The sequence below is a fragment of the Streptococcus dentiloxodontae genome, assembly GCF_053206925.1.
In genome coordinates this window covers 1-48,567 of record NZ_JBRUHR010000016.1, presented here as the reverse complement: position 1 = coordinate 48,567, position 48,567 = coordinate 1, and the positions used below count along the sequence as shown (strand labels likewise).

At 39.8% G+C, this 48,567-nt stretch carries 54 protein-coding genes and 1 pseudogene; 22 read left to right on the top strand and 33 right to left on the bottom strand.

Annotated features, from left to right (window positions below; translation table 11 throughout):
• Nucleotides 1-283: 283 nt before the first annotated feature.
• From tnpA to ACVRZ8_RS08175, 12 genes are all read right to left on the bottom strand, one after another.
• The gene (gene tnpA / locus ACVRZ8_RS08230) at nt 284-757 is read right to left on the bottom strand and encodes an IS200/IS605 family transposase (RefSeq protein ID WP_447448836.1); all 474 of its coding nucleotides are present in this window, start codon (nt 755-757) and stop codon (nt 284-286) included.
• Nucleotides 758-921: 164 nt separating this feature from the next.
• Nucleotides 922-2,064, bottom strand: coding sequence for a molecular chaperone DnaJ (gene dnaJ / locus ACVRZ8_RS08225; protein WP_447448835.1), 1,143 nt, complete (start codon nt 2,062-2,064; stop codon nt 922-924).
• Nucleotides 2,065-2,423: 359 nt separating this feature from the next.
• Nucleotides 2,424-4,256 carry a molecular chaperone DnaK gene (dnaK, locus tag ACVRZ8_RS08220; protein ID WP_447448838.1) on the bottom strand — a complete coding sequence of 611 codons (1,833 nt, stop codon included), beginning with the start codon at nt 4,254-4,256 and terminating at the stop codon, nt 2,424-2,426.
• Between the two features lie 459 nt (nt 4,257-4,715).
• Complete coding sequence (grpE, locus tag ACVRZ8_RS08215) at nt 4,716-5,243, bottom strand: nucleotide exchange factor GrpE (RefSeq protein WP_447448834.1); 528 nt, start codon at nt 5,241-5,243, stop codon at nt 4,716-4,718.
• A gap of 26 nt (nt 5,244-5,269) precedes the next feature.
• Nucleotides 5,270-6,304 carry a heat-inducible transcriptional repressor HrcA gene (gene hrcA, locus ACVRZ8_RS08210; RefSeq protein ID WP_447448833.1) on the bottom strand — a complete coding sequence of 345 codons (1,035 nt, stop codon included), beginning with the start codon at nt 6,302-6,304 and terminating at the stop codon, nt 5,270-5,272.
• A gap of 135 nt (nt 6,305-6,439) precedes the next feature.
• Nucleotides 6,440-7,024, bottom strand: coding sequence for a glycoside hydrolase family 73 protein (locus ACVRZ8_RS08205; RefSeq protein WP_447448832.1), 585 nt, complete (start codon nt 7,022-7,024; stop codon nt 6,440-6,442).
• Nucleotides 7,021-7,827, bottom strand: a complete 807-nt coding sequence (locus ACVRZ8_RS08200) for a M15 family metallopeptidase (RefSeq protein WP_447448831.1) — start codon at nt 7,825-7,827, stop codon at nt 7,021-7,023. Before ACVRZ8_RS08200 ends, ACVRZ8_RS08205 begins: the two co-directional genes overlap by 4 nt.
• Nucleotides 7,817-8,515, bottom strand: coding sequence for a histidine phosphatase family protein (locus ACVRZ8_RS08195; protein ID WP_447448830.1), 699 nt, complete (start codon nt 8,513-8,515; stop codon nt 7,817-7,819). Before ACVRZ8_RS08195 ends, ACVRZ8_RS08200 begins: the two co-directional genes overlap by 11 nt.
• A gap of 107 nt (nt 8,516-8,622) precedes the next feature.
• The gene (locus ACVRZ8_RS08190) at nt 8,623-9,960 is read right to left on the bottom strand and encodes a PFL family protein (RefSeq protein WP_447448829.1); all 1,338 of its coding nucleotides are present in this window, start codon (nt 9,958-9,960) and stop codon (nt 8,623-8,625) included.
• Nucleotides 9,961-9,979: 19 nt separating this feature from the next.
• Nucleotides 9,980-10,246 carry an ACT domain-containing protein gene (locus ACVRZ8_RS08185; protein ID WP_447448828.1) on the bottom strand — a complete coding sequence of 89 codons (267 nt, stop codon included), beginning with the start codon at nt 10,244-10,246 and terminating at the stop codon, nt 9,980-9,982.
• A 442-nt stretch (nt 10,247-10,688) separates the two neighbouring features.
• On the bottom strand, nt 10,689-11,375 hold the full coding sequence (locus ACVRZ8_RS08180; RefSeq protein ID WP_447448827.1) for a helix-turn-helix domain-containing protein: 687 nt from the start codon (nt 11,373-11,375) through the stop codon (nt 10,689-10,691).
• A 3-nt stretch (nt 11,376-11,378) separates the two neighbouring features.
• The gene (locus ACVRZ8_RS08175; protein ID WP_447448826.1) at nt 11,379-12,188 is read right to left on the bottom strand and encodes an ImmA/IrrE family metallo-endopeptidase; all 810 of its coding nucleotides are present in this window, start codon (nt 12,186-12,188) and stop codon (nt 11,379-11,381) included.
• Between the two features lie 214 nt (nt 12,189-12,402).
• On the opposite strand from ACVRZ8_RS08175, the gene ACVRZ8_RS08170 reads away from it, so the two are divergent.
• Entirely contained in the window at nt 12,403-12,759 is a 357-nt protein-coding gene (locus tag ACVRZ8_RS08170; RefSeq protein WP_447448825.1) for a hypothetical protein, read from the top strand.
• Nucleotides 12,760-12,783: 24 nt separating this feature from the next.
• Here ACVRZ8_RS08170 and relB read toward each other — a convergent pair whose 3' ends face one another.
• The gene (gene relB, locus ACVRZ8_RS08165) at nt 12,784-13,122 is read right to left on the bottom strand and encodes a type II toxin-antitoxin system RelB family anti-toxin (RefSeq protein WP_447448824.1); all 339 of its coding nucleotides are present in this window, start codon (nt 13,120-13,122) and stop codon (nt 12,784-12,786) included.
• A gap of 609 nt (nt 13,123-13,731) precedes the next feature.
• On the opposite strand from relB, the gene ACVRZ8_RS08160 reads away from it, so the two are divergent.
• The 18 genes and pseudogenes from ACVRZ8_RS08160 (at nt 13,732) to ACVRZ8_RS08075 (ending at nt 28,568) form a co-directional block, all read left to right on the top strand.
• Nucleotides 13,732-13,980 carry a hypothetical protein gene (locus ACVRZ8_RS08160; protein ID WP_447448823.1) on the top strand — a complete coding sequence of 83 codons (249 nt, stop codon included), beginning with the start codon at nt 13,732-13,734 and terminating at the stop codon, nt 13,978-13,980.
• A gap of 39 nt (nt 13,981-14,019) precedes the next feature.
• Nucleotides 14,020-14,316: a cytoplasmic protein gene (locus tag ACVRZ8_RS08155; protein WP_447448822.1), complete on the top strand. Its 297-nt coding sequence runs from the start codon at nt 14,020-14,022 to the stop codon at nt 14,314-14,316.
• Nucleotides 14,317-14,334: 18 nt separating this feature from the next.
• The gene (locus ACVRZ8_RS08150; protein WP_447448821.1) at nt 14,335-14,787 is read left to right on the top strand and encodes a conjugal transfer protein; all 453 of its coding nucleotides are present in this window, start codon (nt 14,335-14,337) and stop codon (nt 14,785-14,787) included.
• Between the two features lie 15 nt (nt 14,788-14,802).
• Entirely contained in the window at nt 14,803-16,479 is a 1,677-nt protein-coding gene (locus ACVRZ8_RS08145) for an FtsK/SpoIIIE domain-containing protein (RefSeq protein ID WP_447448820.1), read from the top strand.
• Nucleotides 16,480-16,687: 208 nt separating this feature from the next.
• Nucleotides 16,688-17,938 carry a replication initiation factor domain-containing protein gene (locus ACVRZ8_RS08140; protein ID WP_447448819.1) on the top strand — a complete coding sequence of 417 codons (1,251 nt, stop codon included), beginning with the start codon at nt 16,688-16,690 and terminating at the stop codon, nt 17,936-17,938.
• 30 nt (nt 17,939-17,968) lie between these two features.
• A pseudogene (locus tag ACVRZ8_RS08135) lies at nt 17,969-18,154 on the top strand (hypothetical protein); the annotation flags it as partial.
• A gap of 132 nt (nt 18,155-18,286) precedes the next feature.
• Nucleotides 18,287-18,838 (top strand): conjugal transfer protein, encoded by a 552-nt coding sequence (locus ACVRZ8_RS08130; RefSeq protein WP_447448818.1) that lies wholly within the window; start codon nt 18,287-18,289, stop codon nt 18,836-18,838.
• Nucleotides 18,839-18,849: 11 nt separating this feature from the next.
• A complete protein-coding gene (locus ACVRZ8_RS08125) occupies nt 18,850-19,830 on the top strand; it encodes a conjugal transfer protein (protein ID WP_447448817.1) in 981 nt (326 codons plus the stop codon).
• 5 nt (nt 19,831-19,835) lie between these two features.
• Nucleotides 19,836-20,060: a hypothetical protein gene (locus tag ACVRZ8_RS08120; RefSeq protein ID WP_447448816.1), complete on the top strand. Its 225-nt coding sequence runs from the start codon at nt 19,836-19,838 to the stop codon at nt 20,058-20,060.
• Nucleotide 20,061: 1 nt separating this feature from the next.
• Nucleotides 20,062-20,478 carry a conjugal transfer protein gene (locus ACVRZ8_RS08115; protein ID WP_447448815.1) on the top strand — a complete coding sequence of 139 codons (417 nt, stop codon included), beginning with the start codon at nt 20,062-20,064 and terminating at the stop codon, nt 20,476-20,478.
• A gap of 13 nt (nt 20,479-20,491) precedes the next feature.
• Nucleotides 20,492-22,996 (top strand): ATP-binding protein, encoded by a 2,505-nt coding sequence (locus ACVRZ8_RS08110; protein WP_447448814.1) that lies wholly within the window; start codon nt 20,492-20,494, stop codon nt 22,994-22,996.
• Between the two features lie 13 nt (nt 22,997-23,009).
• A complete protein-coding gene (locus ACVRZ8_RS08105; RefSeq protein ID WP_447448813.1) occupies nt 23,010-24,899 on the top strand; it encodes a conjugal transfer protein in 1,890 nt (629 codons plus the stop codon).
• Entirely contained in the window at nt 24,886-25,113 is a 228-nt protein-coding gene (locus ACVRZ8_RS08100; RefSeq protein ID WP_447448812.1) for a hypothetical protein, read from the top strand. The genes ACVRZ8_RS08105 and ACVRZ8_RS08100 overlap by 14 nt, the downstream gene beginning before the upstream one ends.
• 19 nt (nt 25,114-25,132) lie before the next feature.
• Nucleotides 25,133-26,197, top strand: a complete 1,065-nt coding sequence (locus ACVRZ8_RS08095; RefSeq protein WP_447448811.1) for a phage tail tip lysozyme — start codon at nt 25,133-25,135, stop codon at nt 26,195-26,197.
• 57 nt (nt 26,198-26,254) lie between these two features.
• The gene (locus ACVRZ8_RS08090) at nt 26,255-26,569 is read left to right on the top strand and encodes a toxin-antitoxin system protein (protein WP_447448810.1); all 315 of its coding nucleotides are present in this window, start codon (nt 26,255-26,257) and stop codon (nt 26,567-26,569) included.
• A complete protein-coding gene (locus ACVRZ8_RS08085; RefSeq protein ID WP_447448809.1) occupies nt 26,547-26,879 on the top strand; it encodes a type II toxin-antitoxin system PemK/MazF family toxin in 333 nt (110 codons plus the stop codon). The genes ACVRZ8_RS08090 and ACVRZ8_RS08085 overlap by 23 nt, the downstream gene beginning before the upstream one ends.
• 140 nt (nt 26,880-27,019) lie before the next feature.
• The gene (locus tag ACVRZ8_RS08080; RefSeq protein WP_447448808.1) at nt 27,020-27,292 is read left to right on the top strand and encodes a helix-turn-helix domain-containing protein; all 273 of its coding nucleotides are present in this window, start codon (nt 27,020-27,022) and stop codon (nt 27,290-27,292) included.
• Nucleotides 27,293-27,347: 55 nt separating this feature from the next.
• Entirely contained in the window at nt 27,348-28,568 is a 1,221-nt protein-coding gene (locus ACVRZ8_RS08075; RefSeq protein ID WP_447448807.1) for a tyrosine-type recombinase/integrase, read from the top strand.
• Between the two features lie 109 nt (nt 28,569-28,677).
• Here ACVRZ8_RS08075 and rpsI read toward each other — a convergent pair whose 3' ends face one another.
• The 9 genes from rpsI to ACVRZ8_RS08030 all read right to left on the bottom strand — a co-directional run bounded on the left by rpsI (nt 28,678) and on the right by ACVRZ8_RS08030 (nt 34,009).
• Nucleotides 28,678-29,070, bottom strand: a complete 393-nt coding sequence (rpsI, locus tag ACVRZ8_RS08070) for a 30S ribosomal protein S9 (RefSeq protein ID WP_447443415.1) — start codon at nt 29,068-29,070, stop codon at nt 28,678-28,680.
• A gap of 27 nt (nt 29,071-29,097) precedes the next feature.
• Nucleotides 29,098-29,544, bottom strand: a complete 447-nt coding sequence (rplM, locus tag ACVRZ8_RS08065; protein ID WP_018166606.1) for a 50S ribosomal protein L13 — start codon at nt 29,542-29,544, stop codon at nt 29,098-29,100.
• 186 nt (nt 29,545-29,730) lie between these two features.
• On the bottom strand, nt 29,731-30,492 hold the full coding sequence (locus ACVRZ8_RS08060) for a CPBP family intramembrane glutamic endopeptidase (RefSeq protein WP_447448806.1): 762 nt from the start codon (nt 30,490-30,492) through the stop codon (nt 29,731-29,733).
• A 258-nt stretch (nt 30,493-30,750) separates the two neighbouring features.
• Complete coding sequence (locus ACVRZ8_RS08055; protein WP_447448805.1) at nt 30,751-30,936, bottom strand: DUF6440 family protein; 186 nt, start codon at nt 30,934-30,936, stop codon at nt 30,751-30,753.
• A gap of 18 nt (nt 30,937-30,954) precedes the next feature.
• Nucleotides 30,955-31,734: a CPBP family intramembrane glutamic endopeptidase gene (locus ACVRZ8_RS08050; protein ID WP_447448804.1), complete on the bottom strand. Its 780-nt coding sequence runs from the start codon at nt 31,732-31,734 to the stop codon at nt 30,955-30,957.
• A 148-nt stretch (nt 31,735-31,882) separates the two neighbouring features.
• Complete coding sequence (locus ACVRZ8_RS08045) at nt 31,883-32,743, bottom strand: DegV family protein (RefSeq protein WP_447448803.1); 861 nt, start codon at nt 32,741-32,743, stop codon at nt 31,883-31,885.
• Nucleotides 32,744-32,818: 75 nt separating this feature from the next.
• Entirely contained in the window at nt 32,819-33,013 is a 195-nt protein-coding gene (locus ACVRZ8_RS08040; RefSeq protein WP_447448802.1) for a helix-turn-helix transcriptional regulator, read from the bottom strand.
• Complete coding sequence (locus ACVRZ8_RS08035; protein ID WP_447448837.1) at nt 33,010-33,528, bottom strand: hypothetical protein; 519 nt, start codon at nt 33,526-33,528, stop codon at nt 33,010-33,012. Before ACVRZ8_RS08035 ends, ACVRZ8_RS08040 begins: the two co-directional genes overlap by 4 nt.
• Nucleotides 33,521-34,009, bottom strand: a complete 489-nt coding sequence (locus ACVRZ8_RS08030; protein ID WP_447448801.1) for a hypothetical protein — start codon at nt 34,007-34,009, stop codon at nt 33,521-33,523. Before ACVRZ8_RS08030 ends, ACVRZ8_RS08035 begins: the two co-directional genes overlap by 8 nt.
• A 137-nt stretch (nt 34,010-34,146) precedes the next feature.
• Here ACVRZ8_RS08030 and ACVRZ8_RS08025 point away from each other — a divergent pair, with 137 nt between their 5' ends.
• Complete coding sequence (locus ACVRZ8_RS08025; protein ID WP_447448800.1) at nt 34,147-34,359, top strand: hypothetical protein; 213 nt, start codon at nt 34,147-34,149, stop codon at nt 34,357-34,359.
• 67 nt (nt 34,360-34,426) lie between these two features.
• Here ACVRZ8_RS08025 and rlmB read toward each other — a convergent pair whose 3' ends face one another.
• The 8 genes from rlmB to pnp all read right to left on the bottom strand — a co-directional run bounded on the left by rlmB (nt 34,427) and on the right by pnp (nt 42,296).
• The gene (gene rlmB, locus ACVRZ8_RS08020) at nt 34,427-35,173 is read right to left on the bottom strand and encodes a 23S rRNA (guanosine(2251)-2'-O)-methyltransferase RlmB (protein ID WP_447448799.1); all 747 of its coding nucleotides are present in this window, start codon (nt 35,171-35,173) and stop codon (nt 34,427-34,429) included.
• Nucleotides 35,174-35,284: 111 nt separating this feature from the next.
• Nucleotides 35,285-36,643 (bottom strand): hypothetical protein, encoded by a 1,359-nt coding sequence (locus ACVRZ8_RS08015; protein WP_447448798.1) that lies wholly within the window; start codon nt 36,641-36,643, stop codon nt 35,285-35,287.
• A gap of 340 nt (nt 36,644-36,983) precedes the next feature.
• Nucleotides 36,984-37,385, bottom strand: coding sequence for a Mini-ribonuclease 3 (locus tag ACVRZ8_RS08010; protein ID WP_447448797.1), 402 nt, complete (start codon nt 37,383-37,385; stop codon nt 36,984-36,986).
• On the bottom strand, nt 37,378-38,727 hold the full coding sequence (gene cysS, locus ACVRZ8_RS08005) for a cysteine--tRNA ligase (RefSeq protein ID WP_447448796.1): 1,350 nt from the start codon (nt 38,725-38,727) through the stop codon (nt 37,378-37,380). Before cysS ends, ACVRZ8_RS08010 begins: the two co-directional genes overlap by 8 nt.
• A 123-nt stretch (nt 38,728-38,850) precedes the next feature.
• On the bottom strand, nt 38,851-39,045 hold the full coding sequence (locus tag ACVRZ8_RS08000) for a hypothetical protein (protein WP_447448795.1): 195 nt from the start codon (nt 39,043-39,045) through the stop codon (nt 38,851-38,853).
• A gap of 150 nt (nt 39,046-39,195) precedes the next feature.
• Nucleotides 39,196-39,354 carry a hypothetical protein gene (locus ACVRZ8_RS07995; protein WP_447448794.1) on the bottom strand — a complete coding sequence of 53 codons (159 nt, stop codon included), beginning with the start codon at nt 39,352-39,354 and terminating at the stop codon, nt 39,196-39,198.
• 20 nt (nt 39,355-39,374) lie between these two features.
• The gene (cysE, locus tag ACVRZ8_RS07990) at nt 39,375-39,992 is read right to left on the bottom strand and encodes a serine O-acetyltransferase (protein ID WP_447448793.1); all 618 of its coding nucleotides are present in this window, start codon (nt 39,990-39,992) and stop codon (nt 39,375-39,377) included.
• Between the two features lie 54 nt (nt 39,993-40,046).
• Nucleotides 40,047-42,296, bottom strand: coding sequence for a polyribonucleotide nucleotidyltransferase (gene pnp / locus ACVRZ8_RS07985; RefSeq protein ID WP_447448792.1), 2,250 nt, complete (start codon nt 42,294-42,296; stop codon nt 40,047-40,049).
• Between the two features lie 246 nt (nt 42,297-42,542).
• Between pnp and pbp3 the strand changes: the two genes are divergently transcribed.
• On the top strand, nt 42,543-43,793 hold the full coding sequence (gene pbp3 / locus ACVRZ8_RS07980; protein ID WP_447448791.1) for a D-alanyl-D-alanine carboxypeptidase PBP3: 1,251 nt from the start codon (nt 42,543-42,545) through the stop codon (nt 43,791-43,793).
• Between the two features lie 110 nt (nt 43,794-43,903).
• Here the strand turns inward: pbp3 and ACVRZ8_RS07975 are convergent, their stop codons facing one another.
• A complete protein-coding gene (locus tag ACVRZ8_RS07975; protein WP_447448790.1) occupies nt 43,904-46,351 on the bottom strand; it encodes an ATP-dependent Clp protease ATP-binding subunit in 2,448 nt (815 codons plus the stop codon).
• Nucleotides 46,352-46,807 carry a CtsR family transcriptional regulator gene (locus tag ACVRZ8_RS07970; protein WP_447448789.1) on the bottom strand — a complete coding sequence of 152 codons (456 nt, stop codon included), beginning with the start codon at nt 46,805-46,807 and terminating at the stop codon, nt 46,352-46,354.
• A 155-nt stretch (nt 46,808-46,962) separates the two neighbouring features.
• On the opposite strand from ACVRZ8_RS07970, the gene ACVRZ8_RS07965 reads away from it, so the two are divergent.
• The gene (locus ACVRZ8_RS07965) at nt 46,963-47,430 is read left to right on the top strand and encodes a COG2426 family protein (protein ID WP_447448788.1); all 468 of its coding nucleotides are present in this window, start codon (nt 46,963-46,965) and stop codon (nt 47,428-47,430) included.
• Between the two features lie 59 nt (nt 47,431-47,489).
• On the opposite strand, the gene ACVRZ8_RS07960 is transcribed toward ACVRZ8_RS07965, so the two are convergent.
• Nucleotides 47,490-48,263: a carbonic anhydrase gene (locus tag ACVRZ8_RS07960; protein ID WP_447448787.1), complete on the bottom strand. Its 774-nt coding sequence runs from the start codon at nt 48,261-48,263 to the stop codon at nt 47,490-47,492.
• Nucleotides 48,264-48,567 lie beyond the last annotated feature (304 nt).

Here is a 48,567-nt window from a genome sequence, read left to right as displayed (position 1 = left end):
GGTTTCTTATTCAGTTCTCAAAGGGCTCTGCCTTCCTCTGAAGACAACTCCTATATTCTAGCAAACCTTATTCCCTTTGTCAACTACTTTTCTTCCCTTTTTTAAAATTATCGCAACTAACATAAGCTGGACACTGATCAGCTGCAAAATCAAAACCACCAGTTCACACTGGTGGTTTGTTCTGCGACTGTAAGTCGCTTTTACCGGCTAGGGCCAAAGGCCCACCGAATTGCCTTCCTCTCGCACCACTTTTTCGAGCCAGTGCTAAAGCACTTTCCTTTGATTATCGCTTGCTATTTGGTTCTCCAGTAAATGGATCAACCGTCTCAAACAAAGTGAGCTGATCGGCTATCTTGTCTTCTTGTAATTGATTTTGAATATACTCAGCTATTATCTTCTGATTTCGTCCTACCGTGTCCACATAATAGCCTCTACACCAAAATTTGCGATTGCCATATTTATATTTCAGATTCGCATGTTTATCGAAAATCATTAAACTGCTCTTACCTTTTAAATACCCCATAAAACCAGAGATACTTAATTTAGGCGGAATGCTAACTAACATGTGAATGTGGTCCGAACAGGCATTAGCCTCGTGAATGATGACTCCTTTGCGTTCACACAAATCTCGAATCATTTTCCCGATACTGGATTTATATCTTCCGTAGATGATTTGATGACGGTATTTGGGGGCAAAAACAATAGGATACTTACAATTCCACTTGGTATGTGATAAACTTTGATTAGCCTCTTTCATGTGGAACCTCCTTGATGATTTTGATGAGTGGCAGGGAAACCACTTCTATCTTATCATCTTAGGAGGTTTTTTTGATACCACGCTGGAAGCTCTACGGAACCACTAGCATAGCTAGTGGTTTTCGGAAGATAACAAAAAAGCGTCCGCTAAGGGACGCTGACTGTTTATTCTGCTTCAAAGGCATCTTTAACCTTGTCAAAGAAACCCTTTTTCTTAGGATGAACAGGTTCTTCTCCACTTACTTTGGCAAATGTTCTTAGAGCCTCTTTCTGTTCATCATTAAGCTTAGTTGGCGTTACAATATTGACCGTCACCAGCTGATCGCCTTGTGTGCCCGTACGTAAGCGTGGGGCACCCTTTCCTTTAAGACGGAATGTCCTTCCAGTTTGAGTACCTGCGGGAATAGATAGCTCTACATCCCCATGCACTGTTGGAACTTCAACGCTATCTCCTAGAGCAGCCTGAACAAAAGAAACATTCAGAGTGTAATAGATAGTCGCCCCGTCTCGACGGAATTTGTCACTATTAGCAACCTTGATAATTACAAAGAGATCCCCATAAGGACCGCCATTGATCCCTGCTTCACCTTGTCCTTGAAGCCTTATCTGTTGACCGGTATCAACACCAGCTGGAATTTTAACAGAAACCTTGTGCATTCGTTTCTCGTGACCGCTGCCTTGACAGGTTGGACAAGGATCTTTAATCTCCTTACCAGACCCATGACATACATCACAAGTGACTTGGCGCCTCATCATACCTAAAGGTGTTTGTGTATCAACATTGATAACCCCTTGTCCATGACAACGTCCGCAAGTTGTTGGCTGAGTTCCTGGTTTCGCTCCTGAACCATCACAAGTCTTACAAACTGCCTCACGGTTATATTTGACCTCTTTTTCTGTACCAAAAATAGCCTCTTCGAAACTGAGATTGACACGGTACTGAAGATCATCGCCTTGGCGCGGAGCATTAGGGTTACGACTAGCACCAGCTCCTCCGCCAAAGAAACTTGAGAAGATATCTTCAAAGCCGCCGAAGCCTGCCCCATCAAAACCTCCAAAGCCGCCGGCTCCTCCACTGAATCCTCCATTAGCTCCAGCAGGACCGTATTGATCATAAGCAGAGCGTTTTTGTTCATCCCCTAGGGTTTCATAGGCTTCTTGGATGTCCTTATATTTTTGCTCCGCTCCTGCTTCTTTATTGATGTCAGGATGATATTTTTTGGACATCTTACGATAGGCCTTTTTGATTTCATCTTGAGAAGCATTTTTTGAAACCCCTAGGCGATCATAATATTCTGTATTATTCATATGAGATACTAAGGGCGTTAAACGGACATAAACAAAATTTCCTTTTTGATACTATCCGTATGCAGCCCGTGTTCAATTGCGAACACCATATATCCTTTCTGTATTTTTTTGAGAAAACACAACTTTAAAGTGAGTTCAATTCTTTTTATTGTTAAAAATTGTATTTCTATTATGGAAAAACAGAGGTTGGGATTTTGCATCAACCTCTGGATTTCTTTTAATAATATAACAGCTTATAACTACGGTAATTGATTCTCAAAGCAACAATTCCGAAAATCAAACAAGTAAGGCACATCAGATAATTCGCCATAATCATTGCCGTAGAATATTACTTCAACGAGTCTGTCATTATTAAGCAATTATTTCTCAGTGAATTCACCGTCTACAACATCATCTCCTGAGTTATTAGATGTATCTGTTGCTTGTGCACCATCAGCACCGCCAGCCGCCTGTTGTTCAGCCGCTGCCTGTTCGTAAAGTTTCACTGCAAGAGCTTGAGCCTTTTCATTGAGAGCTTCTAACTTAGCTTTCATGTCCTCAAGATTACCCGACTCTTGTGCTTTTTTCAAATCATCAAGAGCGGTTTGTGCCGCATCACGTTCTGTGTCAAAACCTTTGCCTTCAGTTTCTTTGATGGTTTTTTCAGTTGCAAAGATAGCTTGGTCAACCTCATTTTTAAGATCCACTTCTTCTTTACGTTTTGCATCAGCATCAGCGTTTGCTTCTGCATCTTTCATCATGCGTTCGATTTCTTCTTCGCTGAGACCATCATTGGATTTGATAACGATGTGTTGCTCTTTTTGAGTTCCAAGATCTTTAGCCTTAACAGATACAATACCATTTTTATCGATATCAAATGTTACTTCGATTTGTGGCACACCACGAGGCGCAGCTGGGATATCTGTTAATTGGAAACGACCAAGCGTTTTATTATCCGCTGCCATTGGGCGTTCACCTTGAAGGACATGGATATCAACGGCCGGTTGATTGTCTGCGGCTGTTGAGAAGACTTGTGATTTAGATGTTGGGATAGTTGTGTTGCGGTCGATCAATTTAGTGAAGACGCCACCCATTGTTTCAATACCGAGTGACAATGGCGTTACGTCAAGAAGAACAACGTCTTTAACATCACCAGTGATGACGCCGCCTTGAATAGCTGCACCCATAGCAACCACTTCATCAGGGTTTACAGATTTATTTGGCTCTTTACCAGTCTCAGACTTAACAGCTTCAACAACTGCTGGAATACGAGTTGAACCACCGACAAGAATAACTTCATCAATTTCCGATAACGATAAACCAGCATCTGAAAGGGCTTGACGAACAGGAGTTTTTGTACGGTCAACAAGATCACGGGTCAAATCATCAAATTTAGCACGAGAGAGAGAAACTTCCAAGTGAAGCGGTCCAGCTTCTCCTGCGGTAATAAACGGCAAACTGATTTGTGTTTGGGTTACACCAGACAAGTCTTTTTTAGCTTTTTCAGCAGCATCTTTCAAACGTTGAAGAGCCATCTTGTCAGTTGAAAGGTCAATACCGTTTTCTTTTTTGAACTCTTCTACCAAGAAGTCAATGATTTTTTGGTCAAAATCATCACCGCCAAGTTTGTTGTCACCAGCAGTTGCAAGAACGTCGAAGACACCGTCACCAAGTTCAAGGATTGACACGTCGAAAGTACCACCACCAAGGTCAAATACCAAGATTTTTTCATCTTTGTCAGTTTTATCAAGACCATAGGCAAGCGCTGCAGCTGTTGGTTCGTTAACGATACGTTCGACTTCAAGACCAGCAATTTTACCTGCGTCTTTAGTTGCTTGACGTTGAGCATCGTTAAAGTAAGCAGGAACTGTAATAACTGCTTTTTCAACCTTTTCACCAAGATAATCTTCTGCGTAACCCTTCAAATATTGAAGAATCATAGCTGAGATTTCTTGCGGTGTGTATTCTTTACCATTAGCTGCAACTTTTTCAGAAGTTCCCATCTTAGATTTGATAGAAATGACAGTGTCAGGGTTTGTCACTGCTTGACGTTTAGCCGCATCCCCAACAATAATTTCACCATTTTTGAATGACACAACTGAAGGCGTTGTACGATTACCTTCTGGGTTTGCGATAATTTTGCTTTCAGTTCCTTCAAGAACTGCAACTGCTGAGTTTGTTGTACCTAAGTCAATACCGATAATTTTAGACATAATTAAGATACCAAGAACGTTGAAATAGTCCATTGGACTGTTTCAATCGGGAAATTACCGAAAGCAAAGCTCTCTTCATCTAGCGACTGAAATTAACGTTCAATTCCTTTCTGTTTCCTCTTTTGATATTTCTTGCTTTGATATTTTTCTTAAATGGTGTGGCACGCAAGCAACTGCCTTCAGCATTTCATTGCTAATTTTTGAACCTAAAGCTTCAAAATTTGCCTGTCAGATAGGAAAACCTTATCTGACTAACACCATGACGAAAAAGTATCGGTTGGGCTAAGTCTTACGACTTGCTTCTTTTTACATTTTATAGTTTTCTGTCATTTCGGACAGATTTGTTACGACATGAGCGATGAAAATCAATTATATTTTTATCGCGAGCTAGTAAGGCGTTTAGGCATGCCGCTATAGCAATTGCCGTTTTTTAATGAGGTCATTACCATCAAAAAATAGTTAGTTATAAACCACCACCATGGCTGGTCGCAAAATGCGTTCATGCAGTTTGTAGCCTTTCTGAAGGACTTGTGCAATCGAATCTGCAGGATGCTCATCATCAGCTGGTAAAGTCTGAACTGCCATGTGGAAGTTGTGATCAAAACTTTCAACTTCAACTTCTTCGACACCCTCTTCGTTAAGAGCTTGAATCAGACTAGCCTGAACCATTTCAAGACCTTTTTTAACATCGTCTGTCAAACCTTCAACTGCAAGTGCTCGTTCCAAATTATCCAGACTTGGCAAAATTTTCTTGGCTAAATCCTGAGAGCGATATTTCTGTAAATTCTGCCGTTCTTCATTAGCACGGCGCTGAACATTTTGCATTTCGGCATGGGCTCGCAGATATTTATTTTCAAAGTCCTCTGCCCGCTCATTCGCCAGATCTAATTCGGATTTTTCAGGGGCTATTTCTTCAACAGGCGTATCCTCTGCTTCCTCAACAGCCTCTTCCTCTTTTACGTCTTCATTTTTAATATCTTCCGACAAATTTTACACCTCTTTCTTATTTATGGCTAATTCACTTCGTAGTGATTGCTGCTTAAATAACGGTAGTAGTCAGTTAATTTGATAACCATAACTCGGCTGATGACATTGATCAAACTAACTACTCTGCGATAATCCATATCAATAGGGCCAATCAAACTCATCAGAGCTTGCCCTCGATAAGGAATGAGAAATTTATGACTGATAACAGTTAATTGACTAAGTGCTTGTTCCTCACTCTCTGCGACCTGAACCTTGACCATCTCGTCCTGAGAAATAGAAGCGCGAAGCACCTGTGCTACATCCTGTTCATTGTCAAAAAACTGATAAGTATCTGAACCTGCATAAGACAACGAAGCAATCTTGCCTTCAATGAAAATTAATTCTTTAAACAGCTGAGCAAAGATATAGTCAAACAAATTCAAAACATTATCTGTGGTTTTAAAATACCTCTGAACTACCTGAGGAACTTCTGTTCTCAGCTTGTAATGAATATCCAGCACCGACTTGCCAACAAAACGCTCATCAACAAGCTGCTTGAGTGTTTGCAAATCTCGCACCAAAAAATTCTTAGGGATAGCAAACTGAACAGTAACAGACTTGGATTCATCAAGAGTAAGAACCGCTAAAGCGTCATGACTAGAAAGACGAACGATATCAAATCCTGTCAGCCGCTGCTTGGTGGGTTCAACATCTTGAACAACAGCCGTATAACCTGTCATATTTGCCAAAAGATTAGCGGCAGCCGCTAAAATATCTTCCAACCTAAAAGCTTCAAAGTCAAAACCTTTAATGACTTGATAAACATCTTGCTCATCAACACTATCAAGGTTTAGAGAATGCCGGACAAAATACTGGAAACCAGCTCGGCTGGGCAGGCGGCCGCTTGAAGTATGAGCCTTTTTCAAATAGCCTAGCTTCTCAAGTTTTGCCATGTCATTACGAATGGTGGCTGAACTTGATTCAATGGTATCCTGCAAAGTTTTAGAACCTATAGGTTCATGCGTTTGGGTGAACATCTCAACGATTAGGTTCAGGATGTCACTTTGACGGTCTGTGATCATTTTGAAGCCACCTCTTTCCAATTAGCACTCTTTTATACCAAGTGCTAAGTTATGGTTCTATTATACTCTTAGAAAATATCTTGTCAAGAGAAAAACACAAAAAATTAGCACTCTTATTTTCCGAGTGCTAACGTTCTATCTATCGTAATCAACTAAATTGTAATTTTCAATAATATCAATCAGCTTCTGCCCATAGTTCGGTGCTGAGTTAAAACCAGCTTCCTGTAATTTTTCAGCAGCGATTTTATAACCACTTGTAGTCGCAAGTACCGTATAAGTATCCTGCCCCCACTCACCAGCAGCTAAGGCTTCTAAATAGCTGTACATTGAATCTTCCCAAGAATCATAAACCGCAAATTTTTCTTTAACAGTTTCCCATTTGTTATTGCGATAGATCTTGTCTATTAAACGAATATGTCCTTGACCAGCTTTAGCTTTCAAGCTATAAAGATTATGATACTTAGCCGCTAGTAAGCTCTTTCCATAATCAGTTTCAAAAATAGCCTGAGCAATAATAACAGATGCCCGTACTCCGTAAGCTTGCGATAATTCCTGAGCAGTTGGAGCAATTTCTTTAATGAAGGTCTCCTTATCATAAGCCACTTGAACAACTTGTGCATTATCCTTTGTGCGGACATTAATCATCAGCGGCAGAAGAACACCAAATACAAAAACGCCTAAAATGACCACAAAAACTCGAAATTTAAAGCGCCTTCTCACTTACCATTCTCCTTCAACAATGCAATATATTCTTCTAATGTCAGATTATGCTCCGATATATATTTGGCCGAATCAGCACCCACATATCGAAAATGCCAATCCTCATAATCAACTCCGGTAGACGACGATTTCCCCTCTGGAAAACGCAAAATAAAACCATAATCTGCTGCAATAGACTGTACTTGTTCCATCGTATCAGCATCAGCTTCATTCAGCGAATCCACTGTTGACATATCAATAGCCAGCCCCGTTTGATGTTCGCTGGCTCCCGGTGGCTGCGAATAAGTCTGAACAATTTCTTCTGCAGCCTCTTGATCAATGCTTTGGTTAGCCATTTCTTGCTGAACATAGCTATTATAAAGTTCTTCTTGATAGGCAACACTGCGATAACCCGAAATAAGATGGAAGTTACTGTCAATAGCTTGTGCTGCTGTCAAAAACTCCTGCACTGCCTCTGCAATACGCTCATCTACCTGAACCCCACCAATATCAGTAACCGTTGGATTCAATTCCTCTGTAACGTGATCACGATTGACCAAAAGCAATTCCCAATCATCTGTTGAAACATTAGGAAGAGAGGAATCTTTATCCGATGCGGTCTTGGTTGAACTAGAATTAGAAGTCGTTTTAGTTGCACTGGTTTTAGAATGTATTGTTGATTTACTGCTTCTGCCATTCAAATAAACAAAAACACCTACAAACAAAGCAGCCAAAGCAATGATAAACAAAAAACCGGTAACAAACTTTCTTCCATTTTCACTTTTTTTTGCTCTGCGACGTGCATGATGTCGATTAGTTGTCATTTTTCTTATCCATTTCTCTTCCAGCTTGACGATAGGTCATATCCCCAAGCGTTTCAATTGTAAATTGTCCATTTTTATAACTGGCCAAGGTGATTGAGCCATTATCCAGCGGCTTGCGTTCTATGTTGGGATTTACCAGCCATGCAAAAGTATTAATGGTCATCCCATGGCTGACCACAATAACATCACCGCCGCCTGTTTTTTCAACCTGCTCTGCTATTGCCTCAAAACCTTCTAAAATACGATTTTTCAAAACTTCCCAAGGCTCCGCCCAACCAGCTGTATCTACATCTAAGATACTTTGCGCCAGCTCTGGATAGGTTACTTCTGTATAATCTTTTCCTTGAAATGCTGCTGTCCTAGGCAAAACTCCTTGAAACAGCTCCCCATCATAACCACCGTCAAGACTGCCAAAGCACCACTCACGAAGACGCTTATCACGTGTATAAGGAATATGCTCTAAACCTGTCTCACGTAGAATAATCTCCATGGTCTGTAATGTTCGTCCAGAATCGCTTGAGTAAGCTGCCTTAAAGGGAATAGCTGCTTTTTTGAGACCCAAACCTAATTCACGAATACCTTTCTCACCTTCAGAAGTCAATGGTGTATCGCTCCACCCCTGCGCACGGCCGATTGTGTTAAACATTGTTTTTCCATGCCGTGCAATGAACAAGCGTGTTCCCCCCATAGTGTCACCCTCTTTATAGATTTATTGCTTAATTATAACATAAATTTGACCCAGCTTCTAGTTGCCTAACAATAGAAAAAACTCCCACTAAAGGAGTTTTACAGCAATTAATTTTTAAAACTGTGGACAGGGGCTGGTATTTGCCCGCCTCGTGCAATAAAGTCAGCCGATGAAGCTTCGCTGACTTTCATAACAGGCGCATAACCCAATAAACCGCCCAATTCAAGCATATCTCCAACTTTACCGTAAGGAATAATACGTACAGCTGTCGTTTTTTGATTAATAACGCCAATAGCCGCTTCGTCAGCAATCATGGCTGCAATTGTTGTATCCGGAGTATCCGCTGGAATGGCAATCATATCCAAACCAACCGAACAAATAGCTGTCATGGCTTCTAACTTCTCAAGATTGATGGCACCTGACTGCACCGCCGCAATCATTCCTTCATCTTCAGACACTGGAATAAAAGCACCCGACAAACCGCCAACTTGATTGCAGGCCATAATGCCGCCTTTTTTAACTTGGTCATTAAGTAAAGCCAGCGCAGCTGTTGTCCCGTGTGTACCAACAACTTCAAGCCCCATAGCCTCTAACACACGTGCCACTGAATCTCCTACCGCTGGTGTTGGGGCTAATGATAAGTCAACGATACCAAATTCAACACCCAGACGCTCACTAGCCATCTGACCGACTAACTGACCAACACGCGTAATCTTAAAGGCTGTCTTTTTGACAGTTTCAGCCAAGATATCAAAGCTTTTTCCAGCCACCTTTTCAACAGCACGCTGTACTACACCGGGACCCGAGACACCAACATTGATGACGACATCGGCTTCACCAACGCCATGAAAAGCTCCTGCCATAAAGGGATTATCTTCAACCGCATTAGCAAATACAACCAGTTTGCCAGGACCCAGCGGACTTGCTTCAGAAGTTTCTTTGATAATCCGTCCCATATCACGCACCGCAGTCATATTAATACCTGTTTTGGTCGAACCAATATTAACCGAAGAACAAACAAAATCCGTCTCCGCCAACGCTTTGGGAATAGAATTGATGAGAATTTCATCACCTTTTTGATAACCTTTTTGCACCAAAGCTGAAAAACCGCCGATAAAATTAACACCAATTTCCTTAGCAGCACGATCAAGCGCTTTAGCTAAGGGTACGTAGTCTGTTGCATCTGTTGCTGCTCCGATGATAGAAATCGGCGTCACGGAAACACGCTTGTTAACAATAGGAATCCCAAGCTCTGATGAGATTTCATTACCAACAGCAACCAAATTGCGAGCCTTCTCCACAACCTTTTTATAGACCTTTTCAGCAGCACGATTAATATCCGAATCAATACAATCCAACAGCGAAATACCCATAGTGATTGTCCGAACATCAAAGTTCTGCTCCTCAATCATCTCAATGGTTTCTGTTACCTGTTTAATATCCATGTTTTACTCTACCTCTATCCTACAAGTTATGCATGGCATCAAAAATAGCAGAGCCTTGAATGTTAATTTTAACATTTAAAGTCTCTCCAAAAGCTTCCAATTCCGAACGAAGAGCTGTAAAGTCTTTTTTCTCCTCAGCCGAAACAACAGCCATCATCGTGAAAAATTCATCCATAACAGTTTGTGTAATGTCATCAATATTAAGCCCAAGTTCAGCAATCTTAGCAGAAACACCTGCAACAATACCAGCCTTATCCTTACCGACAACAGTAATAATCGCTTTCATATCAAGCCTCCAAAAATATAGTTAATTCATTTTAGCATTTTTTCGCTTATTTAGCTATTCTTTCCCAAAATATCAATTTAACATACGTAATATCCGAACAATCATGAACAGTACAACCTCATCATGACCTAATTAGAAAATCTTTTACATAAAAAAGCACCCATGAGGTAAACTCTTGAGTGCTTGAAACGTTGATATATAGCAGATATTAACGTTTTGAGAACTGGCTAGCTTTACGAGCTTTCTTAAGACCTGGTTCAATCAACCGATATGTCTTTAAATACATAAAAGCCTTAATATCAATCTTTTTCTCAAAACACCTTTCGTCCTATTTTATCAAATTTTGACTAATTTGATTTAAATAAGGTGAGTTTTTACTAAATTTCTCTAAGAAAAATCGAATACTGAGCTAGAGATTATCTTACTATAGCATAGAAAGACTTCATATCTCCAAAGGGGTAAAGCTGCCTACGATTTTACCAACAATCCGTGGATTTTCATCATAAGAGGCAAACTTATCTTTGTAAGCTTTATTAATAGAAACAAGACGGAGTCCATCTTCTTCACGATAAACCTTTTTGATATAGCTCTTTTCATTCCACACAACGGCATAGATGGCACCATCATAATCAAATCCAGTCTCACGAATTAAAGCAACATCATGATTATGATACATTGGCTCCATGGAATCCCCATCAATCCAAGAAGCGAAGTCATGACTTAGTTCTTCGTCAAAATAAACGGTATCATAGTCTTTGTCATCATAAACGGATGATCCAATACCAGCTGAAAGTTGTTCATAGACTTTGTAAGCATAGCGTGGCTCTTCACTAACCAGATTGATAACCTTATGCTGACCGATGACAAGGTCTTGAACATAGTTCAAAGCCTTGTCTTGATTAGGTTCTGTCAGTTGTTTATACAGGGTTGCAATTCTTTCCTCGGTTAAATAGCCTTCTGGAACTTCTAAGATTTTTTCAAGTTTAGCAAGATTGGTCTTGGTTGGTTGAGAAAGTCCTTTTTCCCACTTAGAGTAGGCTTGTTTTGAAACACCGATAAGCCCTGCTACTTTCTGTTGTTGTAACCCTAATTTTTTTCTTCTTCGTTTCAATTTTTCTGGTTGGTACATAGATTACCTCTTTTCTAATAAAATCAAAGTTTTAGCTCGTAGTTGAGCTTGCTTCTTTGTCAGTTTATCATTTCGCCAAGCGTAACCCATGGTTATTCCAAAATCGTATTCTAACCATGTTGAAATGCGCTTGTCAGCTTTTTCTAATTCCTTACGAAAATCATTTTTTAGTAAGTCGGAATAGGAATCGCTAGCCACAAAGTCCAGAGTTTGTAACTCTTTAGCCACCTTTACTAAATGATTAACCTCTATACTTTTATACTCTTCTACTATCTCGGTTTTTATCTTACCAAATAAACTTAGTAACAACTCACTTCTATTATTTTGATAGTGTTGAATAGCTAAGCTAATCACTTCTTGTTTCTTAGATAAGCGAAACTGCAATAAGTCTTTTAGCCTATATTTGAAAGCCTCTGCTGATACTCCAAGAGCTGACAGGATTTTTCTAAAATTATCATGACGATAATAGATTTTGGATAATAAGACAATATCAGGCATTAAGATAAAAGCTGCAAAGAGGTTGGCTTCAGTCTCTGGTAACGTTTCTTTTTGGTCACGCATTTCTGTAAAGAGTTTGCCAGAATGTCCTAAAATATAATGACCTAATTCATGGCATTTTGTAAAATTCTGACGGGTCAAAGGGTTGTCTTTCTCGTACGAAAAAGAAGTCCCTAACTGATCAATAAAGGTTAGTCCCTCAATCTTGTGGCTCTTGAAATGATGAGGAATAATTCTGATATGATACCGAGTTGCACAATCTTTTAAATAAGAATCAAAGCGATAATTAAGAGGGGAAATAGTATTATCTTTCATGAACTGATACAGTTCTCCTCTTGCAGTTTGGGTTACTCTGGCATATAATTCTCTCACATGACACCTCTCTACCAAAAACAGTCAATCAAATAGTTGACTAAATTATATAAAAAAAGCGGATGAGTGTCCACTAGAAATTAAATTTAAATAATATAATTAACTATTTTGTAATAAAATTATATTAAAATAAAAACAATAAAGGAGGATATATTTCATGAAAAGACTATTAAGTTTACTCGCTTTTGCACTTGCTAGTATTTTCCTAGTTGCTTGTTCCAATCAAAACAGTCTTGACGGAGAATACTATGAGATTGATGAATATAGCAACGATAAAATCGTTGTAATTAAAGGTGACGAAGGAACCGTTGATGCTGAAGGTGCCACTAGAAATATGACCATTAATACTGACCTAAAAACTTTTGAAGTTTCTGATTTTGTAAACCCAACAGTTACTTACAAATACAAGGATGGTGTATTGACAGCTAATTTTACAGGAAGTGATGAAACCTATTATAAAAAAGGAACTGAAGCTTATGAAAAAGCTTTGAAAAAATATGGCTATGACGATTAAAATAGCTCGGAGAAATTCTCTGAGCTATTTTTCATCCTTCTCAAAAGCTTTTTTCCGTTCTTTCATAAATTCAATGAGTTCTTCACGAAAGACAGCTTTTTCTTCTTCTGTTAAACCATCAGAAGTCATACGGAATAACAATTCAACGTTTGCAAGTTCGTCTTCTTCCTCTTTGCCTGCTAGATAATCCATAGATACTCCAAAGAAATCCGCAAATTTTTGAAGTGTTTCTGATGTTGGTTTTCGTTTTCCAGCTTCCCATTGCTGATAGTTAGGTTGCTTAATTCCAAATTCTTCTGCTACTTCTTTTTGGGTTAATCCTTTTTTTAATCGGAGTTCTTTAAGTCGTTCTGGGAATCCCATAATATACCTCAAAAATTTTTTAAATTTTTTTCAAAAAACAGTTGACATTATATTCAATTGAGTATATAATATAAATATATTCGATAGAGTATATCTCTTCTAAAAATAATAACCTTGTTTTTAGAAGGTTCTGTCCTTTGCCAATTAAATAAAAAAATGCGTTTGACAACCAGAGAACTGACTATCAAACAACACAATAAACTTCGTACCTTTATTGTATCTTGTTTGAAGAAGAAAGTCAAGTCCGTTTGTGGTTGAAGTTGAGATATTAAAATAATTTTTAGAATTGTGGACTCACACGTATTTCGGACTTTCGCACTTTTCCGAATAGTAAAGTGAACTGGCTTTGCCAAAAGGCGTAAGAGAATCGTGACGGGCATGATAATGACTACCCGAATGATTGGCTGGGAAAGCGATGGTAATTGATGCAATGCACCTTGCTAAACGTTGCCACCGTGAAAGGTTTGTCTTTGCTAGATAGGTCTTTCAACCAAATAACCCTTTTTTAAACTGACTACTGCTGCTTTTAACAGGAGTAGTCTGCTCTCAAGCTACTGGAAATGAAAATTTCTAGTAGCTTTTTGTTTACAATAAAGAAAGGAGGTACCTATGACCTCATACATTGGACAGTGTCTGGAACGCCATTTCCAGAACTATCTTTTTACCCATGCTATCTATTCAGGAAAACCTGAACTACAAGCTAGTCTTTATGCTAATACAAAAACTGAAATGGATCAGCTGGCTCATAATTTCGAGAAAGTTGGTTTTCCTCACTCAGAAATCAGTTATTACACGCTCATATACAAGTCAAAAATTAAACGTTTTTACTTTGCACAACTCAGCCCTGTGGTTTGCTGAGCTTTTAAATACTCAATCATCAGAAATGGAGAACTACTTATGATTCCTGAAACCCTTAAAATGAAACCTGAATTTGTCGGAAAAGCTTATTATGAAAAACTAGGGCGTGCTCCTAAAACTATCTTTGGTAAAGAAGGGAAATACCAACGCCATATTCTTAGTAGCCAAGAACATGGTTCTTTCCATGTCATTACTCCTGCTTCCAACACTATCTTTGATGAAGATACGATTGTTCAAGTGGTTAACCCTATTTTTCTACCAGACCGTGCAGTCAATGGCTCAAGTGTAGCCCCAGCTCTCAATGTCTTTGCAGAAAAACTTGAAATCGTTAAATAAAGAAAGGAAATAAACACTATGGCAAAAACTGGATTGAACTTCGGAGAAAAACTCCAAATCGTGGATAAATCTTACCGTGTCATTACGGATGCTCTTAAACTGGATGAAGTCTTTGGCAAATTGACTTTCCGCTCTGTCGAGGGAGCAGAACTCATTTATGAAGAAGACCGTAGTCAACGCAATAGCGACAATACTTATGTCCAAGTTCCAACGGGAGAAATCCGTGGGATTACTGTGGGAATCCACTCATCTGTCCAACATGAAACCCTCTTTTTTACGATTGTTGACATGTCTGAACAAGAAATTGAAGCCCTTGGGCTTAATTATCGTGAAGAAGTAGAATTGACTGATATTGTCGTCACCTATTCTGCTATCGGACGAAATGATAACTACCGTCTTTATGCTTCTGGTATCAGGAAAAAAGGAGCACCTGCACCAAAGGCTGATACTAAGGCTGAGGACAAGAAATAAGGTTAGGAGGTCTCTATGTCCCTCTTAACTTATCGTGGACTACGCGTCCGTAAATTTTACCGCCATATTAGGGCAATGACAGGTTTTCTCTTGTTATTGCCTTTTTTAGTGGCAAATTTCTTTTACTACTATCCTATATGGCAGTTGATTGTAGCTGACCCACTCTTTTATGTACCTAAACTGGCTTTAACCATCTTACCACCCCTTCTTCTAGTACTACTTGTCACACTTTTTCTTTTTCAGAAAGTACTCTTTTTCCAACGCCTAAACTCTCTACGGATTATGACTAACTTTCTCTTGGAAAACCGCTACTACCTCTCAAAAACTGTTAAACGTGATGGTAAGGCGATTGAGAAAATTATTCTTCCCAAGGTCTATGTCAAACGAAGCAAGTACCGATTACAAGCTTCTTTTATCTTAGAAGGTAATAAGTTTCAAGATCGCTTTATCAATCTCGGGGCAACTCTTGAGATTATGTTTAATGGTGACTTTAGGGATAAAACGTTTGACAATCGTTTTGTGACCTATGACATTGCTATCAATCGGATTCACTCACGGATTGACATTTCAGACGTCACCATCACGGACAAAGGATTACGTCTTATGAAAGATGTTTACTGGGATTATATTGCGGAACCGCACTTGCTCATTGGTGGCGGAACTGGTGGCGGTAAAACGGTTGTTCTCATGACCATTGTTTTAGTCTTAGCTAAAATTGGTTTTGTTGACCTCTGTGACCCTAAAAATGCAGACTTATCAGGTCTTAAAAATGTTCCCGTCTTCAAGGAACGTGTCTTTATCTCCAAAGAAGATATTATCGCTTGCCTTAAAGATAATGTGTTGTTTATGGAGAAACGTTATGAAGCCATCCAAAATCATCCTGACTATGTCATTGGGAAAGATTTTTCCAAGTATGGACTGAAACCAAAATTTATTGTCATTGATGAGTGGGCAGCCTTTATCGCCAAGATTGAAAATGACTACCGCCTCCAAGCGCAAGCCATTGAATACCTGTCTCAACTTGTCTTAGAAGGGCGCCAATCTGGCGTTTTTGTTATTTTTGCTATGCAACGACCTGATGGTGAATATATCAAGACAGCGCTTCGGGATAACTTTATGAAACGTCTGTCCGTTGGTCACTTGGAATCCACAGGGTATGACATGATGTTTGGGGACGCTAATAAAAACAAAGAGTTCAAAAAGTTGGACAAAATCAATGGCAAGAAAGTCAAAGGACGTGGCTATATCGCCAATAACGGTGAGTTAGCAGGAGAATTTTTCTCCCCTTATGTGCCTTTTGATAAAGGCTTCTCTTTTTACGATGAGTTTATGAAACTACCAGTCCTAGAAGAAGAACTTAAAGAGGTACCTAAACCTAATCTGCCAGAAATAGATAGCATGGTTGAGCCAGAAGAGCTGGAAGAAATCATCTCAGAAAACCGTCCTTTAACAGAATTTGCCAAAGAGCAGGACTTAACTGTTAAGACCCTTCGCAAAATCATCTACATGTTGGAGGAAAAAGGACTTCCTTTTGACAGATTAGAGAATGCTATTTGGGTGACATCTTCTCAAGAGGCACTCCTTCTTGACGTCCTTGCTACCTTTGAAGCAGAGGGGCGCAAGTCTTATCCAAAAGCTGTTGAAAGCTGTTTGGCTTCTCACGGACTAGGGCAAGAGCAAGGGCAAGCCTGACCTACGGTCAGGCGAAGACCGTAGGTCGCCGTTCCTAGTCCGTGAGAAATGATTCAACCCCCGATTTCTAATAGGGGGGTAACATTTGTCAAAATGACATCTAGCACCCCCCTCTAACCCAATGGTACCAAGGGATGTCAAGATTCAAAAACTGTGTCACTTTTGATAAAAAAGTGTGTCACTTCCTAGAAAGGAGACTTCTATATGAATGGATAAAATTAGCCCCTCACAACTAAAGAAATTCCGAAGGTCAACTGGAATGACTCAGAAAGAATTTGCAGAGTCCGTTGGTATTTCAAGGCGTACCTATCGCTCTTACGAAGATGGTTCACGTGGCTTGACGCTTGAAAAATTCCATCAGTTTAAAGGAGAGCTTGGTTACCTCAATCACCGTGACCAAGAACTCCTAGAGGTACACATTGACTATTTACGGATGACTTTCATATCTATCCGTGATCTCAGTCACTTTTGCCAGACCTATCTCCACTGTTCTTTTTCAGAGTTTAAAGAGTTTGACACAAGACTCCTCAATTACTCACGCCTTTGGAAGCGGGGTAACATTTGGTTATTTGATTTTTTTGACAAAATCGAAACAGGAAATTATCAAGTAAGTCTGCAACTCTCTGGACAAGGGTGCCGTGAAATGGAACTCATTTTAGAAGCCATTGGTCTTAGCTGGCAGGAATTTCTACAAATTATCTGTTTTGAAATCCCTGAAAGTCGTGTTACTCGCTTGGATATCGCTATGGATGAGCCTTATCTTGGTAAGGAAAGGAAAAAGGAACAACTCCTACTATCAGATATGATTGCCAAAGTTTATAAGGAGGAAATCAAATTTAAACATCTCCGAACATGGAACCATATTGGTGGTGGAAAGCTTAAAAAAGTAGATGATATTGAAAACAGTCAAGGTATTTCCCTTTATTTTGGGAGTCGCCAAAGTAATCTCTACTTTAACTTTTACGAAAAACGCTATGAATTAGCCAAAAGTGAACAGCTCTCCTTGGAAGAATCCTTAGAGATTTTTGGTATCTGGAACCGTTATGAATTACGCTTTTCCCACGAAAAAGCTCAATCAGCCATTGAAGAGTATATCAATGGCGTTGACCTAGCTGAAATTGCCCGTGGAGTGATTAACCATGAAATGCAAGTCTATGACGGTACTAACAAATTTGGTGCTTATGTTCCTGACCAGAAGTGGCAAAAATTATTTGGAGGTGTGGAACCCTTGAAACTGAGCATGAAGCCAGAACCTTACTCAATTGACCGAACCGTTCGCTGGCTCGTGTATCAAGTTGCTAATTCGCTAAAACTGGTTGAGGAAGCCGATAAAATCATGGCAACTAGTTATCTCAAAATGATTCAAGAAAGCGGGGAATTAACAGAACGATCAGAAGCAATTTTGAAGGACTTAAGAGCGTCCTATCAATTAGTCACAGCCTACTCAAGGAAAAGCTAGGCTAATTTAACACTACAAGGAGGAAAAAACATGGAATACAAAGTCCAACTCTCAAGTATTGACAACTTTAAAGCATGGTCTGGTGCAAGAAATACCCTTGATACTGTCAGAGAACGAGGAGGCATTGACTAACTGACCAGTCTTTGTGAAGATATCTTCTCAGGAGATACACCAACTGAAGTACAAATCAATGATTGGCTTTGGTTTGACATAGACCTTGGGAAGAATAAGAAAAGGAGGTATTTATGTCTCATGCACATGCTGAACGGTGTAAGCAAGACCTCTACCATAGAAAATCAGGAAACTTAGAACATCAAATCCGACAAGCTCTGGAAGAAGGCAACTGATATGTTACTACATAAAATCTATGAAGGCATTACCTGCTTTCCTGAAAAAAATGAATTCTGGAACCTTTATATTGTCCTTATGAAAGGGAAAGACTATTTTTATGATTGTTTTGCTCGACAAATACAGGATAATGGAGAATGTCGAAACTACCAGCATGCTTACTTTACAACAGATGGACAAATTTTAGACCTTAATCAACGCATGACTACTGACTTAGCTCTCATCTTTCGTCAGGTCATTACGGACAAACAAACTATATTTACGGAGGAAATACTCATGGCAGAACAAACCCAAATCGAAAAGAAAATCAAAGCCCTTTCTACAGAATTAGGTGAATTACTTAAAACACATAACACAAATGAAGCGTGGACAAAAGCTGGTGAGCTTAACCATCTGCTCAAAAGCGAGGAAGCCCAACAGTTACCACCATTATTGCTTGAAGTACTACAAGCAGAGTTGCGGAGCTATTATTATGTCAATGGTGAACTGAATAGACTCCATAAGCAGCTCTACGCTAAAGGGTCAAAACTCATTGAATTGGCAAATGCCTAAAGGGAGGGCTTATGACAAAACTCAAAACCTTTTTAGCTCAACTCCTCAGCTACTTTTCCCGCTTTAAAAAGACAGGGAAAAAGCGGAGTTCCCCAAAACTCATTCGCTCCACCAGAAAAACAGCCAATCTTCTTGTCACAACTGGGTTGGCTCTTTTGGTACTCATTGGGCTTTTAGGGGCTTTTCGAGCTATTACCCTTTCTAATAGGGTTACAAACTTAGAAAACAAAGTAAAAAACAGCACTTCTGTTACTTCGGTATCAACAAATACTGAAACAGACTATCGTTTAACCTACTACCTCAATAGTTTTGTGTCGGCTTACTTTACCTTTTCAGACAACGCAGAAGAGCAGGAAAAACAAACAGAGACCTTAAATAGCTTTTATGATGAGGTGCCTGAAGTCAAATCACAAGGACAAAAACGGACAGCAACAAGTCTAGTCTCTGCCAAATTACTGGTATTGACAGACGAAGCAGCCACCTACCAAGTAACCTATAAGCAAAAAAATGGAGACGAGGACGAGGAAATCACTACTGGTTTTAATATTCCTTATGGCACAAAAGGGAAAACTTACTACATATCAGGTCTGCCTTGGTTTTCAACCTTGTCTGATTCACAAGCGACTGGCTTTGATGAAGATTCTGCTTTAGAGCTGACCGCCTCTGATAACCTTTCTAAAAAGAAACATCAGAAAGTTGAGAAATTCCTGAACGTCTTTTTTACCAATTATACAACTGACCAAGACAACTTGGATTTGGTAGGTAATCATTTGACAGTCTTGGAAAACACAACATTTAACACGTTGGACTACGTGTATCTAAAAGAAAACGGAGATGACATCACCGTTTATGTCCAAGTGACTTTTGAGGTTGCTGGTAATACACGCTCTGAAAATTTTACATTAACCCTCACACCCAAAGGGGATTCTTATTATGTGAAGACATTAAAGCATACCATCCCTAAAGATTACGCACAAACGAAAGGAAACTAAGTTTTATGAATACTAGCTTATTACAACAATTCCTCCAAGGAGATGGCGCTTGGCTCATTACCGCTATAGCTGTTATTCTTGGTCTTGAAGCGTGGCGGAATAGCTCTTGGATTCAACTTTTTTCTGTCATTGGTTTTTGGGGCGTTATTATATCCATGACCAAGGGACAACAGATTCTTTCTGTCATAGGTTGGGCGCTTCGCCTCATAGGCATTGAAACGGGGCTTTGATATGGATAAAGAACCACTTTACGATTATGCTAGGGGGCTAAACGCTCCCTACTGGATTCAAGAAATCAAGACACAAAAGGGCAAACGCATTTGGTATTTCGCGACCCCTATGCAACTTTCTTTCTTTGTTGTCTTTGCCCTTGTTTTTGTGGTTATGGTACTAGGTTTATCCTTTATCCTGAACCCTTTAGCCAAGATGACCCATTCGATTTCCCTTCTCCTCTACGTTTACGTTCCTTACAAACTCGCTAAATTTTACACCGAATACGAACCACACGGTAAGAAAATGCACATTTTTTTATTCGACTATTGCCGTTACCTGATTGAATTTCGTTGGAATAAAAAAGCGATTTATCATGGGGAAAGAGTGGAGGTATTAACAGACGAAGACATCGTCTTTGATAAAACAGACTTATAGATAAGGAGGCACTATGGCACTCAAAATCCAATATCCCATTAAAGCCACCCACCATAACCTTGTCCTACGACAAGATAAAGCAGTTATGGCTTATTACCGTGTTCCTAATACGCCAATTACTATTACAGATGATGACACCAAGAATAAACACAAATTAACGACAAGTCAAGTCATCAAAAAATTAGCCAAAAACAAGGCTTTTGAAATTGCTCTTATCCCTAAAGATTTTCTCTTAGAAGAAAAGATGAGCGACTTTAAAGAAGCCCTTTCCCCTAATAACCGTGAGCTTGGCGAAGAACTCTTGCGTGATACGGTGGAGATGCTCACGGAAGAGATGGAAATCCCCTATCAAACGGACTGGTTAGTTGGTGTTCGTCTCAAGAAGTTTGATAAAGGTTTATCACTCTCACAACTAGCTTTTGAACGTTTCTCAGAGGTTTCAGAAACCATTGCGAATGGTCTTGGTTTTGAACTAGAAGAAGATAAGCCTTGGTATCAAGACTTTGAGGCAGATGAGCACGCTATCTATCAAATCTTATCCACCTTACGAGCTAAACGTCTCACGGATGAAGACCTCTTCTACTATCAACGCATGCAATTCCTACGTTACATCCCTCACCTCAAACAAGAAGTGACTGCCAACCGTTCCCTCTTTAATGTGACCGATACCCTTATCAAATCCCTAGCGGGGGGATTTATGAAATTAGAAAGTCCCTATGGGTCATCTTTCTTGACCATTCTTCCTATCGGGAAGTTCAATACCATCTTTAACGGTTTTCATTTGGGAGAATTTGTGCAACGTCTCAACTTTCCTGTGGAACTCCGTTTTAAAGGGACATTCATTGATCGTAACCGCATTAAAGGTAAAATGGGACGTTCCAATACCCGTTACAAGAATATCATGGAAGAAGCGGATAATACCGATACCGTCCAACAAGATGATATTCTGATGGGCTCCCTTTCTCTGAAAGACCTGATGAAAAAGGTTGGAAACAAGGAAGAGATTATTGAATACGGGGCTTACCTGATTGTGGCTGGGTCTTCTGTCAATCAACTCAGAAACCGCAGACAAGTCATTCTGAACTACTTTAATGACATGAACGTTGAAATTAGTGAAGCTAGCTTTGATACCCCTTATCTCTTCCAAGCTCTGTTGTATGGTCAAGACCTGCAAAAGAAAACACGAACATGGACACACATGGTGACTCCTCGTGGTTTTGCGGAACTCATGCCCTTTACCAACACCTCATCTGGTAACCGCATTGGCTGGTATATCGGTCGGGTAGATAATTGGATGGGTCGCTGGGATAGCCTCGAAGAAGCCATTTCAGCTTCTAAAAATCTTGTCTTCTTTAATCCAACAGTCGGAAATAAAGAAGACATTGCGGGAAAACTCACAAAGAATCCTCATATCATTATCACTGGTGCCACAGGTCAAGGAAAATCCTATCTTGCCCAGATGATTTTTCTTTCCGTTGCGCTTCAAGATGTTAAAACACTCTACATTGACCCTAAAAGAGAGTTACGCCACCACTATCAAGCCACCATGAACAATCCTGACTTTGCCAAACGCTTTCCAAAACGGAAACAACAGTTGGAAGATTTTAATTTTGTAACCTTGGATAGCTCTATTGCTTCTAACCATGGGGTATTAGACCCTATCGTGGTCTTAGACAAAGAGCAAGCTGTAGAGGTTGCTAAAAACATGCTGGAGTTCCTGCTTCAAGCAGTTAAAGATGTGACAATGGATCAAAAAACTGCCATTACGGAAACCATCAACACTGTTGTCACTCAGCGCCAAGCTGGTCAAACCGTTGGGTTTAAACATGTCCTTGAAAGCTTGAAAACCAATCAAAACCCAGAAATTGCCTCAGTTGGGCGTTATTTAACCTCCATAGTCACCAATTCTATTTTGGAATTGGCTTTTTCAGAAGGAACAACACAAGGACTCACCTATGACTCTCAAGTGACTATCCTTGAGGTTGCTAATCTCAAATTACCTAAGAGTAAAGCCTTAAAAATTTCAGACCATGAGCGTAATTCCATTGCTCTGATGTTTGCCTTAGGTGCCTTTTGTACTCACTTTGGAGAACGTAATGAACAAGAAGATACCATTGAGTTCTTTGATGAAGCATGGATTTTGATGAAATCAGCTGAAGGACAAGCAGTCATTAAAAATATGCGCCGTATTGGTCGTTCGAAAAACAATACCCTAGCGCTGATTACGCAATCCGTACATGACGCAGAAAATGACGATGACACGACAGGCTTTGGAACTATTTTTGCTTTCTATGAAAAATCAGAACGTGAGGACATCTTGAAACATGTCAATCTGGAACCGACAGAAGAAAATCTAGAATGGATTGATAACATGATTTCAGGACAATGCCTTTACTACGATGTTTATGGCAACCTTAACCGTATTTCCATTCATAATCTCTTTGAAGACATTGACCCACTCTTAAAACCAAAGAAAACAACCGTATCATCAAATCTCGAAAACAAATACGCCGCTTAGAAAGGAGGCCGTTATGCAGGAAGCTTTTGAGAAACTAAAGGGCGTTGACATCTTTTCCCTCAAATCCTACTTGGAAAGGACTACCGCAATTGAGACCTCCATTATCGTGGCACTCAATGAAATCCTTGTCAACTTACTTTTCTTTCTCCTTAATATCATTGTTGGTTTCTTTTCTCTTATGATTCGGATTTTGGAAAAGATTGACCTTTATGATACTTACAAAACCTATGTCTATAACGCAGGAAAATCTATTTGGCAAGGCTTTACAGGTTCTACTACTGATGGGCTTTCAAGCACCTCGCTAGTCTCCCTTCTTCTCACTATCGGAGCATTTTATCTCTTCTATCAATATTTCTTCTCTCGTGGAAACTTTATGCGCAAAGTTATCCACATTATCCTTGTAGTTGTTTTAGGCTTTGGGTATTTTGGAACAGTTGCCAACACCTCTGGTGGGCTTTACTTACTGGATACGGTGGATAATGTCGCGGATACCGTCACGACCAAAATTTCCAATATTTCTGTCTCCTACGGTGATGACCAATCGGTCAAAGTTGGCGATTCTCTAGCTGATAGCTATATCGCACAAACATCTTATACGGCATATATCTTTGTCAATACAGGTCAGGAGAACGGAAAATACGTAGATAGCCAGACTGGGGAGGAAAAGACCTTTGATGACTCCAAGGTTCTCGGTTCTGTAGATGATAATGGGAATTTCAAGGCAGTTTCTAATACAGATAGAAAAGACTATTTGGAGGAAATGGGAAACAAGGCTAATGACGATAAAGAAAGTAACCGTTGGGTGTCAGCCGTCTATGATTACCTCTTTATCAAGTTCTTCTACGTTCTCTTTAAGATTGTGGAAGCCGTGATCATTGCCATTCCAATCATCTTAATTCAACTTCTAAATTTGATTGCTCAACTTCTTGTGCTAATCATGATTTTACTCTTTCCAATCGCTTTACTGGTATCTTTTGTACCAAGTATGCAAGACATTATCTTTGGAATTTTTAAAGTCATGTTTGGTGGTCTAGCATTTCCTGCCTTGACAAGTCTGATTACCCTTATCATTTTTTACCTTGAAAAAGTCATTGAAAATCTCATCACGACTGGGTTTGACAAAGTGATTGATAACTTCCCATCACTAGCTACTTTTGCTCTTCTTTTTAAGTTGATTGTAGCTGTTGCCGCTAAATCTGCCGTTTACTTCCTCCTTTGGAAGTATAAGGGAGAACTCATTGAATTTATCCTCGGTTCTCGTGCTCGGATTAAGGTGGAAGAAATTGGAAGTCAAGTAGAAACCAAAATAGGACAAGGACGAGACTTTTTTCAACAATCGCCAAGTCGTGGGTTTGAAACTGCACAACACCTTGGAAATTTTGCCTTGGCTGGTAGTGGGTTTGTGGTAGGAAGCCTAGTCAACACACCATCTCATCTCAAGCATGTTGGTCGCTTCTTCAACCGTACGAAAACACCAACAAAGACTCCTGATGATATCCCACCAGCTCCTGAAAACCCAGAAGCCATTTCTCCTGACATGGAGAGTCCTATTGTGCCATCAACATCAGAAAATCAGCCTAGCGAGCCACTAATGCAAACAGAAGACACTTCCTTTAAAACGCAGGGACAACCGATTACCTCACCTAAAGAAGAGGAATATGAGGAACTTAAAGCAAATTGGCAATCACCACGCCAAAAACGCCAAATGAATCGATTGGAAAGAGAACTTGAAACTTATGAGGATAGTGAAGCAATGTACCACGCCCAAGGCTCTAATGCCTTTACTAAGAATTTTAGAAAGACATTATCACGAGAGGAACAAATCAAGGTAAATCTTGATCGCCGTGACCGTCTAACCCAAGAGCTCAATAGATTGCGAGGGGAACCTTATGGCAAACACTAGAATATTTTCTAAAGCAAGATTGAAATCTTGCTTAGAAGAAACGATTTATCATGCCTACGAAAAGCAATTACCGTCACTTCGTTTCACAATTCTCTACCCCGTAGATAACTTAGAAGCAAACCGTATTCTCATGCTTTGTCAAGAAATCCCTGCTGTCTTATCAGCACATTGGCAACAAGGAACCGTTATTCTAAAGGTCTATCTCAAACACTAAAAGGAGGTGATAGGGGCACATGAAGAAACGTTATCTAGCCCTTCCTCTGCTCTCCATTCTTCTCTTTCCTCTCCTAATCATCATTATTGTAGGAGCTGCTATTTCAGGCGGAGGTTTTTCCACAAGTTCTGACTCAACAACTACTGGGAAACAAACCACCTTAACTGCTCAAGAAGTGGCAAGCAAGGCTGAGATTTCAGAAGAAAGAGCTGAGGATGTTATCAAAATTCTCAATTATCAACTATCTACTGAAAATTTTACACTTGCTGGGAGTTCTGGAAGTCTTGCCGTAGCCGAACGGGAATCAGGATTTGACCCCACAGCTGCTAATACTAGCGGTGGAGTAGCTGGCTACTTTCAGTGGTCAGGCTGGTCGTCAACCATTAACGGTAACCGCTGGGCTCAAGCTAGCTCTAAAACGCTGAGTTCAGATGTTGAGTTACAACTCATGTCCACTGAATTAAACGGAAGCTATGCCAATGTCAAGACGGAAATGCAAAAAGCAACTGACCCTAGTGAGGCTTCTCTCTATTGGTCAACACATTATGAAGGTGTTGCTCTCTCTGATGGACAAACTAAAGCCGAAGAACTGGAAAAAGACGCTCAGAAATGGTACGACATCTTTGAAGGAACCATTACAACTGGAACCACTTCTACCACTCGTGATGGGGGCGGAGTGACCTCTGATGGCGTCCCTGATGGTTATAGCTTGACCAAGGCGATTGATACGTCTAACTATACCTCTGCCACCTATCCTTGGGGACAATGCACATGGTTTGTCTATAACCGTGCCAAAGAGCTAGGCATTAACTTTGACCCTTACATGGGAAATGGGGGCGATTGGCAAAACAAGGCAGATTATACTACGACACACACGCCAACGGAACATGCGGCAATTTCCTTTAGCCCTGGTCAAGCTGGTGCTGACCCAACGTATGGACACATTGCTTTTGTAGAACAGGTTAAGTCTGATGGCTCTATCCTCATTTCAGAATCAAATGCGTCTGGTGGTCTGGGAGTTGTCTCCTACAGAACCTTTGACAAAGCAACAGCTTCACAATTTACTTACGTTATTGGAAAATAAAAATATTGACAAACACCTACATTTGTCATACAATTTAAGTACAAATGAGGTGTTGATATGACTAAAAAAATGTTTCAAAAAAGAGTAGATTCAGAGTTATTAGACGAGGTCTCCATTTTATACAAATCTTTAGGAACTTCTGTTGGGGACGCTTTTGTCATGTTCCTACAAAAATCAAAGGAGGTGAACGGATTGCCATTTGATTTAAGAAAACAGGCTTCTGCTATTTCTGATAATCCACTAGAAAAATTAGCTTTGGCACATTCAAATGTTGTCCAAGTCAGGGCTTCTAACCCAGAAGGGATTGCTGATTTCTTTGATGAAGATTACCCAGAATATGAGGAGAAACATGAACAACTACAGTCCTTATGATATTCTAGTAGCCACTATTGCTTATAGTGATGGGACGGGGGCAAAACGCCGACCCGCTTTGGTGATTGCTCATGATGGTGAGATTATTAGAACTTATCGTATCACTAGCCAATATTCCAGAAAATCTCCCTATATTCGTTCAAAATATTTTGAGATAAAAGAGTGGAAAAAAGCGGGTTTGGCTAAGCCGTCTTGGATTGATACCGTGCAACTCTATGATTTAGACCTTGAGCTAATTCGTGTTCGTTTAATCGGAAAATTAACAGAAAATGACCAAAAGAGATTTGAAAACTTTTTAAAAGGAATTTAAGAGAAGCTCACTATATTATAGGTAATCCTAAATAACTTTTCATAATCTCCTAGAAAGCAGGTTCAGTGATGAGCTTGTTTTCTTTTTATCTTATTCCAGCAAGTCCTCATGGCTTGCTTTTTTATTTGGAGGAAAACAATATGCAAGTAATTCTACCAGAAGAACAAACAAAAGAAATTCAATTATTTATAGCTAATCTGATTAAAGATGAAATAGAAATTGTAAAAGAAGATACGGGACAATTAAGCCCATTTTTGAATAAGAAGCAAACCTGTCAGTATCTTGGCATTTCTAATAACACGCTTGATATTTGGATAAGAAAAGGCTTGCCTTATATTCGCATTGGTAAAACAATTCGCTTTGATAAAGACAGCATTCGTAGATGGATGGTGCAGCTGGAAAATCACCTATAATTTCTTTATAATAAGAGCATGGTAATTTTCTAGCTCAGTAATAAAGGAGATTACTATGACAATCACAAAAACTTCAAACGGTTCTTATCGTTTAAAAACCTACATTCCAACTGAAGCAAGAGCTGCATTTGGCATTTCAGGAAACTACTATGATAAACGATTCAAAACAAAAAAGGAGGCAAAAGACGCTGAGTTACAACTTTTAGTTGATATAAATACTATACAAAAGGGTGAAGCATTACCTCATCAAGCCATCAATGATGATATTCTTTTTAAAGATTTTTATCAAAATGTTTGGTGGAAGGCTTATAAAGCTGGTCAGACTACTTCAACAAATAAGCCACCTACTTTACCAACTGTTGACGCAACGGAAATCGTTTTCAGAAAACATATCTTACCGATGTTTGGGAATTATTCCATTAAATTTCTCAACCAGAATAAGACTGTTGTACTAAACCTAATGACAGCTAAAGCGGAGGAATATGCAAATTTTAAAGTTATTAGAAGCTATGTTAATTCTATTTTTGACTGGGCTGAAGAACTAGAGTATATTGAGACTAACCGTCTTTCCAAAACCATTAAGCGTATCAAAGCAACAAAGAAAATAAAGTTGCAGGAAGCCAAGCGAGATGAAGATTTATACCTTACTTTAGAGGAGTTACAAGAATGGTTTAACGCATTCCAAAAAGATTTAGAAGAAGGTAAATTATTCTTCAAAGATTATGTTTTATTTTTAACAACTTTTATTCTAAATGACCGCAAGTCAGAAACCTATGCTCTACAATGGAAACATATTCTTTTTGACACCTCTGAAATTAGTTTAATTCAAGCTTTGGACAAATATAAAGGTGTCAAAGCAACTAAGGGAGAAAAGAAAACGACTTTTTCTATTCCGCAAGAGCTAATAGCTCTATTAAAAGAATGGAAGACCCAGCAACAGTCGGAATTAGCTAAATTTGGTATTATGCAAACACCAGAGCAGTTTGTATTTACTTATATTGATACTAAAGGCAATATCAATAGTCCTTTGCATGCTGATTATCTTAATAATAAGATGAAGTCAGTAGAGCGGCGTCACAAAAACCTGAAGCATGCTACTCCTCATATGTTACGCCATACAGGAGCTACCCTCGCTAAACAAGCTGGTATGTCTTTAAAATCTATTTCAGAAGCATTGACACACAGTGATTTGAGTACAACACGCATTTATGTCAACACCTCAAATGTTGTTTCTTTAAGTGCTGGTGAAGTTGCTTACCGAAAACTCAAAAAATGAATAAGGTAAAAATAAGGTAAATTTTGAGGTGAGTTTTTCAAAAAAGTGCACAAAAAAGCACCCATGAGGTAAACTCTTGAGTGCTTGAAACGTTGATATATAGCAGATATTAACGTTTTGAGAATTGTGAAGCTTTACGAGCTTTTTTAAGACCTGGTTTTTTACGTTCAACCATACGTGCATCACGTGTCAGAAGACCAGCACGTTTAAGTGAATCGCGGAAGTCTGGGTCTACTTGAAGAAGTGCACGTGCAATTCCGTGACGGATCGCACCTGATTGACCAGCATATCCACCACCTACAACGTTAACAAAAACGTCGTATGAACCTTCAGTTGAAGTTACTGCAAAAGGTTGGTTGATAACCAAACGAAGGTCTGCGTGTGGAATATATTCTTCTACATCTTTTTTATTTACTGTGATTTTACCAGTACCTGGTGTCAAACGAACGCGTGCAACAGCGTTTTTACGACGGCCTGTACCTGCATATTGTGCTTGTGCCATTATAATAATGCTCCTTTCCTCTTAGAATTAAATAAGACCTGAGATATCAAGTACTTCCGGTTGTTGCGCAGCATGAGTGTGCTCACTACCTACGAAGACTTTCAACTTCATACCTTGTGCGCGTCCAAGAGTGTTATGTGGAAGCATGCCTTTAACTGATTTTTCAATCAAGCGCACAGCATTTTTTGAACGGAGTTCACCAGCTGAGATTTGTTTCAATCCACCTGGGTACATTGAGTGCGTGTAATAAATTTTATCAGTTGCTTTTTTACCAGTCAATTTCACCTTTTCAGCATTGATAACAATGACAAAGTCACCAGTATCAGTGTGTGGTGTGAATGTTGGTTTGTTTTTTCCGCGAAGTACGCTAGCAACTACTGCAGAAAGACGTCCAAGCGGTACATCTGTTGCGTCAACAACGTACCATTTGCGTTCAACTTGGCCTGGTTTAGCCATAAATGTTGTTTTGTTCATGAGTTCTCCTATACGAATTCGTTGATGTTTACATGTTGCGGATGTTCCGGTCCGCAGAGTATTTGGAAGGTTCCGGGGCCTTTCAAATGGGGTAAACAATACCGCCTATCATAGTACCAAAAAAACAGGCCCTAGGTCAAGTGGTTTAGGCTTGTTTTTTTATTTTTTTGAAAATAGCAGGGCTTTTTACGCTTTGTAAGAGCTCAGATCATAAATCTCTGACAATTTCTTAGGGCGCAGGATAAAGATAGCCAACGGAACAGCAAGTGCCAGCTGAGCCCAGACTGTTATGCCAATCAAACCCAAAGCAGATGAAGATTCCATCCCTCCAGCCATCGTAATTGCCAAATCATAGATTATATGTTCCGCCATTACCCAAATTAGAGATTTTGTTCTAAGATAAACAGCACCAGCGAACAGCCCAAAATTTGCAGTATTTAAAATTTGAATAAGCGTACCAACAAGAGGCTGGGAGCTGATATTTAAAAGATGAAGGAGACCAAAGAAGAAGGAAGAAACTATTAGGGCTATCCTGATGCGCCCAACCGTTAACGACTGTCTCTGCATCAAATAACCCAAAACTATCCCTCTCAAAACATATTCTTCCACAATTCCGGCAAACAGACCTATTGTCAGGGCAGTTAATAGACGATCAGCACGAAAATCGAGAAACACTCCCGCAAGACAAGATACGATGATGAAAACACATAACCAGGCCGCTGAAAACTGCTGTTTAAAAGAAATTTCCTTTGAGTAAAGCGAAGTCGTCACCTTCAAATAGCGTTTGTTTAAGAAATAAAAAGTACAAACAAGCAATGTATCCTGAATAGCTGTGCGCCATACATTACCTACCAAACCCTCAAGTACAAAGTGACAAAAGGCATTAATACAAAGGATAAGCAACATAAGACCAGTAACTATAAGATAAGGATTCTTATTTTTTTCCATCAATTCAAGCACCTCTCTGATTGTATTTTATTGTAAAACAATGACACTATAAATCAAGAACGAGTCTCTTTCTCTCTAATCTAAAAAATCAAGCCTCATTAAACTGCCTAATTTTACTTCGCCAATACAAGCTCTTTAAAATCATTTGTATTTACAGGGCAAGCATTTCGATAAATAGGATAAAAAATACTGCCTCTCAAAAGATTTAAAACTGCCTTTAAGGTAAGCACTGTTTCATAGATTTTTCAAGAATTTTTTCTAAAAAATGCTATCGTCTACAGGAGAGACAACCACCTTGCCATCCTTATCCAACAAAGGAGTCAACCCACCGGCATAACCGCTGGTATGAAATAAATAGTGAACTCCCGTCTCCCGATCAACAAAAATTTCTGTTGTTGTTACCGCACCTTGATTGTAAATGCGTTCGAATCTTTTTTGAGCCATAAAATTTTCCTTTCTGTTTTATTTTTTTATCGGGTGAATTTCCCTAAGCTTCTTAGTTCGTAGCAAAAAAAGGACGATTGGCAGGCAGATAGCATACAAAGGAACCGCTTTTTGAAGCGCATCTACCAGATTCACTGATTGCTGCGTCGTTTCCATTCTGTGCATAATCATAACACTGAAGTTCCAAATAGCATGGTACAGAATCCCCCAAATAAGAGACTTGGTTCTGACATATACAGCTCCTGAAAGAAGTCCTATAACACCCGTCCCAAAAACCTGTAAGAGAGAATACGAAAGTGAAAATACAGTGATAGTATTTAGATGAGTTAAGGCAAACAACAGGGTCGTAAAGAAAACGGCTATTCGGATACGACCAGCTGTTAGTTCTTCTGTCTGCAGAAAATAGCCTATAAAAAATCCTCTGAATAGGTATTCTTCAAGTATACCTGTAGTCAGACCAGTTTCTAAAGCAGGAAGAAGGTTTTTAGGTTGGTAATTTACAACTGCTCCTAATAGCAAAATACAGACAATCAGAATCACTGCAAAAGCAGCCATTGCCTGACTTCTAAAAGATACTTCTTTAGAGTAGATGGGAGTTTTTACCTTGAGAAATCGTTGATTAATCAGATAAAAAACAAGAAACATAATAATAAACTTTGTAATTTCATACAGCATACCATTAACAAAACCACCTATCAAAAAGCCACAAGATCTGGATAACACTATAGCAAATAAAGTCAAAGAAATAGTCACCAGATAAGGATTCCACTTTTGGTTTTGGATAATTGAATTTTCCATAAGACGTCCTTTGCTTGTCGGTTGCTTTTGTATCATTATAACAAAACAATATCAAACCTGCAACCACGTGACATCTGCCTTGTGAATCAATCCAGATAAAAAATCGGCTAATTCCTGAAGATTACAGCAGCTGGAATTAGCCTTATGTCTAACGCTTATTTTTACCAATTGTAAAGACAGCTAAGGTATCTGGACCGACATGGGTTGAAATAACTGGACCTAGTGGCATGATTAAAACTTCTTTGATAGCTGGGTGCTCTAACAAATCTGCCTTTAGTTTATCGGCAGCTTCTTTGTCATTGGCATAGGCAACAATAGCTGTGCTATGCTCAACATCTTGGACCGCCTGCGTTACCATTTCTTTTATGGCTTTCTTTCGTCCACGAACTTTAGTGAGGGGAACTAACTTTCCTGTCGCATCTAGCCAGAGGAGCGGCTTAATATTAGCCAAACTTCCCATTACAGCAGATACTTTGGATAAACGGCCGCCACGCATCAGATGATACAAATCATCCACGAGAAAGTAAGTACGTAAGCGTGGCAAGATATCAGCAATCAGAGTTTTCGTTTCTTCGAGATTTTTACCCTGATCACGCGCCTCTGCTGCCAGAATAGACAAATAACCCTCACCCCCAGCAGCCGCTAAGGTATCTATAATCTCAATGGTTGTATCAGGGAATTCTTCTAGAACCATATCTCGTGCCATAACACTGCTTTGATACGTTCCCGACAGAACTGAAGAAAAGGCAATATAGAGCACTGCTTCTCCATTTTCAGCGTGATGACGAAAGGCCGCCTCAAACTGCCCAACATTAACCTGGCTGGTCGTTGGTTTACTGCCGTTTTTCATACTATCCAGTAATTTTTCACTCGTCAGACGATTTTTACCTACTGTGTCATAAACCGTTCCATCCAGCGTAATGGTTAAGCCAAGGATCTCTACATCATGTTCCTGAGCCCATTTCTCATCTAAATCAGCTGTCGAATCTGTTAAAATCTTAAATACCATTGAAATTCTCATACTTTCTATGTTCTGTTCGTCTATTATATCAGAAAAGCGCTGTTGTTGCGATGCCTCACTGTTTTAAGAATCCCAGAATAAGTCGTCCAAGGTTTTGTCAAGACTTTTACAAATAGCTAAGCAGAGTTTGATAGTGGGATTATAATCTCCCTTTTCAATAGCCGAGATAGTCTGGCGTGTTACTCCAACCAGGTCAGCTAGCTGTTGCTGGGAAAGATCTTTGCCTGCCCGAGCAGCTTTCAATCGTAAATTTTTCATTCCTCTGCACCCTTCTTATCTTGAATGATTTTATAGAAGGTCACAAGAAATATCACACTGAAAGTAAGCAGCCCAAGAAGACTCGAACCTTTTTCCCCGGTCAGATAGAGGTGACCATCCAAAACAAAGCTCCCATGAATCCAATAATGAACGGTAGCAATTAAATATGAAAGCACAATGAAAATATAGAAATAGGCAAACCTTTTAGTGATCGTCTCTGAAAAATAAGCGTCACTCAAGATGCTGCTGCAAACGAAAATACCCACTACCAAAAATAGGAATGCGTAGCCGACAAACGATAAAGCCATGTATTTTTTCAGATAATCTCCTTCAATAGCCAGTACCAAACTCAAAGCCGCTACTCCCCAAGCAGCATCTGCATAAGCCTTTTTCTGCATCAATAACTGACGCTCATCGTATTTTTGACTCGCTCTTTGATTAGAATATTTTCTCAAAAAGACTAGGGCACCTATCATCACAAATAAGATAACTAAATTTAGCCAAACATTAAGCATAATCACCATCTTCCTCTTCCTTTTGATTTTTGATAAGCTTTCTCAAGATGATAACTCCTTCACAAAATGACATCACACCAAACAAAAGAAAACTAATGCCATTTTCTGCTCCATCAATATCTACTCCGTTTTTATCAGTAATAGCAGCAACCATCCCGAACAGCCCCAATAAAGTGATTAAAATTCCTAAAATTATCAATCCCAGACTAGTCCAGCGCGCCTTTTTCTCATGCTGCTTGGTTAGAAAAGGATGGCCATCTCTCGTGACACTGTATATCACACTGGCTGTCATTGCCCCAAAAAAGGTCAAAAAAAGTAAATTGCGCACAAGGTTTAATGACGGTAAAAAATCGGCTACCATCATACTGATAAAAAGTCCCACCATGGCTACCAAATAGCCAATTGTCGAAGATTGTAAATTAATGGACTGCATGCGTTCGTCACCAGCAGGTTGAAATTGAATTCTCTTTTTATTTTTCATCATTTCCTCCTTTATTTGACTTTATTATAGCACTATTTTACATAATGTAAAGTATATATTACAAAAAGTTCGAAATAAATTTCTTTTTATCAAAAATAACTGCATATAGACTTGATGTCCTGACAAGTGCTTTTATATTGATTTATTTTCAATACCTGAAAATAGAAAAAGTGATTTTATCAACCGTACAAAAACTTTCCACTGTAGTGAAAGCCTTAGAAAGCGGCTTATATGGTAAGGGAGATGGGAAGGCCACAGGTCTTTCTAAAAAAGAGGGGAACGACAAAGCTGGTCGCTTCCGCTTCTTGCCACCTAAGGAAAGTTCCGATAGAAAAATACTCAGATTTTGAGCATAGCTGAATATTCATTTTTCCTCCTGAGAGCATTATAAAAAGACCTTGTGGTCTTTTCTACTATCTATGACAGACGATTCCGGTAAACTTCGTACATGAGAATAGCTGCCGCAACACTGGCATTAAGGCTCTGAACATGTCCTCCCATAAGAATAGTAATCATTTCATCTACTTGTTTTTTTATATTGGCAGAGATGCCCTTGCCTTCATTGCCGATGATAAGTACCAACTTACCTGCGGTATTCCATTGAGTGGAGGGGACGCCATCCATATCTGTACCAAAAACCCAAAAACCTGAAGCCTTCAGCTTATCTAAGGCCTGGCTAAGATTAGTCACACGAGCAATAGGAATGTGTTCCACCGCCCCTGTTGAAGTTTTGGCAACAACTGGGGTCACACCGACTGCACGATGTTTAGGAATAATAATCCCAGTCACATTGGTTGCATCAGCCGTCCGTAAAATAGAACCAAAATTATGAGGATCTGTCAGCCCATCCAAGATAAGAAGGAGGGGATTTTCTTCCTGCTCTGCCTTTGCCAAAAGAACGTCAAGATCCGTATAGGCAAACTCAGAGACGCGCAAGACAAAGCCTTGGTGAACGGCTCCATTCGTCATCTCAGCCAAAGTCTTCTTAGGCGTCCAAGAGATACTGACCTTTTTCTCAGCTGCTAAGTCTTTCATCTTTTCTACATTTTTGCCATGCAGATCATCTTGAATGTAAAGTTTATTTCCTGTACCTGCTCTAAGACTTTCCGTCACGGCATGAATACCATAAACAATGTCTCTCATATCTTGCTTTGTATTTTTCATAAACTCATTATAACACGAAAAAAGGAAGTGGCAAAGAAACTTGAAAATTCAAGGATTTTCTTTGACACATCCCGATTAATGTTGCGATTCCTATCAAGCAGCTAAAATAAGTTAGATAAAAGCGACAACTGCTAAATAGATAATCAAGAGTACAAAGACCACAGTTGCTGTCGCAAGAACCTGTTTTCCAAACATTGAAGGGTCTGAAACAGTTTTTGCGACTGTTTCAGCTGCCTGTTCTGCACTCTCTCCAATAGACTGGAAGAAACCACCCGATTGTTTTCTAGTTGTCGCATTGGAATTCGCAGCTGAGTTGCCTGTACCTGCTGGATTAGTTGCAGCTAAACTGTTTAGTACTTGCGATAATTGACTGGTCAACTGCTGGATTCCCGCCTGCGTTGCATGTGTTAGATCTGTCACTGCTGCTGACTGAATCTGATCAGCCAAGGTTGCGTAACTGTATGTTCTAGCATTATTGACTGTGACATTTACGATAACGGGAGCCGAATTTCCCTTATTTGGTGGATAAGACCAATTATTCGTTCGTTTAACCGGAGTTTCGCCCATATTAAAGACACTAAAATATTGGGTTAAATAGTGAATATTTCTATTAGCATCTATAAGCTCAAAAGTCATGCTATGAATGCCTGTCGTTTGTTCTGCCAGATGATAATCTCCCAGCCCTGCATTCACCTCATTTACCTTATCTTCAATGAAATAACCTTGATAAACTGGATTGCCGTCTAAGACCAGATTAAGCCCGACAATATCCTGTCCTTCAACATTAAAGTGAACGTTAAAGACATCACCGCGAGCCACATAAAGCGTATCCTTATTCCCAGTAACAACAGGAGCATCCTCAATTTTTGCCCCTCTGTCATCATAGCGCTTTACAACCGTATAACTATCTGACGATACAGGCTGTGCGGTAATTTCGGATGACGAACCATCATCAAGTCTAACCTCTGAAGTATAAGTCAAACTTTCGCTTTGATATTGAGAAGTATCTGTATAGGTGCTTGCAGTTGACAAAACATTATTATAATTTTCAATGAGCTCTGACGATGCTGCCGAAGTCGAAACAGTGCCAGAAACAGTAAAAGTCTTTGTCGTCACTTCTGACTGTGACTGAGGCAGTTCTTCTGTCTTTTCAGAACTTGCATAAATAGTACTAGCAGATTCACTTGTCCAAGCACTGTCATCATTTTGTAAAGCGTAGAACTCAGATGTCTCCGTACTTACTTCGGAAGTAGCGGTATCAACTCCAGAAATACTCTCGCTCGTTTCAGATGAAGCAACGAACTGTTCCGACATGCTTACCGTGCTTGCTTCCGAACTTATAGCTGACTCTTCAAGTGTTTCAGAAATCACTAATTCAGTCGAAGCAGTTTCTGATGTGCTTGACGGTTGAACATAATCTCCATCATTTTTGATCACATCATTGCCCTGCAAATCGTTTGCATATACCACCTGCCCCGCAGCACTTGATAAAATAACTGCTGCAATTGTTGTGTAAAAGACTTTCTTTTTGCTGATACCTACTCACCCCCTTCATTCCCGTTATCTCTTATCAATCATTATAACGTGCCGCATTGTCAGATGTCAAATTAGTTTCATTAGAAAACCTTGTTAAAACAGGCTTTGTTACATTTTTTTAATAAAAAATAACGCAACACAAATTTAGTTTAATTTTTCTGAAATCATCTCTTTCCCTTTGTTATAACAGCCAAAGATTTTAGTTATCAATCAAAAATTAGAAAAAAGAGAGAAAATTCCCATCTACATAAAAAATCTCCCTTTTGGGAGATTTTTACTGCTCTGTTTCAATTTTCTTGATACACCATTCAATTAATTCTTCTAGACGTTCGATTTGGCCAGTCATATGAAGATAACCCATGACAGCTTCAAAGCCTGTTGACATTTTATAAGTGATAATGTCCGTATTTTTAGCTTTGGTATGACTATTAGCATTGCGCCCACGCCTATAAATATCTTCTTCTTTTTCGGTTAAGAGCTGAGCTTCTAACATAGCAGTAATTAGCATAGCCTGAGCCTTAGCGGATACATAATGAGTTGCGAGGCGGTGCAGCTGGCTGGGCTTGGTCTGACCTTTAAAAATCAAGTGACGGCGAATGTATAAGGAATAAACCGCATCCCCTTCAAAAGCTAGGGCGATTCCATTTATTAAATTAACATCCAGCGGCTTAGTCACGTGTCCACCTCACACCATCCTTGGTATCAAGAAGCTTAATCCCCTGCTCTGCTAATTGATCTCGGATAGCATCTGCTTTAGCAAAGTCGCGATTGGCACGCGCTTCCTGACGTTTAGCAATCAATCTTTCAACATCCTCATCCAAGACCTCCTCTTCAAAAACAATACCAAAGACTGCCAGCATTTTAGCAAAAGTTTCTTTGACCGTCTGATTATAGTTACCAGAATTAATCCACTTAGCCATATCAAAGACAACAGTAATACCGTTGGCCGCATTGAAATCGTCATCCATGGCTTCTTTAAAGGCATCAACGAATTGTGCTAATCGGGCAGCGTCAGCTGTTTGGCCTACTGGTACTGGCAGAGTATAAGTATTTTTCAGATATTTGAGATTAACCTCGGCATCATGAATCGCTTTTTCGGTGAAATTAATAGGCTTGCGATAGTGCTGGGTCGCCAAAAAGAAGCGCAGTACTTGACCATCAACCGTCTTTAACAAATCATGCACTGTCACGAAATTCCCGAGAGATTTAGACATTTTTTCATTGTCTACATTGACAAAACCGTTATGCATCCAATAATTAGCAAAAGTTTTACCTGTTTTAGCTTCAGATTGAGCGATTTCATTGGTGTGATGCGGGAATTCCAAATCAACTCCGCCGCCATGAATATCAATGGTATCTCCTAAAATGCTGGTTGCCATTACAGAACATTCAATGTGCCAGCCCGGACGTCCCGCTCCCCAAGGGCTCTCCCATGAGATTTCACCTGGCTTAGCTGATTTCCAAAGAGCAAAATCCAAGGGTTCTTCTTTAAGTTCTGTCTCACTGTCTATGCGGCCACTTGCTCCAACCTCAAGTTCAGACAGCGTTTTATTGGCTAATTTCCCATAATTCTCAGACTTTGAGACACGGAAATAAACATCACCCGCAGAAGCATAGGCAAAGCCTTTATCTACTAAAACCTGTACAAACGCGATGATCTCATTCATATAGTTAATGACACGGGGATTCTCAGTAGCAGGTTTGATTCCAAGCTTTGCTGTATCCTCCATAAATGCAGCAATAAATTTATCTGATAACTCTTTGGTAGAAAGACCAGCCTCAGCTGCTGCTTTGATGATTTTATCATCTACATCAGTAAAATTGGAAATATAATTGACCTTATAACCACTATACTCAAAATAGCGGCGAATAGTATCAAATGCCACCGTTGATCGAGCATTCCCAATATGAATATAGTTATAGACCGTTGGCCCACAGACATACATATTAACCGTATTTTCATGGATAGGAACAAAATGACGCAGCGATCGGGTCATCGTATCATAAATTTTAATCATAGGCTCTCCTATTTCTTTCAAAAGACTTTTTCAGCAAACTAAATCGTCTGATTTCTTTTAAAATAATTGAAATACTTGTTTTTTCGAGTTTCCTAAGGATATGTATTATAAACAAATCTTCTATCAACCATTATCAGACTGGTTCATCTCCCTTTTAGCCTTGCGCCAAAGCAAAACTATCAAAGCAAGGGTAAAAATCACCCAAATTAGAGTGTATGTATCAAAGTTAACAATAATTCTCAGCACAGCATTGATGGCGCTTAGAACAACCAGTAAAATAAGATACCAGTTCTTTTTCAAAAATGTTTTTTTATTCATTTATTATTCTCCTGCATTTTCAAAAAAATCTCGAGATTATAAGGGAAATCTATAACTTTACATCACATGCATCATTCTGATAAGGCAGATAACTGCATTAAAAGAGAGTGATAAGAGTAAATTAAACAGCGGCCTTAACAACTGCATTTTTTAGCGTCTCTGTTTATAAACTAAGCCTGTCCAAAGAATCGCAACAAGAGTCCAAAGAACAGCCATACTGTAATTGCCACGATGCAAACCAATAATTGCAGCAGCCAAAGGTCCCAGAATTGTCAGCCGAGTGACTCTGTTGGTAAATAACCGTTTCATTCTACATTAGCTTTCCCTTACTAAAGATGTGATGAATGCAGACTCTCGTAGCGGAGTTCTTCTAATTTTGAGGTATAATATTCGCGGCTTTCTTCAACTTCATGAATGGCAACTTCATCTTTTTGTCCATGAATACGGACAACCTTAGCCGGAACACCAACAACAGTAACATCTGAAGGGACATCTGAAACAACAACAGCTGCCGCCCCGACCTTAGCATTTTCTCCGATTTCAATAGGTCCAATTACCTGAGCGTGTGCCGATACCAAAGCACCCTTTCTGACGGTCGGATGGCGCTTTCCCACATCCTTTCCTGTACCGCCTAAGGTAACGCCATGATAAAGCATAGCACCTTTTTCAACAACAGCCGTCTCACCAATAACCAGTCCCGAACCATGATCAATGAAAACACCTTCTGCAATTTCAGCACCTGGATGAATTTCAATCTGAGTCCAAAAACGCCAAAACTGGCTATGCATTCGCGCCAGTAATTTAAACCGATGTTCCCATAAAAAATGCGACAGACGATGAGCAGCCAGCGCCTTAACTCCTGGATAAGTTAGGAGAACTTCCAGAGACGTACGGGCCGCTGGATCATTTTTTTTCACAATATCAATCGTTTCTTTCCACCAACCCATAACGTTCCTCTCTTTTTTGATTATTTCAAGTGCTGAGCGTTCAGCTATACCCCATCAGTTAATCCGTTTTTCTTGTTTTTCTGTATCTTGTGAAACAAGCTCAGCTGAAACTTTATCAGACCGTTTATCATGTCCTTTTTTATGCCGAGACTTGCTTGAACGTTTATGTTCCTTATGATTGGCATTTTCACCTTCTGATTTAGGCGGACGAGGAATAAGCGCCTTCATTGAAGCATCTGCACGTCCTTTATCGTCAATTTTAAGGATTTTGACTGCAACCTTGTCACCAATTTTCACAACATCTTCAACACGCTCTGTGCGCTTCCAAGCTAATTCTGAAATATGCACCAAAGCGTCCTTATGTCCAAACAGATGAACAAAAGCACCATATTTTTCGATACGAACAACCTGAGCTGCCGAGTAGATCTCTCCTACAATGGGTTCACGTATCAAATCTGTGATAATAGTCTTGGCTTTTTGAATAGCATTCTGATCATTTGAGTAAATCTGAACCAGCCCTTCTTCTGAAATATCAATTTTAACGCCGGTTTCCTCAATGATTTTATCAATGGTTTCACCGCCTTTACCAATAACTACTTTGATTTTGTCAACATCAATCTGTAAGCTGTCAATTTTAGGAGCACTTGGAGCCAGATTCGGCCTTGGCTCTGCTATTGCTTTTTCAATTACATCTAAAATTTCCAAACGAGCTTTTTTAGCCTGAGTTAGGGCCTCTTCAAGAATCTCTGCTGTAATTCCTGAAATTTTGATGTCCATTTGCAGAGCTGTAATTCCAGTACGTGTCCCAGCCACCTTGAAATCCATATCACCAAAATGATCTTCTAAACCTTGAATATCTGTCAGAACGGTATAATTGCTGCCGTCCGAAATTAAACCCATGGCAATGCCGGCAACAGGTGCCTTGATTGGTACCCCACCAGCCATCAAAGCAAGCGTCCCTGCGCAAATTGAAGCCTGCGAAGAAGAACCGTTGGACTCAAGAACCTCTGCTACTAAACGAATAGCATAGGGAAAGTCTTCTAAGCTAGGTAAAACCTGGGCTAAGGCACGTTCTCCCAAAGCACCGTGTCCGATTTCACGACGGCCTGGCGCCCCGTAGCGGCCTGTCTCACCAACTGAATATTGCGGAAAATTATAATGGTGTAAAAAACGTTTTTTATATTCGGGATCCAAACCATCAATAGTCTGCGCTTCCCCCATAGGTGCCAAAGTCAAGACAGATAGGGCTTGTGTCTGTCCGCGAGTAAAAAGACCTGAACCATGCACCTGCGGTAAAAAATCTACTTCAGCTTCTAAAGGACGAATTTCATCTACTCGGCGGCCATCTGGACGAATCTTATCCTCTGTAATCAGACGGCGAACTTCCGCGTGTTCCATTTGCTCCAGTATTTCAGCCACATCACGTAAAATAGCCTCAAGATTAACATCTTGACTATAGTGGTCTTGATATAAAGCTAAAACGCCATCTTTTACAGCCTGAGTTGCTGCTTCTCGTTTCAATTTATCTTCAATATGAATAGCCTGAGCCAGCTGATCATGAAAGGCGGTTTCAATTTCGGTTTTAAGAGCAGGATTTACTTGAAGAAGTTCAACACTGGTTTTTACTTTACCTACTGCCGCGACAATATAATTTTGAAAATCTACCAGCTCTTGAATCGCCTGATGTCCTCTTATCAAAGCTTGCAGCATAATATCCTCAGATAATTCCTGCGCACCAGACTCTACCATGTTGATAGCATCTTTTGATCCCGCAACAGTGAGGTCAAGCAAGGATAATTCTTTATCGGCAGCACTTGGATTAATAATAAAATCTTCTGCCGAATACCCCACTTGAACCCCTGCAATCGGACCATTAAATGGAATATCAGAAATAGACAGAGCTAGAGAACTCCCAAACATAGCCGCCATAGGCGCACTAGCATCTTCATCATAGGACAAAACTGTATTGATGATTTGAACTTCGTTACGAAATCCTTCAGCAAACATCGGACGAATAGGACGATCAATCAGGCGGGCAGTCAGAGTCGCATCTGTTGATGGTCTCCCTTCGCGCTTATTAAAACCTCCAGGAAATTTCCCAGCAGCATACATTTTTTCCTCGTAATTAACCTGCAAAGGAAAAAAATCACTGGTCGTTGTTTTTTTAGACATAACCGCAGCCGATAGGACTGTTGATTTGCCATATCGAACTACAACTGCACCATTAGCCTGCTTAGCAACCTGACCAACCTCAACAATTAAAGGTCTCCCTGCAAAAGTCATTTCAAAGGTTTGTTTCGCCATAGATTAAGATACCTCTCATAATTTGGACATTATCCATTCAATATGATACCAGCGGATTACAAAAATCAAGCTAGAAGGCTTCCGGCCTCATTTTTGTATTAAGTTGGTATCGCTCCTATTTTATCATATTTTCAAGGAAAATGGCAGAGCTCAAAAATAGACTTTTCGCTATCTTGGTCAGACTTAAGATTTTTTACCCAGCTTTGTGGTATAATATACTTTTAATGACACAATAAGGATATATTAATGAAAAAACTACTTAGCCTCCTAATGATTGCTCTGATGCTTTTTGCTTGGAGCAGCCCAGTCTTAGCAGAAGAACAAAACGAAACAGCTTTTAATGCGGCAGCAGACCATGCTATTGCTGTTGAAGCTACAACTGGAAAAATTCTTTACGAGAAAGATGCCACAACCGCTGCTGGCATTGCTTCTATTACTAAAATCCTAACCGTCTACATGGTCTACAAAGAGATTCAAAAAGGCTCTTTAACATGGGATACCAATGTGGATATTTCAGACTATGCTTACGATTTAACAGCCAACTCTGATGCTTCCAATGTTCCCATGGAAAAGCGCAAATACACAGTCAAACAACTGGTAGATGCAGCCCTTGTTGCCAGCGCCAACAGTGCAGCCATCGCTTTAGCTGAAAAAATAGGCGGCACTGAAAGCAAATTTGTTGATATGATGTCCGACCAGCTCAAAAAGTGGGGAATTACGGATGCCAAACTAGTCAATGCTTCTGGGCTTAACAACAGTTATTTAGGCGATAATATTTATCCTGGATCAAGCTCAAGTGATGAAAATATGATGAGTGCCCTTGATGTGGCTATTGTTGCTCAACACCTCATCAATGACTTTCCTGAAGTTCTAGATATTACTAAACAGACAGAGATGGACTTTGATGGCACCGCTATGAATACTTGGAATTACATGCTTGAAAACCAGAGTTATTCCCGTGAAGGAGTTGATGGTCTTAAAACAGGGACTACTGAGCTTGCAGGGGCATCCTTTGTGGCCCACTCCAAAGAAAATGGCATGAGTATTATCACGGTTATCCTGCATGCTGATAATGGCGATACTGATGATTATGCTCGTTTTTCTGCAACGAATGATCTCTTAAATTATGTGGTTCAGAATTGGGAAATCAAGACAGCCGTCAAAAAGGGGGAAACTATTAATAAGAGCAGCGCATCTATCATTGACGGAAAAGCTAAAACTGTTCCAGCCGTTGCCCAATCTAATCTCAAAATCGTTCAAAAAATCGGTACTAAAAATGACAGCCAAATCAAGGTGTCAACCAAGGAAATTACTGCTCCTGTCACAACAGGAACTCAGGTAGGCACAGCAACCTATAACGATCCCGATCTCATCGGAACTGGTTACCTTGAAAATGCACCAAGTGTCAAACTAACAGCTGGAAAATCTGTTCAAAAAAGCAGCTTCTTAAAAGTTTGGTGGAATCATTTTGTCAATTTCATCAATGAAAAACTGTAACCAAAAACCAAGCCCTCAAGCTTGGTTTTTTCGTGCAGATTTTTCTGAACAAAAAAGCAGCCGAATGCTTTGATTCGACCGCTGTAAATTTAAAAGATAAACGAAACCGTCTAACTGACATCAAAATAGAACTCACCTTGTTTTACCCCAATTTTCAGAGTTTGACCAGCAGTTACTTTACCCGAAAGGATTAACTCTGATAACTGATCTTCAATCTGAGTTTGAATGGTTCTTCTCAGTGGCCGAGCCCCCATTTCAACATCGTAACCATCCTTGGCCAGTCGCTTAAGAGCCGCTGGCTGGAATTTGAGAGTACTGCCTTTTTCAGCCAAAGCAGCAACCAGTGGGGCAACCATAAGCTTAACGATAGCCTGAAGTTCTTCTTCCCGCAGGCTATGAAAGACTACTTTCTCATCAATACGGTTGATAAATTCTGGACGGTAGGTCTTTTTCAGCTCTTCCAGAATACGTTTTTCCATGTTTGCATGATTATTAGCTAATGCTTGCGCTCCAAAACCGACAGTTTTATCATCACGCAATGCTGTTGCACCCAGATTGGATGTCATAATGATAATGGTGTTTGTAAAATCAACCTTACGGCCGCGACTGTCTGTCAAAACGCCATCATCAAGAACCTGTAAAAGAACATTGAAAACATCTGGATGCGCTTTTTCAATTTCATCAAAGAGAAGGACAGAATAAGGTTTATTGCGTACTTTCTCTGTCAGTTCTCCACCCTCATTGTAACCAATGTAGCCTGGAGGAGCACCATTAAGACGTGAAACTGCAAATTTTTCCATGTATTCAGACATATCGAAACGAATAAGCGCAGATTCATCATCAAACAGCACCTCAGCCAAAGCCTTAGCAAGTTCAGTCTTACCAACTCCAGTAGGCCCTAAAAACATAAAAGATCCTATTGGACGTTTACCTGTTCTAATACCGGACTGATTTCTGCGAATAGCACGGCTAATTGCCGATACCGCTTCATCTTGGCCAATCACACGCTTATGCAGTTCGCTTTCCAAAGTAAGGTATTTTTTGCTGTCTGCCTGAGTCATTTTTTCGACAGGAATACCTGATAGCTTACTGAGCGTCTGCATAATTTGGTCTTCATCAACAAGAGCTGGACTGATAGACTGGGGTGTCTGACTGGCCTTGTAAAGCTGGACTGCTTCTTTCATATTGCCACTTATTAAAGCCTCGTCCATTGGCGTTAAAGCCTGTTTGGCTTCCTTTTTGATTTTGCCCTGAACCGTAGCACTAGCCTCATCTAATAGATCAATAGCAGAGTCAGGAAGGCGCCTTGCTGTTAAATAGCGGTGCGCTGCTTTTACTGCTGTCTCTAAAGCTTGATCAGTGATGGTTACGTGATGATAATCTTCATAAGTCTGACGAATACCTTTTAGAATAGTAATAGTATCTGTAACACTTGGTTCTTCAATAATAATTTTAGCAAACCGGCGAGATAAGGCAGTATCTCTTTCAATGTACTTTTGATATTCATCCTGAGTTGTTGCTCCAACCATATGCAGGGTTCCTCGAGCAAGGGCCGGTTTTAAAATATTAGCCGCATCTAAAGTGCTGTCAATACTGCTTCCTGACCCCATAATGGTATGCATTTCATCAACAAAGAGAATAATATTGCCAGCTTCTTCAACATCGGCAATAATTTTATTCATGCGCTCTTCAAAATCACCACGAAAACGAGTACCAGCCACCACGCTCATCATATCCAATTCAAGTACGCGCATATCAGCTAGTTCAAAGGGCACCTCTCCAGATATAATATGCTGAGCCAGTCCCAAAGCCAATGCTGTTTTACCAACACCGGCATCTCCTACAATCACAGGATTATTTTTAGTTCTGCGGCTAAGCACCTGAATTATACGCAGTATTTCTTCATCTCTGCCAATAACGGGATCTGATTTACCCGAAAGAGCAATTGCTGTTAGATCACGAGTGAAATCAACTAAGCTTCCTGTAAAGGCCTGTGGCTGCGCCAGAGAAGACGTGCTGCTGCCACTTTTGGTCTTTTCAGCCTTGCGCAGATCATAAATTTCCCTAATTTTTGCCTTGGAAAAACCAGCATAACGCTCCACTGACCGACGTAAGTCCAGCAAACGTAGCTCTTCGCTATCATCTTTGAATCCAAAACCTGCAATTTCCAGCAATTGAGCAGCCATTAAATCCTTATTAAGTAAAAGAGCCATTAGTACATGTTCAGAACCAACCTCCTGAGCATCTGTTACTTGAGCAATAGCTGTCGCATATTCCAAGATTTCTGTCAGAGCACGAGATTGCGCTCGAAATTCCGTAACGTCTGAACCTTCATTTTTAACAGAATCAGTTCCCATAACCAAAACGGCAGCTGCTTCAATCTCTTCCGGCCGAACCCTATCTTCAAAATCCATAAAAGCCAAATAAGCAACCGAGCCAGGCACTGCGATTAGCCCTAAAAGAACATGCCAGGTCTCTAAAAAAGCACTGTTGAAACGCTCTGCTTGTCTTTGAGCCACCTGAAAAACTGCCTGCATTTTTGTTGAATATTGTGTCATTTAATTTCCTTTTCTATCTAAGCGCAGCAAGAGACTGCGAAGCATGCGCGAGCGGATAAATGGAGCCTCTTCACCAAGAACAGCATCACTGGCTGTTGCCAAAACCAGATTGCCTTCCTGCTCTGTGACAATCCCCTCATCAAAAAGCAACTGTATAAAATCAGTAAAAACATGTTCACTTACTTGACTTCCTAAGTTATTCAGCAAGTCATTAAGCATATGGTGTTTATCAGAAAAGCGCACCTTGGCAATACGAATATAGCCACCGCCGCCACGTTTACTTTCAACAATATAACCGCGACTCTCCGTAAAGCGCGTTTTTATTACATAATTAATCTGACTTGGAACCACTTGAAAAGTATCTGCCAAATTTGATCTTTGAATCTCTGCAATTCCTGATTGAGAAAGTAATTTTTTGATATATTCTTCAATACTATCTGAAGTATTTCTTGCCATATCCTGTCTCCTGTCCACTTTGACTATAACTGACTATTATTATAACAAAAAAATAGAAGCAAGCAAAATAAGAGGAATAGATTAATCATTTTCTCTTGCCAGATTGCCCCTTGGTAGGATAAAATAGATGAGATCCTACAGAAAGGTAGAACTTCATGAACTACTTGATTACATTTCTCATTTCTATGGTACCTATTATTGAACTTAGAGGAGCTGTGCCATACGCTGTTGCTACAGGGATTCCTATGTGGCAGGCCCTTGTTATTGGTGTCATTGGAAACATGTTGCCTGTTCCTATCATCTTTTTCTTTGCCCGCCGTGTTTTGGAATGGGGAGCAGATAAGCCTTTTATTGGCGGTTTCTTCAGCTGGTGTTTGAAAAAAGGGCACAGCGGAGGTTCTAAACTTTCTGCTGCGGCTGGAGATAAGGGAGTTTTCTGGGCACTTTTGCTCTTTGTTGGAATCCCTATTCCGGGCACCGGAGCTTGGACAGGAACTCTTGCAGCCTCTATTTTAGACTGGGACTTCAAACGCAGCATCATTGCTGTTATGCTAGGCGTTATTTTAGCCGGCATTATCATGGGAACTCTGACACTTCTAGGTCTGGAAGCCTTTCTTTCATAAAATAAAAGCTGAGCAGCAACTCAGCTTTTTTAGTGTCTTAACTTCATTACTTCTAGAAGTTATTCTTTGATCTCACGTCCATTTGTATCCTGAATAGGCCGATTGTTGTCAAATCCAAGGGTTTTAGAGAATTTTTCGACCTGTTCTTTACTAATAGTTTCTTGATTTTTAAAAACAATCCAGTTAACACCCTCAGTACATGGCGGCGTTGTCAAGGAACCCTCAAAATTATAATAATCTTTATTTTCAGGATAGAGTTTATCCACGGAAACAGTATCAGGGAGCTCCTTTTCTTTATCAACAGATTTAGGCATATTATCCCAGACTTGCTTTAATTCTTGATTTTCTTCACCGTATTGGTAAAGCACAGAAATAACCGTGATCTTTCCGTCATCGGTTTTGTAAACAAAATGACCTTCAAGCGGATAGGTCTTGCCATCAATTTCATTTTCACTCGGCGCATGGAAATGAAACTGTTCGAGTTTGTAAACAGCATCACCGATCGTCAGAGTATTATTTGATTTCTTAAAGCTTACCTCAATGGTATGACCATTATTTTCAACACTGGCTTCTGATGGTTTACTGTTCAGATCAAGTTCCGGTAAATCAACATCCTCAGCATTGGTAATATTAATAGGAGACTGCTCCTTACCATCTCTGCTGAGCTCATAATCCTCAGACAATTCTGCCCAATGTTCTGGACCAGTTGAACCTGTATAACCCCACTTAACCTCCTTAGAGGCTGTGCTTTTTGATTGGATTCCAACAAATACAGCAAGGCCGCATGCTATTAAGACTAAAAATACGGTAAAATAGATGACTCTTTTTTTCATCCCTGTTCCTTCCTTCCACTAAAGCAATTTCCTTACAAGAAAGAGCATACTTATAGCTCCCAGAACCCCAATCTGCTGTATTTTACTGCTAATCTAAGGAATTGTCAATATATTTTAGGTTTTTCTTTTCAAGTTTTCATTTTTTTCTTATCTCAAAAAATCAAGGCTGGAACAAAAGGGCTCTATAATATCTGTAGTGGGTAAATCTCATTCAGATATTATAGGGCTTTTTGAGTGTATACACAAAAAGTCCCATATGACTTATAATGAAAAGCGACAAAACCATCATTAGAAAGATTCCTAT

Coding starts and splice junctions, on each gene's coding strand:
- tnpA (WP_447448836.1), bottom strand. CDS start 757: ATGAAAGAGGCTAATCAAAGTTTATCACATACCAAGTGGAATTGTAAG.
- dnaJ (WP_447448835.1), bottom strand. CDS start 2,064: ATGAATAATACAGAATATTATGATCGCCTAGGGGTTTCAAAAAATGCT.
- dnaK (WP_447448838.1), bottom strand. CDS start 4,256: ATGTCTAAAATTATCGGTATTGACTTAGGTACAACAAACTCAGCAGTT.
- hrcA (WP_447448833.1), bottom strand. CDS start 6,304: ATGATCACAGACCGTCAAAGTGACATCCTGAACCTAATCGTTGAGATG.
- ACVRZ8_RS08200 (WP_447448831.1), bottom strand. CDS start 7,827: ATGACAACTAATCGACATCATGCACGTCGCAGAGCAAAAAAAAGTGAA.
- ACVRZ8_RS08195 (WP_447448830.1), bottom strand. CDS start 8,515: ATGGGGGGAACACGCTTGTTCATTGCACGGCATGGAAAAACAATGTTT.
- ACVRZ8_RS08190 (WP_447448829.1), bottom strand. CDS start 9,960: ATGGATATTAAACAGGTAACAGAAACCATTGAGATGATTGAGGAGCAG.
- ACVRZ8_RS08185 (WP_447448828.1), bottom strand. CDS start 10,246: ATGAAAGCGATTATTACTGTTGTCGGTAAGGATAAGGCTGGTATTGTT.
- ACVRZ8_RS08180 (WP_447448827.1), bottom strand. CDS start 11,375: ATGTACCAACCAGAAAAATTGAAACGAAGAAGAAAAAAATTAGGGTTA.
- ACVRZ8_RS08175 (WP_447448826.1), bottom strand. CDS start 12,188: ATGAAAGATAATACTATTTCCCCTCTTAATTATCGCTTTGATTCTTAT.
- ACVRZ8_RS08170 (WP_447448825.1), top strand. CDS start 12,403: ATGAAAAGACTATTAAGTTTACTCGCTTTTGCACTTGCTAGTATTTTC.
- relB (WP_447448824.1), bottom strand. CDS start 13,122: ATGGGATTCCCAGAACGACTTAAAGAACTCCGATTAAAAAAAGGATTA.
- ACVRZ8_RS08160 (WP_447448823.1), top strand. CDS start 13,732: ATGACCTCATACATTGGACAGTGTCTGGAACGCCATTTCCAGAACTAT.
- ACVRZ8_RS08155 (WP_447448822.1), top strand. CDS start 14,020: ATGATTCCTGAAACCCTTAAAATGAAACCTGAATTTGTCGGAAAAGCT.
- ACVRZ8_RS08150 (WP_447448821.1), top strand. CDS start 14,335: ATGGCAAAAACTGGATTGAACTTCGGAGAAAAACTCCAAATCGTGGAT.
- ACVRZ8_RS08145 (WP_447448820.1), top strand. CDS start 14,803: ATGTCCCTCTTAACTTATCGTGGACTACGCGTCCGTAAATTTTACCGC.
- ACVRZ8_RS08140 (WP_447448819.1), top strand. CDS start 16,688: ATGGATAAAATTAGCCCCTCACAACTAAAGAAATTCCGAAGGTCAACT.
- ACVRZ8_RS08130 (WP_447448818.1), top strand. CDS start 18,287: ATGTTACTACATAAAATCTATGAAGGCATTACCTGCTTTCCTGAAAAA.
- ACVRZ8_RS08125 (WP_447448817.1), top strand. CDS start 18,850: ATGACAAAACTCAAAACCTTTTTAGCTCAACTCCTCAGCTACTTTTCC.
- ACVRZ8_RS08120 (WP_447448816.1), top strand. CDS start 19,836: ATGAATACTAGCTTATTACAACAATTCCTCCAAGGAGATGGCGCTTGG.
- ACVRZ8_RS08115 (WP_447448815.1), top strand. CDS start 20,062: ATGGATAAAGAACCACTTTACGATTATGCTAGGGGGCTAAACGCTCCC.
- ACVRZ8_RS08110 (WP_447448814.1), top strand. CDS start 20,492: ATGGCACTCAAAATCCAATATCCCATTAAAGCCACCCACCATAACCTT.
- ACVRZ8_RS08105 (WP_447448813.1), top strand. CDS start 23,010: ATGCAGGAAGCTTTTGAGAAACTAAAGGGCGTTGACATCTTTTCCCTC.
- ACVRZ8_RS08100 (WP_447448812.1), top strand. CDS start 24,886: ATGGCAAACACTAGAATATTTTCTAAAGCAAGATTGAAATCTTGCTTA.
- ACVRZ8_RS08095 (WP_447448811.1), top strand. CDS start 25,133: ATGAAGAAACGTTATCTAGCCCTTCCTCTGCTCTCCATTCTTCTCTTT.
- ACVRZ8_RS08090 (WP_447448810.1), top strand. CDS start 26,255: ATGACTAAAAAAATGTTTCAAAAAAGAGTAGATTCAGAGTTATTAGAC.
- ACVRZ8_RS08085 (WP_447448809.1), top strand. CDS start 26,547: ATGAACAACTACAGTCCTTATGATATTCTAGTAGCCACTATTGCTTAT.
- ACVRZ8_RS08080 (WP_447448808.1), top strand. CDS start 27,020: ATGCAAGTAATTCTACCAGAAGAACAAACAAAAGAAATTCAATTATTT.
- ACVRZ8_RS08075 (WP_447448807.1), top strand. CDS start 27,348: ATGACAATCACAAAAACTTCAAACGGTTCTTATCGTTTAAAAACCTAC.
- rpsI (WP_447443415.1), bottom strand. CDS start 29,070: ATGGCACAAGCACAATATGCAGGTACAGGCCGTCGTAAAAACGCTGTT.
- rplM (WP_018166606.1), bottom strand. CDS start 29,544: ATGAACAAAACAACATTTATGGCTAAACCAGGCCAAGTTGAACGCAAA.
- ACVRZ8_RS08060 (WP_447448806.1), bottom strand. CDS start 30,492: ATGGAAAAAAATAAGAATCCTTATCTTATAGTTACTGGTCTTATGTTG.
- ACVRZ8_RS08055 (WP_447448805.1), bottom strand. CDS start 30,936: ATGGCTCAAAAAAGATTCGAACGCATTTACAATCAAGGTGCGGTAACA.
- ACVRZ8_RS08050 (WP_447448804.1), bottom strand. CDS start 31,734: ATGGAAAATTCAATTATCCAAAACCAAAAGTGGAATCCTTATCTGGTG.
- ACVRZ8_RS08045 (WP_447448803.1), bottom strand. CDS start 32,743: ATGGTATTTAAGATTTTAACAGATTCGACAGCTGATTTAGATGAGAAA.
- ACVRZ8_RS08040 (WP_447448802.1), bottom strand. CDS start 33,013: ATGAAAAATTTACGATTGAAAGCTGCTCGGGCAGGCAAAGATCTTTCC.
- ACVRZ8_RS08035 (WP_447448837.1), bottom strand. CDS start 33,528: ATGCTTAATGTTTGGCTAAATTTAGTTATCTTATTTGTGATGATAGGT.
- ACVRZ8_RS08030 (WP_447448801.1), bottom strand. CDS start 34,009: ATGAAAAATAAAAAGAGAATTCAATTTCAACCTGCTGGTGACGAACGC.
- rlmB (WP_447448799.1), bottom strand. CDS start 35,173: ATGAAAAATACAAAGCAAGATATGAGAGACATTGTTTATGGTATTCAT.
- cysS (WP_447448796.1), bottom strand. CDS start 38,727: ATGATTAAAATTTATGATACGATGACCCGATCGCTGCGTCATTTTGTT.
- ACVRZ8_RS08000 (WP_447448795.1), bottom strand. CDS start 39,045: ATGAATAAAAAAACATTTTTGAAAAAGAACTGGTATCTTATTTTACTG.
- ACVRZ8_RS07995 (WP_447448794.1), bottom strand. CDS start 39,354: ATGAAACGGTTATTTACCAACAGAGTCACTCGGCTGACAATTCTGGGA.
- cysE (WP_447448793.1), bottom strand. CDS start 39,992: ATGGGTTGGTGGAAAGAAACGATTGATATTGTGAAAAAAAATGATCCA.
- pnp (WP_447448792.1), bottom strand. CDS start 42,296: ATGGCGAAACAAACCTTTGAAATGACTTTTGCAGGGAGACCTTTAATT.
- pbp3 (WP_447448791.1), top strand. CDS start 42,543: ATGAAAAAACTACTTAGCCTCCTAATGATTGCTCTGATGCTTTTTGCT.
- ACVRZ8_RS07975 (WP_447448790.1), bottom strand. CDS start 46,351: ATGACACAATATTCAACAAAAATGCAGGCAGTTTTTCAGGTGGCTCAA.
- ACVRZ8_RS07970 (WP_447448789.1), bottom strand. CDS start 46,807: ATGGCAAGAAATACTTCAGATAGTATTGAAGAATATATCAAAAAATTA.
- ACVRZ8_RS07965 (WP_447448788.1), top strand. CDS start 46,963: ATGAACTACTTGATTACATTTCTCATTTCTATGGTACCTATTATTGAA.
- ACVRZ8_RS07960 (WP_447448787.1), bottom strand. CDS start 48,263: ATGAAAAAAAGAGTCATCTATTTTACCGTATTTTTAGTCTTAATAGCA.